Genomic DNA, 41,048 nt, shown 5'->3' on the forward strand with positions numbered 1-41,048 from the left:
TGGGCCACCGCGATGCGCAAGAAGGGCTGGGAAATCCCGGCCGAACTGGCACACATCGAAAGCTCCGGCAGCACCCGGCAGGAAGCCAGCTCACTGCTCGCGGCCACGGCCTGACTTCGCCGACCCGCCCGCCCTGATGTTCAGAGAGGACCAATGATGTTCCCCGTCAGAATTGAAATCATCCCTTCGGAGGGAATCGTTGAGCGGGTCAAGGCCCTGGTGCCCTTGACCACGACGCTCACCGTGACGTGCCTGCCCCATCACGGCATTGAGCGGACCATGCGCGCCGCGGTGGAGCTGAGCCTGCTCGGATACCGGGTGCTCCCGCATCTCGCCGCGCGGAGCCTGCACAGCCGTGCCGACCTCACCGGATTCCTCCGCGACTGCAACGCTGCCGGCATCGGCGACGTGTTCGTGATCGGCGGAGACCGGAAGAACCCGGCCGGCCCGTACGCATCCGCACTCCCGGTGCTGGAGGACATCGAGCAGTACTCCGGCGGGATGATCCGGGCAGGCATCGCCGGCTACCCAGAGGGCCACCCCTCCGTCGGACCTGTGGACATGCTGGACGCCCTGCTTGCAAAGCAGCACCTGGCTTCGCACGTCGTCACACAAATGTGCTTCTCCGCGCCAAAAATCCTTGATTACGCGGCGCTCCTGCGCCGCGAAGGCGTGCAGTTGCCCGTCTGGGCCGGCGTGGCGGGGTCCGTTCCGCGGACCAAGCTGATCTCCCTGGCGACGCAGATCGGCGTCGGAAGTTCCCTGAAGTTCCTCAGCCGCAAGAGCCCGCTGGCCCGCAAACTCCTGAGCGGGGACCGCTACTCGCCGGACGGCCTGATTGCCGGCCTCGCAAGCCAGCCCGGCGACATTGCGGGCATTCATCTTTACAGCTTCAACAGCCTTGAATCCGTGCCCGCCGGGCCGGACCAGGCCACCACTTCAGCACTCCACACAGCATTGATTCGAGGAGCAGCACGTGACAACTGAAACCGTAACTTCCCAGCAAACGCCGCATCTTGAGCGGCAGCTCAGCAACCGGCACATCCAGCTGATCGCCATTGGCGGCGCAATCGGCACCGGCCTCTTCATGGGCTCCGGCAAAACCATCTCGGCCGCGGGGCCCTCCGTCATCTTCGTCTACATGATCATCGGCTTCATGCTGTTCTTCGTCATGCGGGCCATGGGCGAGCTGCTGCTGAGCAACCTGAACTACAAATCCTTCAGCGATTTCGCGGCCGATCTTCTCGGTCCGTGGGCTGGCTTCTTCACCGGCTGGACCTACTGGTTCTGCTGGGTCATCACCGGAATAGCAGACGTTATCGCCATTGCGGGCTACTCCAAGGAACTCTGGCCGGGGCTGCCGCTGTGGATCCCGGGCCTGGCCACCGTGGCCATCCTTCTGCTCCTGAACCTCACCACGGTGAAGGCGTTCGGCGAGACGGAGTTCTGGTTTGCGCTGATCAAGATCATCGCCATCGCGGCCCTGATCGTGGTGGGCCTGTTCATGATCTTCAGCGGATTCCAGTCCGACGCCGGCCCTGCCACCTTCACGAATCTGTGGAGCCACGGCGGCTTCTTCCCGAACGAGTTCATGGGATTCGTGGCCGGGTTCCAGATCGCCGTCTTCGCCTTCGTGGGCATTGAACTGGTGGGCACCACGGCCGCAGAAGCCAAGGACCCGGAGAAGAACCTGCCCAAGGCCATCAACTCCATCCCCATCCGTGTGCTCCTCTTCTACGTCGGCGCCCTCATCATCCTGATGTCCGTCACCCCCTGGACCCAGTTCCAGGCAGGCCACAGCCCGTTCATTGCCATGTTCTCCCTGGCTGGCCTGGGCGCCGCCGCCACCGTGGTGAACCTGGTGGTGCTCAGCTCGGCCATGTCCTCGGCCAACTCCGGCATCTACTCCACCTCGCGCATGGTGTACGGGCTGGCACAGGAGGGTGACGCCCCGTCCGTCTTCAGCGCCCTGTCGCGCCGCAAGGTCCCGCAGAATGCCCTGTTCCTGTCCTGCGTGCTCCTGCTCTCCGGTGTGGTGCTGATGTACGCGGGCCAGGACATCGGCAAGGCCTTCGACATGGTGACCACCGTTTCGGCTGTCTGCTTCGTCTTCGTCTGGTCCATCATCCTGGCCAGCTACATTGCCTTCCGCAGGCGCCGCCCGCACCTGCACGACGCGTCCAAGTACCGCATGCCCGGCGGCATCCCCATGGTCTGGGTGGTCTTCGCGTTCTTCGCCTTTGTCCTGTGGGCACTGACCACGCAGCCGGACACCCTGATGGCTCTCCTGGTCACGCCGGTCTGGTTCATCCTGCTCGGCGCCGCCTGGCTCGTGCTCCGCCGACGCCCCACGCACCTGGCCCGTTATGCGACGTTCCAGGCCGAACTTACGCAGGACCTGGCGCAGGAGTCATCCCCGGAGCGGGAATTGGGAGAAGTGACGAAATGACCGCCGCGCAGACGCTAGACAGTCCCGTCCGAAATCCGAAGGAACCGGCAGCCTGGGAGCATATCCTGACGGTCGACTGTGCCGAGTCTCCGGGCATCGTCCATGCGGTTTCGGGATTCCTGCTCAGCCACGGCTGCGACATCATCGACATCAAACAGTACGGCGACAAGGCCCAAGGGCACTTCTTCATGCGGGTACATTTCTCCTCGACCCAGGAGAATGCAGCGCAGGAGACTGCGGCGCAGGAGTCCGTCAGCACGGAGGGGCTGCGCCGGGACTTCACGCCGGTGGCGGAGAAGTGGCGGATGAACTGGCAGCTGGAGCCGCACGGCCGGAAACGCCGTGTCCTGGTGATGGTGTCCAAAATGGGCCACTGCCTCAATGACCTGCTCTTCAGGGCACGCACGGGCGACATTCCCGTGGAGATTGTGGCGGTGGTGTCCAACCACCGCGACCAGGAGGGCCTGGTGGAATGGCATGGCATCCCGTTCTTCCACCTGCCGGTCACGAAGGCCACAAAGCCCGACGCCGAAGCCCGGCTTCTGGAGCTCGTCGACGCATTCGACGTGGAACTGGTGGTGCTGGCCCGCTATATGCAGGTCCTCAGCGACGAACTTTCGGCCAAACTGGCGGGGCGGACCATCAACATCCACCACTCGTTCCTGCCCAGCTTCAAGGGTGCTAAGCCCTACCACCAGGCCTACGACCGCGGCGTCAAAACCGTGGGCGCCACGGCGCATTACGTCAACGCCGAACTCGATGAGGGCCCGATCATTTCGCAGCAGGTGATCGACGTGGACCACACGTACACCGCCGATGACCTGGTGGCAGTGGGCCGGGACGCCGAGTGCGCGGCCCTCCGTAACGCCGTCCGCTGGCATTGCGAGGGCAGGATCCTGCTCCTCGGCAACCGCACCGTCATCTTGAGGTAGTGCGGTTACAAGCGAATCAGTACAGCGCTTCGATTGGTGCAACCGCGACCAGGCCCTTGGCCGCCTCGGCGAGCCGCACGTCCAGGGTAATTAGGGCGTCGGCCTGCAGCTGGGTCAGCGCGATGTATTCGGCGTCGAGGGTGTCCGGCCAGCCCAGCTGGTCGGCCACCTTCCAGGCGACGTTCTGAAGGACCCGGTCTCCGAGCAGCCTGATGCGAAGCGCCCGCACGTAGTCGAGCTGCCGCGCCGCATCCGCATGGGACACCTCGCCGCGCCGAACGGCCTGGTAGAGAAGCGACAGGACCTGCGAGCGAAGAAGGGTCGGGGCCACCAGCTGGCACCCGTCGCCGGTGACGGTTTGGTCCTGGGCCAGCCGTAGGGCCGTGTCCGGGGTGATCACATACCGAGTCATGGACCCCATTTTCGCTCACGTCGCATTCCCTCGGAACCGCGCCAGGGGTCCGGCGTACGCCCGTCCCCCCCGACGCACGCGAACGACGGCGGGAGGTCCCGCCGTCGTCCGCTTTCCGTGACGGCCCTTCCGCCTGACTACGGCAGCCGCGACGGCCGCAGCAGGGTGGGATCGCCGGCGCGCTCGGGGTCGAGGGGTACCGGGCTGATCAGCACGGCAGGTCCGCGGTGCAGCACGCCGTCGGAGAGCGGCTGGCAGCGAACACCGCCCCGCCCGCGCATGGCCTTGTGTGCGCCCGGGGCGAGCATTTGGTCCATCCAGGCGCAGGGGTGGGCGGGCCGCCCGGCCTTTAGCCGCACCAGGTCCCCGCGCGATTCCAGCACGAAGTCGTTCCCGATCAGCGGAGCCAGGTGGGCTCCTCTGAGGACCACATTGCGCCGCGTCAGCAGCGGGTCCAGGGGTGCCGTGCCCAGCTCCGCGGCCATGGCCTCGAGCGCCTCGATCGCGAAGACGGTGACAGCGGCGTCCATATGCGCGGCCTTGCCGAAGAACCGGTCGCCGACGATGCCCTTGCCAGCCACCACGTCAACACGGTCGGCGTCGGTGGTGGGGACGTCCGCCGCACCCTCGCGGGCGCGGCCGAAGTAGGCGTGCGCCGGCGACACCAGAAGGTGCAGCACCTCGACGTCGTACCTGTAGCTAGCCGTCATGCTCCCAAACTATCCTTCCCGCAGGGGCGGCACACCATGGCCTGCCGGCCGGGAATCCTACTGCGGGCGTTCACGTCAGCGCGAGGCCGTGTTCCTCCAGCGCGTCCTCGATGATGCGGATCGCCTTCGGGCCGACGCCGTGCAGCCTGGACAGCTCCGCACGGGAGACACTTGCCAGCCCTCGGAGCGATGTATAGCCCGCCTCAGTCAGGGCGCGCGTTGCCGGGGCCCCGATCTTGGGGAGGGCATCGAGTGATGTTGTCATTCATCGACCTTAGGAGTCGTGAGTGCCAGCCGCAGGAGGACTGGTCTCGTGTGGGCGGCCATGGGCCGGACTGACAACAGGCAGGAACCGCTTTGCCGACCCTGCAAACGTCAGCTGCCCGGTCGCAGCCGGCTCAGGCTTTTTTGGGCGGCAGCGCCAGCCTGCAGACCTTGGCCCAGGTGGAGCCGACCTGCTTCCAGATGGGGCCGGTGGTGTAGATCAGCCCGTAGCGCTGGCAAATTTCGCGGACCTTAGGCGCGATTTCCGCGTAGCGGTTGGACGGGAGGTCCGGGAAGAGGTGGTGTTCGATCTGGTGTGACAGGTTGCCGGTCATCAGGTGCATGAACTTGGAGCCTGAGATGTTGGCGGAGCCGATCATCTGGCGGACGTACCAGTCCCCGCGGGTTTCGCCGTCCACCATTTCCTCGGTGAAGGTGTCCGTGCCCTCGGGGAAGTGGCCGCAGAAGATGACCGCGTGTGCCCAGAGGTTGCGGACGGCGTTGGCGGTCAGCGTTCCGTAGAGGGCCTGCTTGCCGGAACCGGTGAGCATGGCCACGGCGGGGGTTGCGGCGTAGTCCTTGGTGAACTGTGTGGCAACCTTCCGGCCCAGCGCCTTGAGGTCCTTGACGAGGGCTTCCTTGGACTTCCTGCCTTCCTTGTACTCGGTCAGCTCGAGGTCGTAGATCGCGATGCCCCACTCGAAGACCGGGGCCAGAAGTGCGTTGTAGAGCGGGTTGCCCAGGTTGAAGGGCGTCCATTCCTGCTCCGGGTCCATCCGCAGCAGGTTGAATCCGACGTCGTTGTCCTTGCCCACCACGTTGGTCCAACGGTGGTGTGAGTCATTATGGGTGTTCTGCCAGGCACGTGACGGGGTGACGAAGTCCCACTCCCAGGTGGTGGAGTGGATATCGGGGTCCCGCATCCAGTCCCACTGACCGTGCAGAATGTTGTGCCCGAGCTCCATGTTTTCTAGGATCTTGGCGAGGCTCAACAGCGCGGTGCCGGTAACCCAGGCTGCCTTGTTCTTGCTGACCAACAATGCAGCGCGGCCGGAAATCTCCAGCCCGCGCTGAATCTTGATCATGCGCCGGATATAGGCGGCATCCGTAGCCCCGCGCTTGGCCAGGATGTCGTCGCGGATAGCGTCCAGTTCCCGGCCGAGCTCGGCGACCTGCTCGTCGGAGAGGTGCGCCGCGGACGGCGGCCTCAGCGTCGGGCCGCCGGACTCGGCGAGAGCGCCGGGACGGATCTTCGCCGCACCCGGTGCCTTCTTCGTGGGGGCATCGTCTGGCACGGCGTCCCCGGAAACGTCAGGCTTGTTGGTCCTAATCGTCATGCAGTCATACTCCTCAGAGGTAGAGGTTCACGGGTCCGGCCAGCTGCCAAAACGCGCGTCTGGTTAGTTGGCCCGGCCCGTTGTGGGGCCGAGCCCTGGTTAGCGGTCGCCACGGTTTAACCCGGGGACAGCTCCGTCTGGGGGTTACTGCCGTCCGCGATGAAGAGCCACGGCGGCATGAAGCTGATGAGTTCGCGTGCCAGGTCGTGGGCGGTATGAGGCTGGCCTGTCCTGAAGGCGTGCATCACTCCACTCACGATCAGCCCGGCGAACGAGTTCGCCATGAGGTCGATTCGCGTGTCCGGCCATTGGGGCCTGGCGATCGCCATGATCGGGCGGCAGCCCCGGGCGAACCCTTGGATGGCTCTCGCCACTGTGCCGCCGGCGCGCTCGGAGAGCAGCAGGTGCTCGTAGAGCTCCCGGTGCTCGAAGACCGTCTGGAGGATGAGCTCGAGAGCGAACTCAGAGACGGCTTGCCCGTCGGCGCCGTGCACGGTCCGGGCCTCAATATCGAGGGCAGCAATCTCGGTGACCAGGTCATCGAGGATGAATAACGCGAGCTCCTCGACGCTGGCGAACTGCTCATAGAACCCGCTCCGGCTGAGCCCCGCCTCGAGCGCAATGCGGGTCACGGACGCGGCACCGAGGCCTTCCGCCTTAACGACCTTCGTCAGCGCCTCCACCAGAAGACGTTGTGACGCCTTCGCCCGAGGATCGGTCGATCCTCTCCGCGTAACGCGGGCCCGACTACGTCCTTGCTGTGCCATAAACCCATTCTAGAGGTAGTTACAGCACACGTGTGCAGTAGCGGAAAAGAGACGGCTTACCAATACATGTGCCCTTCGACGGGACGCTGTCAGGCGCGCACGAGCACAGGACTTGCCGGCACTTAGTCAGAGTCCGCCGGCTATGCGGATGGTTGTGCCGGTGGCGTAGCTTGCGTCGTCGGGGAGAAGCCAGGCAATGGCTCCCGCGATCTCGTCGGGCTTCCCGGCACGGCCCATCGGGATCACTGCTGCGATCTTCGCCGGACGGTCGGGGTCCTGGTGGAAGTCGGTCCACACCGTCCCGGGAGAGACAGCGTTCACCCGGATCTTCTTGCCGGCGAGTTCCTTGGAAAGTCCGACCGTGAGCGCTTCGACTGCGGCTTTCGCCGCAGCATAGTGGGCGTAGGTGCCGGCGCCGCCGAGCGTCGCGGCGGCGGACGAGATGTTGACGATGGAGCCGCCGCCGGCCTGGCTGATCGGGCCGATGGCGTACTTCAAACACTTCGACTCTCTACCGACGAAGTCCCTGAGCCTGAGTACTAGGTGAGGCGTTGTCGAGAGATCTGACTCTGGCGCGGCGGAGCGGACAGGGCTAGCATTCCCCGTTGTTACGCCATCTCGAGAGAAGGAGATTTCGCGATGTCCGTAGAGTCAATAAAGAACGGTAATACTGGAAAAGGTCTTGAGCCGGCGTGGCCCAGCAAAAACTGACGTGCCTGGCGGCACTGTCTTACCTACGATCTGTCCGCCGGCTCAAGGTCCGTCAAAGGGTGTCGAGCCAGGCGGACATGACTTCATAGGAGCCTGATTCGACCAGTCCCATTATCGGGTTGTCTGCCCACCTGGCCCGCGCCCGTTCCATCAGCCATTGATCTCGACTGAGGGGCAACTTCCATCTTGGCAAGCGAAACAACGAATGTCATCGCGGGTATCGACACCCATTCGGACACACACCATGTGGCCGTCATCAACGAATACGGCAAGCCCCTCGCGGACAAGGAGTTCCTGGCCTTCGGATCCGGATACTGGAAGATCGTAGACTTCATCACCAGTTATGGCACGGTTACCGCCGTGGGTGTCGAAGGAACGGGCTCCTACGGGGCCGAGCTCGCCAGGACCCTGCGTGGCGAAGGATTGACCGTGTTGGAGGTGAACCGCCCCAACCGTGCGGCACGCCGGCTGAAGGGAAAGTCCGATCCGTTGGACGCCTACCAGGCCGCCCAATCGGTACTCGACGGCCGGAGCACGTCGATCCCGAAAGCCAAGGACGGTCCTGTTGAATGCCTGCGAATACTGCGTGCCGGGCGGACATCGGCCGTGAAGGCCCGCACCGCGGCCATCAATCAGATCTAGGGCCTTCTTGTTTCAGCCCCGGACAAACTCCGGGCGAAATACCGGGCTCTAGGAACCTCAGCGATGATTGCCGCCCTACAGCGCACCAGACCAGCCGGTCATATGGCCGACCCCGAGTAGATATGCCTCATGACGTTGAAAGCCTTGGCTACCCGATGCCACTCCCTCGCGGCAGAAATCGCCACCGCTGACGCAGCGCTCCAGGAAATCCTCGATACCTACGCCCCGATGCTCTGCGACCTGCCGGGTGTGGGAACGGAAGTAGCCAGCCAGCTCCTAGGCACCGTCGGAGAAGGTTGTCCTGGTCCGCATGGCGTCGTGCCAACGAACCAAGGACTACGTGGCCAAACGCACCGCGGAGGGCAAGAGCAAACGGGAGATAATGATCGCCAATGGCTGACCGAGCAACATTGGGTCGCCTAGTGCATCACCTGTCGGGAGCGTACTTGGGTTTTCTACCGGGTGCTGCGGCCTTGTGCGGCGGAGGTGATGAGGTCGTTCTTGGTCAGCGGCTCGCCCGTACGCAGTGCTGCGGTCCAGGTCTCGGTGTCGATGACGGCGGCCCAGTTCGAGTGCAGCAGCGCCATGAGGGTCTCATGGACCTGGCGTGCTGGCGCGGTGCCAGCGTCGTTGAAGAGGTCGATTGCTCCGGTCGCGTCTGAGAGGACTTCGACGGCGAAGCCGAGGGGCTCGGCGGCCGCGGCGGAGGCGATCACGCAGTTGTTTGTCATGTACCCAACGAGAGTGATCGTGTCTATGCCTTGTTCACGCAACCAGGCTTCGAGGTCGGTATCTGCGAAGATGCTGGAGAACTGCTTGCTGATGCGCTTGGCTGCGGCGTTCTCGTGGGCGGCTACTTCGGGGTGGTTCTGCCAGGTCGCCGATCCGGATGCGAACACCGGGGCTTCTGCCGGGAGTTCGTGCTGGACGAGCACCACCAGCGTTCCGGTTTGCTGGGCGGTGTTGATCGCGGTCTGGATGCTGGCGATGGAGTCATCGCGGGCCGGGTATTGAATCGGGAGCAGTCCGTCGAAGTATTCCTGTTGGGCGTCGATGACGATCAGGGCTCGGTGCGGTGCGGTCATGGGGTTCTCCTTAAATGGGGTGGTTGTGAACGGGTGGAATCTTGGTGTGGGTGCTACTGCGCGGCGGCCGAAAGCGGTGCCTCTAGGTGGGGCAGTGCGTAGTGATCGGCGATCAGGGTGATCCCGCGCTGGTCGAGGGTTGTCGAGTGGCCGCCGACGACGAGCATCACCTCATCGACACCGGTGCGCTCGTGCAGGGCATTGAGACGGTCGGCGACAGTAGCGGCGGTGCCATGGAAACTGCGGTTGGTGTAAGCGTCGAGGATCTGCCGCTCCTGAATTGTGAATTGGTGGGCCTCGACCTCGTCCGGGGGCAGGAGCAAGTACCCCTCGCTTTTGAACATGCGCAGCATCGCCATCGCCGACGTTGCCGCCTGCCGTTTCGCCTCAGCCGGGTCGTCGCTGATCGCCACGGGGACGCTGACGAGGGTATGGGGCTCGGCGAGCACGTCGGAGGGTTGGAAGCTCTCACGGTAGAGACGTATGGCCGCGTCGATGTCAGCGTCGCCGAACTGCAATGCGAACGCATACGGTCGACCGAGCTGCCCGGCCAGTTGTGCTGAGTACGGAGAGGAGCCTAGGACCCACACCTCCGGGGCGGTCGAAGGCGCAGACACCCGGTTTTCCATTGCCTGCCAGGGGCCTGGCACTGCGTGGACGTGCCGGTATGGGTGTCCAGGAGGGAACTCGTCACCCAGGAACCCGAGCAACTCGAGCACCTGCTGTGGGAATCCGTCGTTGGCATCCGCGCCCCGACGCAGAGCCGCAGCAGTCGCCCCATCAGTGCCGGGGGCGCGTCCTAGCCCAAGATCGATCCGGCCCGGGGCGAGAGCCTCCAGCATTCCGAATTGCTCGGCGATCAGCAACGGTGCGTGGTTGGGTAGCATTACCCCTCCGGCGCCAAGGCGGATGCGCGTCGTCTCAGCGATGAGGCGGGCGACCATCAGCGGAGGTGAAGACACCGAGGTCGCTCCCATCGCATGATGCTCAGACATCCAGAACCGGTGATAACCGCGCTGGTCAGCCGTCCGCGCCAGCGAGATCGTGCCCGCGAGCCCCTCCTCAGCGGTCATCCCCACTCCGGTGCCGCCCGCGGAAAGCACGGACAGTGTGAACGGGGCCGTGCCGGCTGGTCGACCGAACTTCATAAGAACTCCTCATGGAAAAATGTGTTTTTTGGCGTGATTGGAGCCTAGCAGTTGCCTCACGCTTAAATGAAACTGATACCATGAGAAGCATGTCGGAGACACTGCTAGCAGCCGTACCAGGTGCCGAGGAGCATCCCTGCCTCGCGCTGGTCAACAGCGCAAGTGAACTGCCCGGAGGCAAACGCTACGACGAATTGGGCAGCCCTGAGGCTGCGGTGGCTTGGCTGATGGCACGCGATCTCATCGCGTCGGAGTCTGTGCTGCACGAGCACTGCCGGGGCAGACTCGCAGCGCTGCGCGCAGATTTGCGCGATCTCTTTACTGCGCACACCACTGGAGACGTCCCCACGACAGCGGCCGTGCATGCTGTTAATCGTGCGCTGACCTGCGCCCCCGGCGCGCTGCTGTTACGGTTCGACCCGGCGGCAGGGTTCACCCGTTGCGCCGACCATCCCGTGACACAGGTCGTCGAGCACGTCATGGCCGTCATCGCCGATGATGCTGCCTCGCTGCTAAGCGGCGACCAAGCATCGCTGCTCGCGTCCTGTGAAGCGGACTCGTGCGAACGATTCTTCCTCCGCACCCACGCACGACGGCAATGGTGTTCAACCCGTTGCGGCGATCGAGTCCGCGCCGCACGCGCCTACTCACGCAAACGCGCGGTAAACAGCGCATGAATCATGTGCCGCCGAAGCCAACAGAGGGCTAAACGTCAAGATCGTCCAGAACCCAACCGTGTCCATGTCGAGGACAAGGTGTTGGTTGGGGGCGGACCGCAGGGGTTCTGCTACTTCGACCATCAGCGTTCGCGGGAAGGAATGGAGGACCAGGACCGGTCAAAAATCCTGCACAACTACGGGGCCCAGTTGCGCGCCATGGTGGACGGCGACACCGAAGTGCTCAGTGAGTTGCTCACGGAGAACTTCACGCTGACGCACATGACGGGCTACCTCCAGTCCAAGCAGGAGTGGCTGTCCCAGATGCGGGCCGGGCATTTTGTCTACCATGACGCCCAGGAGAAGGACGTGACCCTTGAGGTGGGCGGAGACACCGCCCGGCTCGTCGGGAGGATCGTCACCGACGCTACGGTCTACGGGTCCCGGGCCAACTGGCCGCTGCAGCTCACCATGAATTTCATCCGCACGGGCGGGCGATGGCTTGCCGCGCGCTCGGAGGCCACTACGTGGTGAACCGGCAACCTCAAACTCCAGCGGACGACGGCGGGAGGTCCCGCCGTCGTCCGTTCTTACCTGCAGTTTTTACCTGACCTGCGGGTGCCAGCAGACCCTGCATCACCGCAGGACGTGCCTGGCCACCTACGCGACGGCTTGGGCTACCGTGGATTGTGCGTCACCGCCGGTTCGGCTGCGCCATGCCGTTCCGCGGTGATGCAGGAAAAACACATTGCCACTCGTGGCGGGGGAACGGGGTACCGATGCGCAGCTTCACGTCCGTAGAGCACAGAATCGACGAGCGGGCGCACCGGCTGCTCGACAACGCTCCGGCCAGCGGCATCCGTTCAAGGCTCGTGGAGTTTGCCGTCTTCGGCCTAAAGCAGGCCTGGGCCTGCATCTTCGGCGCAGCGCTCCTCGCCGTGATCCTGGCGGCGCGCCTCTGGTATCCGGATGACGCCGCATTGGCCAGGAACGATTTCCTGACCCTTGCCGCCGTCGTGATCCAGATCCTGATGGTTGCCACGCGGCTGGAAACCGTGCGGGAGCTGAGGGTGATTGTCCTCTTCCACCTGGTGGGGACGGTGATGGAGCTGTTCAAGACGGACGTGGGGTCGTGGACATATGAGGCGGAAGGGTTCCTGCGGATCGGGGCCGTGCCCCTCTTCAGCGGCTTCATGTATGCGGCGGTGGGCTCCTACATGGTGCGCGTCTACCGGCTTTTCGACCTGCGCTTCGCGGCGTATCCGCGGCGGTGGATCACGGCGATCGTGGCCGCCGGCATCTACCTGAACTTCTTCACCCACCACTACCTCGCCGACGCCCGCTGGGTCCTGCTGGCCGCCGTCGCGGTCATCTTCGGGCGGTGCGTGATGCACTTCCGGGTGTTCCGCCGGCAGTTCCGGATGCCGCTGGTCCTGGCGTTCCTGCTGGTGGCGCTGTTCATCTGGATTGCCGAGAACATCGCCACGTGGTCCGGGGCGTGGCTCTATCCAAGCCAGCTGAACGGCTGGCACATGGTTTCGCTCGACAAGCTGGTCTCGTGGTTCCTGCTGATGATCATCTCGGTGGTGCTGGTGGCATGGGTCTACAGGCCGGAGCCGCCCGAAGCCCCTGAGGGGACAATCGGCCCTGAGGGCACGGCTGGCGAGGCGCCGGCGGTCCCGGCGGGCAGCGCGGAAGGATAGCGGACGACGGCGGGACCTCCCGCCGTCGACCGTTCCGTTTTATGCGGCCCTGTTAGCGGGCCAGCAGCCAGGCCGACGCCGCATTGCGGTAGCGGCTGATGCCTTTGTACTCGGCCATGTCCTCAGGGAGTTCGGCGAGCACATGGCCCAGCCTCTCCCGCCAGGCGGGCACCCGGGCAATGTCCGAAAGTGGCAGGAGGTGGGTCCGGACCAAAAACAGCACGGCCCCGGGGCGGGGGAGACGAATGAGATGCTGAACCTCCACTCGCAGGTGGAGCCTGTCCGGCAGGGCCGGGTCTTCGGCGACTGTTGCGCGGTCCCGGGCCCATTCGGGGTAGGTTTCGGTGGACGTGTCCAGGCGGCGGTCGACTGTCATGGTCCAGTTGGTTCTGCGGTATTTTTCGCCTGGCTGCAGACGCATGAGGAATTGCTGGGCCCGGGCGATGATCTGTTCTTCGTGCACCCGCGGAACGGGGCCGTGGACTTCGAGGAACTTCATGCCGACGTCGAAGCCGAAGGACCAGTCGGCAGCGAACGTGACGAGTCCGGCATCGAGCCAGAGCGCATCCTCGTGCTGGTCCAGGACTGCTATGTCGTCCTGGATTTGGCTGCCCAGGAACCGCAGGGGACCCATGGGCAAGGAACCGTCGTCGCCGAAGGTGAAATCCAAGTCGAGGCCCTGCAGGGTGTTCTGCCAGCGGCAGGCGTTTCCTTCCCGGTGGAAGAACATGGTGCCCGGGTGTTTCGGACCCGTTAACTCCCGGTTCCAATCCCGGGTCGGCCGCGTCATCCAGATTTAACGCCGGGAGCAGGTGGGGCGCCGGCTGGTGTGGCTGGTTGGGATGTGCTCGGCGCACTCTGCAGTCTTGGACGAATGCCGCTGGGCGAGCACCACAATCACGACGTCGCAGTAAAAATCGCACTCCGAAACATCTTGCATTATGAGCTGAGTCCCATAATATGGGATCAGCGATGTGGCCTTCCTCACGGTGCACATCTGTTCCCAAGCCTTCAACGTGGAAGGCCCAACGATCGGATTCCCCTCATGTCAGACATAGCTGTACTGATCAATACGGCAGTGGCGGTTCTGGCCGCCGTCGTGCTTATCGTCCGTTTCAGAGTCAATCCCGTCATCGCCCTGATCATCGGTTCGGTGTACCTGGGCCTCGCGGCCGGGTTCGGCGTCGAGAAAACAGTCAAGACCATCACGTCCGGTTTCGGTGAAATCATGGTGGACGTGGGCCTGCTCATCGCCTTCGGCGTGCTGATGGGCTCCATCCTCAACCAGAGCGGTGCCATCAGGCGGCTCGTGGAGCACCTGCTGAGCACCTTCGGTCCCAAGCGCCTGCCCTACACCATGGGCCTGGCCATCGGAACGGTCCTGCAGTCCATCTTCCTGGATGTGCTGCTGGTCATCTCCGCTCCGTTGGCGCGCAAACTGGCACCGAAAATCGGCAAACTCGGCACCGCCCGCATGGCAACCGCCATGGCAATCGCCCTCGAATGCGGCATCGTCTTCACCGTTCCCGGCGTCGCCTCCCTCGCCCTGGCCGGCCTCCTGAACGTTCCCCTGGGCAAAATGCTGCTGTTCGGGCTCCTCCTGGTCATCCCCACCATCATCATCTCCATTGCCATCATGACGTTCCTCTTCCGCCGCGGCTTCTGGAACGAGGCGAAGGACGAGGACCACACCTTCGTCGAGGAGGAAGACCGCGAGGGCGAAGAGGAAGGGTACGACGGCGGAACGCCGGCTTCCGCTTCGACGGCACCTGGCGGGCACAACCCCGGCGCCGCTCCATCTGACACTCAGCCGGGCCGCGGCGCCGTTGCCGTGGCCGAACGCGAGCGGAAGCAGGCTCCGCTGATCCTGCTCTTCGCCCCGCTCCTGACCTCCTTGCTCCTCATCGGGGCCGGCGCCATCCTGCAGATCCTGAAGATCGACCTGCCCTGGCTGCAGCTCCTGGGTGAGCCCGTCATTGCCCTGCTGATCGGCCTGATCGGCACCTGCCTCGTGACCCGGTCGGCCATCGGCCAGAAGCGCGTCGAAGACGCCATCACCGTGGGCTTCAAGGAAAGCGGCCAGATTCTGATCCTCACGGGCGTCGGCGGATCCCTCGCAGCAACCGTCGCCGCGGCAGGCCTCGGGGACATCCTCGGCGGATTCTTCTCCGCCAGCACCGTGGCCCCGCTCCTGGTGGTCTGGGTCATCGCGGCAGTCCTGCATATCGCCGTCGGCTCCGTCACCCTGTCCGCCATCACCGCGGCCGGACTGCTGGCTCCGATTGCTCCGGCCATCGGGCTGGACCCCGTGCTCCTGGCCCTGGCAGCCGGCGCCGGATCCCTGTTCATGGTCCACGTCACCAGCAACACCTTCTGGCTCCTGCAGTCACTGCTGGGGCAGAGCGTGAGAGGCGCGTTGAAATCGGTCACCGTCGGGGTCTCGGTGGCCTCGGTCGTCGCGATCCTGCTGATCCTGCCCATGAGCCTGCTGTTCTGACCGCAACGCGAGCACCCGATACTTAGACGAACGCCACGAAAGAAGAAACGAAATGACACAGACACGCATCGCGCCCCTGGAGGGAGTTCGCGTCCTGGAGCTCGGCAACTACATCGCCGCGCCCACTGCGGGCAGGCTGCTTGCCGATTTCGGCGCCGAAGTGATCAAGGTCGAGCGCCCCGCAACCGGCGACGAACTGCGCAACTGGCGCCTGCAGAGGGGTGACACCTCCATGCTGTACCGCACCATCAACCGCAACAAAAAGTCCGTCGTCCTGGACCTCCGGACCGAAGCGGGCAAGCAGGCCGTGCTCGCTCTTGTCGCCAAGTCGGACATCCTGCTGGAGAACTTCCGGCCAGGCACCCTGGAAAAGTGGGGCCTCGGCCCCGAGGTCCTCAACGAAGCCAACCCGGACCTCATCATCACGCGCATCTCCGCCTTCGGACAGACGGGCCCTCTGTCCGCGCGTCCCGGGTTTGCCGCCGTCGCCGAAGCGTACGGAGGGTTCCGCAACCTCGTAGGCGACCCCGACCGCGCACCGGTCCGGGTAGGCGTCTCCATCGGCGACTCGATCGCCGGACTCTACGCCGCCTTCGGCTCCATGATGAGCCTCTACCAGAGGGAAGCACGACGCCGGGACGCGGCCGGCACTGTGCCGCTCACCGAGCGCGTCATCGACGTCGCGCTCCACGAGGCGATGTTCTCCATGATGGAATCGCTCATTCCGGACTACCAGGCCTACGGCGTGGACAGGCAGCGCGTGGGCGGCCGGATGGAGGGGATAGCCCCGTCCAACGCCTACCTCTGCAGGGACGGCGCCAGCATCGTCGTGGCGGGCAACGGAGACTCGATCTACCAGCGGTACATGGACACCATCGGACGTCCCGATCTCGCCGCGGAACCGTCGCTGCAGTCCAACGCCGGCCGCTGGGCGCGGCGCGAGGAACTGGACCAGGCCATCGGGATGTGGGCAGCGGAGCGGGACGCTGCCGACGCGCTCGCGGCACTGGATGCCGCCGGCGTACCCGCCGGCCCCATCTACACGGCGGCCGACATCAGCACCGACAGCCAGTACGCAGCCCGCAACATGATCCAGAAATTCGACGTTTCCACAGGGGAGGAAGTCCTGCCCGGCGTGGGCTTCCCCGGCATTGTCCCCGTCATCGGAGACCAATCCCTTCCCATCCGGAACCTCGGCCCTGACCTGGGCGAAAACACCGAAGAAATCCTCAGCGGGCTCCTCAAGATGGACGCCGCAGAGATCAGTGCGGCCTCCGGCCGCGAGGAGGCCCTGCAGCCATGAACCACCACCACGACAGCCTCGACTCAACATTGAGCAGCACGATCCTGAGGGACGTGACCCTGCGGGACGGGCTCCAGCTCACCGGGAAACTTCTTCCCACCGAACGGAAGGTTGAAACGGTCCGGGAGCTGCTGCGCCTGGGGGTGCCCGCCATCGAACTGGGGTCCATGGCACGTGCAGACCTCGTCCCCACCATGGCCAACACCCTGGAAGTCGTTCAGGCCCTCACACCCGAGGAACTGGAAAAGTGCTGGATCTGGGTAGCCACCCCCGGCCATGTGGCCAAGGCCGCGGCCGCCGGAGCGCGGAACTTCCAGTACTGCCTCTCGGCTTCGGATTCACACAATAAGGCAAACATTGGCCGCACCACCGAGGAAAGCCTCGCTGCCCTGCCCGAAGCGATCGGGTACGCCCAGTCCGTCAGCGGGCAGATCCAGCTCTGCATCGCGACGTCGTTCACCTGCCCCTTCGAAGGAATGGTGCCGGAGGAGCGTGTCCTGGCCATCGCCAACGACCCCCGCGCCGAGGGCACCACGGACATCGTCATCTGCGACACCCTGGGGCAGGCTATCCCGGCCCAGGTCTCAGGGCTGATTGCCAGGGTTCGGGAAGAATCCCCGCTCCGCAGGATCGTCTACCACGGCCACGACACCTGGGGACTGGGGGTGGCCAACACCCTCGCCGCCATCCAGGCCGGCGCGGCCATGGTGGACGGCGCCCTCGGCGGCCTGGGAGGCTGCCCCTTTGCCCCGGGCGCCAGCGGCAACACCGCCAGCGAAGACATCCTTTTCGCCACGCGTCCGGAGTGGCTCACGACGGCAACCTTCGCGGAGCTGGTGATCCTTTCCGAGAAACTGCTTGCGGAACTGGGCGAACCCAACCGCTCCAGGGCTGCCCAAGGCGCCCGGTCTAACGCCGCAGCCTTCGACTGGGTCCTCCCGTCAGACAGCACTGCCCCTGCACCCTGCACCACAGGAGGCAAATAAGCATGGCCAACAGTTTCCTGGTCACCACCGCCATTCCGGAACCGGGGCTGCAACTGCTGTCCGACGCCGGCCGGGTCACCGTGCTGCCCGAACCGCCCGGTTACGATGCCCTGGCGGCGCTGTGCGCCTCCGGTGATTACGACGTCGTCCTCACCCAGTTGCGCGACGTCATCGATGCCCCGCTCCTGGCCGCCGCCCGCCTGAAGGGCGTGTCCAACTTCGCCGTCGGATATAACAACATCGATGTCGGAGCGGCCACCCGGCGTGGCATCCTGGTGGGCAACACCCCCGGCGTCCTGACCGACGCGACGGCGGACATCGCCATGCTGCTCATCCTCGGCACCGCCCGCCGCGTGGTCGAGGCCGACCGGCTGGTCCGGGACGGCAAATTTCTGGGTTGGGAACCGGAGCTCCTGCTCGGCCGGGACGTCTCCGGCGCCGTGCTGGGCCTGGCCGGGTTTGGCAGGATCGCCCGCGCCACCGCCCGGCGCGCGCTCGGCTTCGGCATGGAGGTGCTCTTCGCGCCCCGACCTCCGGGCGACCGCCCCGTCAGCGAGGCGGAACTCGGCGAGTTCGCGGGCAAGGTCCGGCAGGTGCCCTGGGACGAGCTCGTGGCGCGCAGCGACTTCCTCTCCCTGCACGTCCCGCTCAACTACCAGACCCGGCACCTGGTGGACGCCGCCGTGCTGGCGCGCATGAAACCCGACGCCATCCTGATCAACACCGCCCGCGGGCCCATCGTCCACGAGGACGCCCTCGTGGACGCCCTCCGCAACGGGACCATCGCCGGGGCCGGACTGGACGTCTTCGAGGATGAACCGAAACTGGCGCCCGGCCTGGCGGAGCTGCCCAATACCGTGCTCCTCCCGCACGTCGGCAGCGCCACCGTGCCCGTCCGCAGCGAAATGGCCCGGCTCAGCGCAGTGAACGCCGTCGCCATTGCCGAAGGCCGCACCCCGCCCCACCCCGTCAACCACCTCGCCAAAGCATGACCATTGTGGTTGCCCCGGACAGCTTCAAAGGGACGTACTCGGGGGCGGAGGTGGCCGCGGCGATCGGCGCCGGGATCAAGGACGGTGGCGGCCAGGTCATCCAACTTCCCGTTGCCGACGGCGGCGAGGGAACCTTCGACGTGCTTTGCCGCAGCCTTCAGGCGTCGGCAGTAACCGTTGAAACGCTGAATTCCTGGGGCGAGCCGCAAACCGCGATCGTCGGACTGGCCGCGGACGGGACCGCCGTCGTCGAGGTTGCCCAGGCCAGCGGCCTCACGGCAGCGCGGAACAGCCCTCAAGACGCGCTATCCGCCAGCACCTACGGAACCGGGATACTGATCGCGGCCGCGGTGAATAAGGGTGCGACGCACATCATGGTGGCCGCCGGCGGCTCGGCCACCACCGACGGGGGAGCAGGTGCGGTCAGCGCAATTAACGACAGGGGCGGACTCCGCGGCGCCCGGATCACTGTCCTGTCCGATGTGACCACGACGTTCCTTGAGGCTCCGCGCGTTTTTGGGCCGCAGAAAGGGGCGGATGCCGCCACTCTCAGGCTGCTGGAAGAACGCCTGAACCTCCTTGCCCGGTCGTACCCCCGAGACCCGGCCGGGGTGCCGCGCACGGGCGCGGCCGGTGGCCTCTCGGGAGGGTTGTGGGCGCACTTCGGGGCGGAGCTGGTGTCCGGGGCGGACGCTGTTCTTGACGCGGCAAGGTTCGACGAGCACCTAAAGTCCGCCGACGCCGTCGTGGTCGGTGAGGGGCGCCTTGATTCGCAGACCGGGGAGGGCAAGATCATCTCGGCAATCCTGGCAAGGGTGCAGAAATCGGGCAGGCGCATCCCCGTCGTGGCTGTTGTGGGATCCGTTGCCGAGGACCTCGGCAGCTATGCCCGGCATTTCAGCGAGATCCTGATAGCCACCGATGCGGCAGAGATGCAGGCGGCCGGAAAGTCGGTTGCCAGCTACTTCAGGTCCGGTCGGGGCTAGCGCCGAATCCCGCGCAGGCGTGACTCTGTCCGGTTCCCTGGCGGGCGTTAAGACTCGCCAGGAAACCTGCCTCCGATGAGCCGGGTCATATGTTCAGCCGTGGTAAGCAGGGGCTCCACCCAGGCTTCACAGATCTCCAACGGCATCCGCAGGGTGGGTCCGCTGATGGTTACCGCGCCCACCAGGCCGGCTGCCGAATCGAACACCGGAGCCGAAAGACCCGACGCTCCGTCTTCGCGTTCACCCACAGTTATAGCAAACCCGTCCACCCGGGTCTTCTTGACCGCGGCCTCCAAATCCTCGGAGCTGGTGATGGTGGATTCCGTGATGGGCACCAAAGGATCCTGCAGGACCGCGTCCATCAGGTCCGGATCCCAAGCCAAAAGCACCCGCCCGGCTGAGCCTGCGTGGAGCGGGAGAACCTTGCCAAGATGCATCTCGCGGCGGAGCGCGTGGCGCGTGTCCGCCATGGCCACGCAGACACGGTAATGCTGCTCTGCCTTGAAGAAACACGCAGTCTCACCTGTGGTGTCACGCAGCGTCTTGAGGAGCGGGCTGAGGATGTCTATGACTTCCATTCCGCGGGTTGCCGGAGCTGCCCAGTACGCCATCCGCATGCCGATGCGGTAAGCATCCTCCTCCCGGTCAAGGAAGCCCTGGGAGGTCAGATTCGTGACGAGCCGCTGGACCGTGGAGGTCGGCATTCCCGTGTACTCGCGGATGTCGCTCAGCGACAACACCGGTTTGGACAGCGAGAAGGCATCCAGGATGGAGGTTATTTTTCCGAGAACAAGCAATGGGTTGCTGCTGGACTTCGCTAGAGCATCGGACGCCGACATAGAACTCACGCTAGACGCTGGCAGCACCCGAATCCACTCGCCTCCCCGCAGGGACTGCTCCTTGACGCGGAGCCCAAGACGGTCCTGTGCATGGTGTTGGCAAGCGGCGCATGGTGTTGGCATGCGGCGCAGTTGTGGATGGGCCGCGATCGAGCTAACTTTGGGCATGCCCAACTCGCCCGAGCACGAGCTCCTGATTGAGCTCCAAGACCTGATTATCGGCACGGAAACGGTGGCCGATTTCCTCGGTGGCCTTTCGACCGTTGCCGCAGGCACCATCGGCCGGAGCGCCGGGACACCTGTGGAGTGCGGTGTCACGCTCAAGCGTGAACGATCGACGAGAACGGTCGGAGGCAGCAGCCCCCGAGCGATCAAGCTGGATAAGATCGAGCAGAGCGTCGGCCAGGGGCCCTGCATCGAGGCGCTCCGGATCAAATCTCCTGTCCTCCTTGATGATGTCCGCACTGATCCGCGGTGGCCGGTCTATCAGGAGCAGCTGGCCGCGGAAGGCTGCCTGAGCACCCTTGGTGTTCCGTTGGAGCTGAACGAGGATTCTGCCGCGGCGCTGAACTTCTTTGCGAACTCGCCGGGCGCCTTCTCCGAAGCGACCGTCCGGGAAGCTGCCGGGTTTGCTGCGATCGCCGGCGGAGCCGTACGGCTCGCCGTGAAAGTCGGAACGGTGCAGGATGCCGCGCAGGACCTGCAGGCCGCGATGCGGAGCCGCACCGCGATCGACCTCGCCTGCGGCATCATCATGGCTCAAAACGGCTGCACGCAGTCCGAGGCCATGGACATCCTGGTCAAGGTCTCCAGCCACCGGAACCAGAAACTCCGCGACGTCACCGAAGAGATGATCGTCAAGATATCCGGCGTTAAGCCCGTCACCCACTTCGACGGACGGCAGGAGCGGCCCTAGCTTAGGCGCACGCCGCGGGTGCTGGGTGTCCTGGCTGGGGTCTGTGGCGAAGTCGTCGGAGTAAGGTGCGCGCGAACGGGGCGCATCATCGATGAGTTCGTTGGCGGCCATCGCCAGCCGGCGTGTCGTTGCCGGCGTCGCGCTATTTGGCCGGTTTCCGGACGATGGACCCCGGCGGTTTGGGGAAGGCCTTAGCCGGGTACATTTTGGCTACTTTGAGCATGTAGTTGGCCCACTGGGGGCCAGCAATCATGTAGCCGTCGATTCGGCTGTAGAACTTGCCGTTGACGGTGATGTTCTGGCCCGGCCGTTTCTGGCCCGCCAGGGCGTCCCCGAAGAAGGAGGCTGTGGCCAGGCCCGTCGTGTACCCCAGCACCCACGTGGCGCTGTTGGTGTTGTTGGTGCCGGTCTTGGCCGCCGCCGGGACGCGGCTGTGGACCTTGGGCTTGATGTGCACCCCTGAGCCCTTGGTGAGCATGTCCTGCAGCGCCTTATTCACGCCGCGGGCCACGTTCGGATCCACGGCGTCGCGGCAGTCGGGGTCCTGGTGTGGCAGCGCCCGTCCGGAGAAGTCGGCCACCCGCAGGACGGCAAATGGCGCGCAGTAACGGCCGTCGGCGGCAAAGGTGGCGAAGGCGGCAGCCAGGCCCATCGGCGCCACTTCAGTGCCGCCCAGCAGGTTCCCGAGCTGGTGCATGTTGATGGGAGCGCCGTCGAGTCCGCTGCGCAGACCCACGCTGTTGACCATGTTCTGGATCCCGCAGATATCCAGCTGCGCAGCTTCGGCGAACGTGGCGGTGTTGATGGAGTTGTAGAGCCCGTAGTCGGCCGGCATCTTCCGGTAGTAGCCGGCGGAGGCGTTCTGCAGGTCATCGGCAGCTTCCAGGCCTGCCCTGCGCTGCTTGGTGCTGTACCCGCCGATCACCTTCCCGCAGGAGGACCGCCATTTGAATCCCAGCGGATACTCGCGCCGTGAAGCGTCTACGACTTCGGTCATGGTCCGTCCCTGGTGCAGCCATTCGGCGAACGTGAACGGTTTCACCGTGGAGCCCGGCTGGAATCCTCCGGCGCCGTTGAGGTCGTTGCCGTTGGGGTCCTTGGCATCCACGTTGAAGTTCAGCTGGGTGTCGAACTTTCCGCGTTGCGGCAGGAAGACCGTATTCTGCGCCATGGCGAGGATTTTGCCCGTGCCCGGCTGGACCGTGACCAGCGCGGCGCCCCACTTGGCCGGGTTCGCCCCGGCCGTGGCGTTCACCTGCGCCTGGGCCGCTGCCTGCAGCCTGCTGTCCAAGGTGGTGGTGATGGTCAGCCCGCCGCGGCGTAGCTTCTGTTCCCGTGCCTCCGTGTCTGCGCCGTACGCGGGGTTGTTGAGGATCAGATGGGAAACGTAGTCGCAGAAGTACGGTGCCATGGCCGCAGCGGCACAGCCCTGCTTCGAAGGCCTGATTTTCAGCCCGACGCCCGTGGCGACGGCGCCGTCATGCTGTTGCTGGCTGATTTTGCGCTGTTCCAGCATTGCGGCCAGGACCTGGTTGCGGCGTTGGACGGCGTTCTCCGGGTTGGCTACGGGGTCATAGAAGCTCGGGCTGTTCACCAGTCCTGCGAGCAGAGCCGCCTGGGGCAGGGTTAGCTTGCTCGCCGGAACGCTGTAGAAGTACTGGGCGGCGGCCTCGATGCCGTAGGCAGTGCGGCTGAAGAAGACGATGTTGAGGTAGCCCTCAAGGATCTGGTCCTTGCTGAATTTCTTCTCCAGCGCCATCGCCAGCCGCATCTCACGCAGCTTGTCGCCGATGTTCTTCTGCCCGCTGAGGATCACCTGATCTTCGCGGCCTGAGGAGATCCTGGCTTCGTTAGCCACGTTGGTGACGTACTGCTGGGTCAGGGTGGAGGCGCCCTGCCTCTCTCCCTGGGTCAGGTTGCTGGACAGTGCCCGGAGGATGCCCTGGGGGTCCACGCCGCTGTGCTCGTAGAAGCGGCTGTCCTCGATCGCGATGACCGCATCCTTGATGAAAGGAGACATGTTCTTGAGCGGGATCCGCACCCGGTTTTCCTCATAGAACGTTGCGATGACTTTTCCGTCCGCCGTCAGCATCTTGGTGGTCTGCGCCGGTGGCTGCACCGCAAGCTCAGTGGGGAGGCCGTTGAAAAAGTTGATCGACCCGCTCACCGCGGTGCCGGCCGCGGCGATCTGCGGAACCAGGAAGGCTGCCACCAGTACGCCGCACACGCTACTGAGGAGCACGAATCCGAGCATCTTTGCCAGAAACGTACGAAACCGGGAAAGCAGGCTTTTCCGTGCCATGACTCCAGTTCACACCCCGTCTGATGTGCCATCAGAATACGCCCCATGAAGCGCGCGATCCAGACACAGATTTCGTCCCGCGCCTATGCTTATGAAATGGAAAGTGTTGGCGCGGACGACGGGCCGGTGAAGTCTGTGGACCACCGGGCCCTGGCCGTCTCCGTCATCGACATTTCCTCCGACATCCGGCGCAAGTCGCACAACGACACCGGCGTCCGGCCCCTGTCGAACGGGGTGCTGGAAATCCTCCGGGTTATCGAAAGCCACCCGGGAATCACCGTTGCGGAAGTCGCCTCCCGTCTAGGCCGGCAGTTCAGCAATGTCAGCGTCCAGTTGCGTGAACTGGTCGCCGCCGGCCTGGTTACCCGCGCCCGCGACGCCGCCGATAAGCGCTACGTCGCCCTTCATCCCACGGCCGAGTCCCAGCGGATCAAGGCGCTCCTCGAAGGGGCCTGGGCCGACGCCTTGGCCTCCGCAAGCTCCCGCCTGCGGCCTGAAGAACGCGAGCACATAGCCGCCGCTCTTCCCTCCCTGCAGCGCCTCGCCGCACTCCTCGGCGAGCCCGAGTAACCCAATTCACCCCGCCAGTGTCCGTGAGCAGACGGATCAAGTAGTTATGCTTTTATAAGTATTACTACTTTGGAGGGAACAGCATGACGACACAGCTGACAGATGCAGCGACGCGGCAGGGGAGCGGGCTGAACGGTGGCTGGCGGGCACTGCCGTTCCTGGCTCTCGCACAGTTCATGGTGGTCCTGGACGGCACCATCGTGAACCTGGCACTGCCGCGTCTCCAGATCGAGATGGGCATCAGCGACTCCACGCGTTCCTGGGTGGTCACGGCATACGCGCTCGCGTTCGGCGCCTTCCTGCTGCTCGGCGGGCGGATTGCGGACTTCTGGGGACGCAAGCGGACCTTCATCGCGGCCACTGCCGGCTTCGCGGTGGCATCCCTGATCGGCGGCCTCGCGCAACAGCCTTGGGAACTGATCTCTGCACGGGCCCTGCAGGGCCTGTTCGCGGCGCTGCTGGCTCCTGCGGCCCTGGCGCTCCTGACCGTCGCTTTCCCGGGAGGCCGGGAACGCGGCACCGCCTTCGCGATCTTCGGCTCCATCAGCGGCTTGGGCGCCGCCCTTGGGGTCCTGCTCGGCGGCTTCCTCACTGAGCACGTGACGTGGCGCTGGTGCTTCTTCGTCAACGTGCCGATCGCCGTCCTTGCCCTTGCCGGTGTCTGGTTCCTTGTCGGCGAGAGCAAGGCCGAGGGGTCAACCAGGTACGACTGGCCCGGCGTCGTCCTGGCAGCCCTGGGACTGGGTTCCCTCGTCTACGGATTCACGAACGCCGAGCATGGCTGGGGCGCCCCCGAGGCCTGGGGATTCATCGCTGCCGGCGTCGTCATGCTGGTGCTGTTCGTCGTCGTCGAACGGAACACCGCACATCCGCTCCTGCCGCTGCGCGTGGCCACCGAACGCAACCGCGCGGCAGCTTTCCTGGCATCGTTCCTCTCCGGAGCAGTCCTCATCGGCGGCATCCTGTTCATCAACTTCTACATCCAAATCGTGCTGGGCTTCGCGCCGTTCCTCGCCGGGATTGCGTCCCTGCCCATGACGGTGGTGCTGATTATCACCGCCGGCCTGGTCGCCAAGAACCTGCCGCGGCTTGGGGCAAAAATCCCGACGGCGGCAGGTCCGGTCTTCATGGCGGCTGCCATGCTGTGGCTCACCCGCGTGAGCGCGGACGGCAGCTACCTCGGCGACATGCTGCCCGCGCTGCTTCTCATGGGGGCGGGGCTGGGCATGGTCTTCGTGCCGATGCAGAACCTCGCCCTGTTCGGAGTGGACAAAGATGACTCCGGAGTGGCCGGCGCACTGGTCAACGCCTCGCAGCAGATCGGGGGTTCCCTGGGCATCGCACTCTTTAGCACCCTTGCGGCCGCGGCCTCGGGCGGCGGCGTATCGCTGGCTGCGCTCAGTGCGGGCTATTCGGTTGTCTTCCTCTGGGCCGCCGGCGTTGCCGTACTGATCGTCCCGGTTGCCCTGCTGCTCATCAACATCGACCGCAAGACGTTCAGCGGGACCGGCGACGCCCCGCACATCCACATGGGCTGAGCCCGCTGTGTGCACGGAGGCCCTCCCGCCACTATTGTGACGGCTCTTCATTCGACGTTTTGGAGCTGAAAGTTAGGTTAGCCTAAACTACTCGTGGCCTTCATCGGCCATGACACTCTCGTCTGCCACGTCTGCAGGCAATGAATCAAGGTGGTTTCGTGCGCTTTTCCCTTCCGTCATCTCTGTCCCTTGGGCTCGTGGCGCTTCTGTCGCTGACGGGCTGCGGCTTCAGCGGCTCCTCAGCAGGAAGCAAGCAAGCGGCGGACACTGACCAGCGAATCGTCGTGGATAATTTCCGGGCTCCGGTAGCGAACTGGGCGCTGGAGAGCGACGCCGCCTACATTCTGTCCCTTTCCGGATGCCTCGAGACCTTGACCCGCTACGACGAGTCGCAGGGAAAGATCGTGCCGTCGTTGGCAACGGAGTGGAAGCAGGCCTCTCCTCTTGAGTGGGACTTCACCATCCGCGAAGGGGTCAAGTTCCAGGACGGCAGTGCGCTGACCGCCGGCGCTGTGGCCGGTTCCCTGCAGCACGTCCTCGGGGCGGCAGTCCCCGCCCGGGCGTTCAACCCCAAGGTGGTCAGCGGCGTCAAGGCCATCGATGACCGCACCGTGCGCGTCACCACCCCGACGGAGAGCCCGCTGGTTCCCTACCGCCTCGCGAGCGTCAACACCGGTGTTCTGGCCCCGGCGGCGTTCAAGGGCGAGACGGTGGACCCGTTCGGCCACTGCACCGGACCTTTCGAAGCGGTGTCAGAAAAGCCCAAGCAATCCCTCACCCTGGACCGCAACGAGGAGTACTGGGGCGGAGAGGTGCAGCTGGCCGGCGCCGAAATCCGGTTCATCACGGACGGGGCGGCCCGTGCCGCGCAGGTCCAGACGGGCGAAGCGGACGTTTCCCTGTCCATCCCCGTCTCCGGCCTCGCCGCACTGGAGGCGGACTCCAACGTCAAGGTCCTCAAAGCCGATTCGCCGAGGACAGCCACGCTGTACATGAACAACGGAAAGGCACCGTTCGACGACGTCGACTTCCGCAAGGCGGTCCGCTCGGCACTCGACCTGGATGCCCTTGCCTCGAGCGTCTATGAAGGCGCGGCCGTCGCGGCCAGCGGGCCCTTCGCCCCTTCCGAGCCCTGGGCCATTGAAGGGGCCGAGGCGCCGAAGAAGGACGTCGAAGCCGCCAAGAAGCTGCTCGCCTCCGCCGGCTACACCGCAGACCGGCCGCTGGAGATCGTTGCGATCGTCGAACGCGCGGAATTCGCGGACGTGGCCACCGTCATCCAGGACAACCTGAAGGCCGTGGGTGTTCCCGTGAAGATCCAGACCAAGGAATACGCCGCGGTGGAACCGGACCTGCTGGCCGGCAACTACGACATGGTGCTGAGCCAGCGCAACCGGCTGATCGACATCGCCGATCCCATCGGATTCCTGACGGCGGACTACACCTGCGACGGCAGCTACAACCTCAGCCACTTCTGCAACGAGGACTACGACGCGACGATCGCCAAGGCGGCCAAAACCGCGGACGCGGACGAGCGCTACCGCCTGTACGCAGAGGCAGGCCAGATCCTCCAGGACCAGGCCGTGAACGTGTGGCTCGTCAACGAGCAGGCAATTGACGCCGTCCGCGCCGACCTTCAGTCCCACGTCCAGGACCCCCTGTCCCGCTATGTGGTCAGGGCGGAAACGGCCAAGTCCGGATCCTGACCGTGACCGTCCCCGCTAATAGTCGAGAAGAACGGGCCCGGGAATGATGCCGTTCCTCGCCCGGAGAGCGGCGGCCCTGGTGGCCGCCGTTCTTCTGGCGTCCTTCACCGTCTTCCTCATCCCGTACGTGACTCCGGGGGACCCCGTCCGGAAGATCATCCGGTCCCGCGTGGCCGGAGACGTGATTGACGACTCCGCGGTGGACGCCTTGAGTCTCCAGCTGGGCCTCAACGACCCCCTGTGGACGCAGTACCTCCGCTGGCTGGGGCGGCTCAGCAGCGGCGACATGGGTTTGTCCTACACCAGCCGCACTCCGGTGGCCGAGCAGGTGCTGCCCGCACTCTGGATCACGCTCAGCCTGGTGGTGCTGGCCCTGGGCGCGGCGGCCGCCATCTCCGTGATCCTCGGTGTCACGGCCGCCCTACAGGAGGGACGCCCCGCCGACAAGGCCATCACCGCGGTCACCCAAGCGTTCATCGCGCTTCCCGAGTACTGGCTGGCACCGCTGTTTGTGCTGGTCTTCGCGCTGCAACTTTCCCTGCTGCCCTCGGCGGGATGGGAAGGACCGCACTCCGCAGTCCTGCCCGTGGCCGTGCTCGCCCTGCGGCCCACCAGCTACTTCACCTCGGCGGTGCGCGAGGGAGTGCTGGAGGCGCTGAGCGCGGAGCACGTTGCGGCCGCGCGAAGCCGGGGACTCTCCCACCTCCAAACCGTATGGAAGCATGTGATCCCCAACGGCCTGCTGCCGCTCACCACGCTGGTGGCGGTGTGGTTCGCGGGGCTGCTGGGCGGGTCCGTCATCGTCGAGGTCATCTTCGCGATTCCGGGCATGGGACGCTTGCTGTTCGACGGCGTCCTGAACAGCGACATTCCCCTGGCGCAGGGAGCGGTGGTGGTCGTCGTCGGGCTGGCCGTCCTGCTGACCACGGCCGCGGACCTCGTCCATGGCCTCCTTAACCCCCAGATCAGGATGAGCCATGCGTAAACTGCCCGTCCACGTCCGGGCCGCCGGGGCGGTTCTGCTTCTCATCGTGCTGTCCGTAGCCCTGGCCGCATGGATCGCGCCCTACCCGCCGGCGGAACAAAACCTTGCCGCCAGGCTGGCCGCGCCGGACGCCGCACACTTGCTCGGCACGGACCATCTGGGCCGGGACACGCTGAGCCGGTTGCTCGACGGCGGTCAGTTCTCGTTGACCATCGCCGCCCTGGCCACGGTGCTGACGGCCGTCACCGGCACTGCGGTGGGCGTGCTCAGTGCCCGCCGGCGGGGCTGGCTGGATGAGTTTTTCACCCGCACCAACGATGTCCTGCTGGCGATGCCGGAGATGGTTGTGGCACTGTTCCTGGTGGCCGCGCTTGGCACCGGCTACCCCTCCCTGCTGCTGGCCCTCACCGTGACAGGCTGGACGCCCTTCGCCCGGCTCGCCCGCGCACTCGCCTACGACGTGTCGGCCCGCGGGTTCATCGAGGCGGCCAAGGTGGTGGGCTGCCCGCCCTCATTCATCGTCCTCAGGCACATCCTGCCCCACCTCGCCGGGCCGCTGCTCGGACAGGCCACGCTCCGGTTCGGGCAGTTCCTGATCAACGTTGGCGCGCTCTCCTATCTGGGGCTCGGAGTGCAGCCGCCGCAGTCGGACTGGGGATCGATGCTCGCCGCAGCCCAGCCGTACGCGGTGCGGGCACCGTTGACCATCCTCGTCCCCGGCCTGGTGATCTTCGCCGTCGCTCTCTGCGTCACCCTCATCGGGCAGCATGTGTCCCGCGTGACTGGCAGCCGCCTGTTGCTGTCAACCGTTCCTTCACGGGCGGTGGCGCATGCCTGAGGGCCTGATCATCGAAAAACTGCGCGTCGGCCACCGGGCAGACTCCCGGCAGGGCTCTCCGACGCCGATCCTGTCCGAGATGGACCTCTCCGTGGCGCCCGGAGAGTTTGTGGCCCTGGTGGGAACCTCGGGAAGCGGCAAGACGATGACCGCCCTCTCTGTCCTGGGCCTGCTGCCGCCCCAGATCCATGTGGAGTCCGGATCGATCCGGTTGGGCGGAACGGATCTGAGGGCGGCGGGCGAGGCGGAGCTGAACCGGGTGCGCGGCGGCCGGATCGGCATGCTGTTCCAGCAGCCCAAGCGGATGTTCAACCCCCGGAGGACCATCGGCAACCATCTGGCCGAGCCGCTGCAGCTTCATCGCAGGCTGCGGGGACGCAGCGCCAGGATGCAGGCGCTGGATCTGCTGGCGGAAGCAGGATTCGAGGATCCGGCGTGGTGTGCCCGCGCCTATCCGCACCAGCTGTCCGGAGGCATGGCCCAGCGCGCCATGCTCGCCGTCGCCATGGCCGGGCGGCCCGAACTGTTGCTTGCGGATGAGCCGACCTCCGCCCTCGACAAAGTGCTCGAGCTGCAGATCCTGGAGCTGATCGGCCGGCAAAGGCACAGCCACGGGCTGGGCGTCCTATACATCACCCACGACCTCGCGACTGTATCCGCCTTCGCCGACCGCGTGGTGGTGATGGAAGCCGGCAGCGTTCAGGAGTCAGGCCCCGTCAGAACGGTCCTGGACTCACCCCGGACCACATGCACCAAAGACCTGTTGCGGGCCTCGGCTCTCCCCGCGGCTCCGGCACCCTCGGATATCCCGTCGCGCACGATCCTGGACCTGCAGGGTGTCACCAAGCGGTTCCGGTCAACGCGTCGCGGCGCCCGGCCGGCTCTGGAGGGTGTCTCGCTCGACTTCCGGGAAGGCGAGATCCTCGGAATCCTGGGGCAATCCGGATCCGGCAAAAGCACCCTGGCGCGGCTGATCCTCGGGCTTGAAACGCCCGAAAGCGGAAGCATCACCCGGTTCCCCGGCACGAAGCACAACCGGGCCGGGATAACCGGCACGGAAGTTCAGCTCGTCTTCCAGGAGCCGCACGACGTTTTCGACCCGCGCATGAAGCTCCGCACCAGCCTGGAAGCTCCGCTGCTGCAGCGCCCGGACTGCACGGCCGAGGACCGCACTGCGCGCATCGTTGAGGTTGTTCGGGAGGTTGAACTCGACCCTGCGCTGCTGGACAGGTACCCCAGCCAATGCTCGGGAGGCCAGCTCCAGCGGCTCACGATCGCCAGGGCGCTTCTGCTGGAACCAGCGGTCTTGATCTGCGACGAAGCCACGTCGGCCCTGGACGCGGTGACGCAACGCAAGGTCCTTGACCTGCTGCTGCGCCTGCACCGCGACCGCCAGCTCTCCCTGATCATGATCTCCCACGACATGAATGTCATCCGATACATGAGCCACAGGGTGGCCGTACTCTTTCAAGGCGCCTTGGTCGAGGTGGCACCCACAGCAGAGTTTTTCGCCCGTCCCCGGCACGGGCACAGCAAAGAGCTCGTCGCGGCGGCTCTCCCCGTCCCGCAGGCGGCCAGGGCATGCCAGCACGTTGCAAGCACCATCCGGGTTCCTGGCGTCCGCGACCTGGTCGGCAGCCCGGATGCAAGGTGAAAGTGCCACTGATCCATGCCATTTAGTTCGACGCCCTTGAGCCGCTACCGGGCTGAAACGCGGACCCTGCTGGGCGCCCAGCTCGTTTTCAACCTCGGCTTCTACGCAGTCATTCCCTTTCTTGCCGGCGCCATGGGCGACGAGTACGGCTTGGACGCCGCCGCCGTCGGGCTTGTCCTTGGCGCCCGCACTTTCAGCCAGCAGGGGATGTTCCTGGTGGGCGGCCTGCTGGCCGACCGGTGGGGCGCCCGCCGGGCGATCCTGATCGGATGCCTCGTCCGCATCGCCGGCTACGCCGCCCTGGCGGCAGCCTCCAATTTCAGTTTGTTCCTCCTCGGCGCAGTGCTCACCGGAGCCGGCGGAGCCCTGTTCTCCCCGGCCCTGGAGTCCCAGCTGTCCCGGGCAGACCGCGTGACCGAACACTCCGTGGCCGAAGGCTCAAAGCCCGAAGGCTCCAAACCCGAAGGCTCCAAACCGGCCGGGAAGAAGGGCCGGTGGTCGGTTTTCGTCTGGCTGGCGATCACCGGCGAGATCGGTGCGCTGGCCGGCCCGCTGCTGGGCGCCTTCCTGCTGGGCTGGGGATTCGATGCCGCGCTGACCCTCGGCATAGGGATCTTCAGCGCCGTGACGGTGCTGCTGTGGTTCCGCCTCCCCGCCAATACGCCGCGCAAGCCCCACAAAAAGCGTGCACCGGGGCCGGACGCCCCACACGGGGCACTCGGTTGCCTGCGGAACAGGCGCTTCGTCCTGTTCTGCCTGCTGGCCAGCACCAACATGCTCGCCTACAACCAGCTTTACTTCGCCGTTCCCCTCGAGCTGGGCCGTCGCGGTCTGGATGGGTCGTGGCTGGCCATGCTCTTCCTGCTGGCATCCGTCCTGACGCTGGTCCTGCAACTGCCGGTCTCGGCGACCGGCCAACGGCTGGGGCCGGGCCGCGCGTTGTCGGTTGGGTTCGTGCTGCTGGGCGGGGCATTTGTCGCGGCCGCGCTGACGGCAGAGCCCGCCGGATCCTCCAGCAACTCGATAGCCCCGCTGGCGGGCACCATCACGCTCCTGATCCTGGGCCACATGCTGATCACTCCGACCATCCTGTCCCTGATCCCGAAGTTCGTCCCGGCAGACCTCGCGGGGCAAGGGCCCGCGTCCGGGCGGGGCGCCTACTACGGGTTGGCGGCGACCTGCGGCGGTGTCTCCGTGCTGGCGGGCAACGCCGTGATGGGGCAGCTGCTGGACCTGACCGATCGGCTCGGCTGGTGGCCGGGCACCCCGTGGGCGCCGCCCGTCCTGCTCGCACTCCTGGCCGCGATGGCACTCCCTCGGGTCCTGCGAACGGACTCACGGCCTGCCCCGGCCCCTTACCTGTCGTCGGTTATGTCCGGCCAGCAGAATGGCCGCCGCGTTGGTGGCGACGATCAGGACGATACCTAGCCATTCATGCATGGCCAGGATCTGGCCCAGCACCACCATCCCCGAGAGGGCTGCGAGGAGGGGGTTGATGCTCATATACACGCCGAAGAATGCCGGCCGAACGTGACGGAGTGCAACGAGGTCCGCGGCATAGGGGATGACAGAGCAGAGCACTCCGGCAATGACCGAAAACAACAGTGCCGGACCGGCCAATGACCCCTCCGAGAGGAGATACCCGGCCACCGGCAGGTAGAACACCATGGAGACCAGGGTCGCAACTGCCGGACCCTGGAGACCGGGCAGACGCTGGCCGACCACCCTGTTGAGCAGGATGTAGGCACCCCAGCAGGCGGCCCCCACTGCCGCGATTCCAATGCCAAGGTAGTCGCTGGAAGGTCCGGGCAGCACAAGGACGTAAACCCCGACGCCGGCACTCACCGCGCACAGCACGTCGAGTTTGGATCTGGATCGCATGAGGGCGATGGCCAGGGGGCCAAGAAATTCCAAGGTGACGGCCAGGCCCAGCCCGATGCGCTGTATGGCGACGTAGAGGCATATGTTCATGACCGCGATCGTTCCGCCCAGCAGGAGCGCAGGCCACCACTGTTTCCATGTGAGGCGATGCAGGGGAGGCCGGGCCGCCGGCAGGAGCACGGCCGCGGCGACGAGTTGCCGCACGGCAACCACGCCCGCCGGTCCAAGCGTCGGAAATGCGTGGGCTCCGATGCCCGCGCCGATCTGGCTGCTGACACCGCTGCCCGTCATGGTCAGCAGGCCGCCGAGAATTCGGGATTTGGGTTGTGTTGTTTGACGGTCGTCCCGGCCGAAGCCGTGCTCTGCGTATGCCTCCATAACCCCAAAGTGTGGAGGCAATTCTTGAAACCAATAAATGCCTCCGCTGCTTGTTCTATACGATGACCGTATGAATCTTGAGTTGCGCCATCTTCGGTCGCTCGTAGCCGTTGACGACGCCCGGACGTTCACCGACGCAGCCATCGGTTTGGGAACTACGCAGGCAAGCATCTCCCGATCTGTCGCGGCGCTGGAACGTACCCTGGGAGTGCGAGTTTTCCAGAGAACCACGCGCAGCGTGACCCCGACGGCGGCCGGGAAACGGATCATTGAACACGCGCGGCGGGTCCTGGACGAAGCGAAGTTACTGGAAGAGGCTGCGAGGGATCATGCCGGCGAGCTCAGGGTCGGCTACGCCTGGTCGGCGCTGGGCAGCAGGACCATCGCCCTGCAGCGCCGCTGGGAGGAGGCGAACCCCGGGGTTCAACTGATCTGGGTCCAGTCGAGTTCGCCGGCGGCCGGCCTGGCGGGTGGATCCGTCGATCTCGCCGTGGTCCGGCGAGAGCTCAATGACCCGCGCTTCACTGAAACCCTGGTGGGCACGGAACGCCGTTATGCCGCCGTGGCCGCCACGGATCCTCTGGCCCGCAGGCGGTTCCTGCGCATGGCGGACTTCACGGGGCGGACGATCGCCGTCGACAGCCGCACCGGCACCACGGCCGAAGATCTTTGGGGCCCGGAGGCCAGGCCTTCCTCCGTCCGCCCCGTCCAGGGCGTCGACGATTGGCTCACGCTGATCGCGACAGGCAAGGCCATCGGCATGTCCTCCGAGGCGACGGCCTCCCAGTACCCACGGCCCGGGGTGGTCTACAAAACAGTCCGCGACGCGCCACCGATATGCGTGTTCCTTGCAGCCTGGAAGGACGACCCGTCAATCCTTATTGCCGAGTTCGCGCGACTGGCCCGGCAAGCTTTTGCCGAAGCTCCACTACCCTAAACTTCCGTGGGGGCTTCGCCTGCGGCGGCCACCCGATGCGTCCCGCCTGATGACGGGGCAGTCCGGATGCGTGGGTCGCGAAGATGGTCCAGCAGCGCCTTCTCCGGGTTCCCGGGATTTTCCGCCAGGTGCTTCAGGAGTCCGTCGCGAACTTCCGGACGCACCGGTGCAGATTCTGAGAGAACGTCGAGGATGATGTCGATGATCTGGTCGCGAAGGGCCGTGCCGCCGGCAGCGTCGGGCGCAACCGGGCCGGACTCGGGGAGATCCTGTGCACTGCCGCCGGCAGCTTCCTGCATGGCGTGAAACTTTGTGGGCATACCGGCTCCTTCCTAAGCCTTACACGCTGGTCCTGCCAACTGCTTCCATGATGAACGCCCAGTCTGAGTCGAGGGTGAGACTTGTCTGAGAGTCTTCTCATCGTCGGCCACAAAGGGGCGATGGCCAACACCACACCGTGCCGGTCCACCGCGAGCAGGCGCATCCGTGTCAGGATCGGTTATGCCCCGCCTGATGCTCCTCGACACTGCCTCGCTGTACTTTCGCGCCTTCTACGGCCTGCCCGACACGATCCGCCGCGCCGACGGCACCCCGGTGAACGCCGTGCGCGGGCTGCTGGACATGATCGCGCGGCTCACCACCGACTACGGAGCGACGCATCTGGTGGCGTGCTGGGACGACAATTGGCGGCCGCAGTGGCGGGTCGACCTCATTCCGACCTACAAGTCGCACCGGGTGGCGGAAGTGGTGGCCGGTGCCCCCGATGTGGAGGTCGTGCCGGACGCGCTCGAGGCGCAGCTACCGATGATCCGCCGGGTGCTCGACCTCGCCGGCATCGCCGTCGTCGGGGCTGCTGAACACGAAGCCGACGACGTCGTCGGCACCTATGCCAGCCATGCCGAGTATCAGGTCGACGTGGTGACGGGCGACCGCGACCTGTTCCAGATCATCGACGACGACCGGCAGGTGCGGGTGATATACACCGCGCGCGGCATGAGGAACCTGGAGGTCATTACGGACGCGGCCGTCGTCGGCAAGTACCGAGTGCTGCCCGCACAGTATGCCGACTACGCGACCCTCCGTGGCGATGCCTCCGACGGGCTGCCGGGCGTCGCAGGGATCGGCGAGAAGACCGCCGCATCGCTGCTCGGCCAGTACGGCACCCTCGACGCGCTGCTCGAGGCGGCGGCTGATCCGGGCAGCGGGCTGTCCGCCTCCGTGCGGTCAAAGCTGGCCGCGGCCGCCGACTATCTCACCGTCGCGCCAACCGTCGTGAAGATCGTCCGTGATCTCGAGCTGCCCACGCTTGAGGAGGCGGGCGCGGAGCTGCACCCCGTCGCCGGCGACTCGCGCGCCGAACTCGAGCGCCTCGCCACCGAGTGGAACCTCGGCGGTTCGGTCAAACGCCTCCTCGACGCACTCGACCTGCGTCGCTGAGGGCGGGAAGCCCGCCCTGCCCCGGGGCATTCCCTCCTGCCGCGGCCCGGTGTACTCTTGCCTGCGTCCGAACCGGATTCTGTGGCGGAAGCAGGGTGCAACCATGGCGCAGTCGGAAATAGCCCAGGCGATCAGTAGGTCCCGGCAGTACCTGATGGAGAGTCCGGAGAAGGCGCGCTCCCGCGACTCGAAGGCCACTGCAGTGCTGGATGACGGACTCCGCGTGCGCGTTGACGGCCCGCGCGGCTGGTCCTTGGTGACGGATATGGCGCCAGGCGTCGGCGGACAGGGTTCCGCGCCTCCGCCTGGATGGATGCTGCGCGCTGCCAGTGCCGCTTGCCTCGCCTCACTCATCGCCATGCGTGCTGCAGAGACGGGGGTGACGCTAACCCTCCTGGAAGTCGAGGTGGACAGCGAATCAGATAACCGCGGGCTGCTGGGACTCGACGACGGCATTCCGGCGGGGCCGCTGGGTCTGCGCACAGTAGTGCGGGTTGCAGCCGAGAACGCCGCCGAGGCCAGCCTCCACGCCATGGTTCGCTGGGCAGATGAGCACTCTCCCGTCGACGACGCCGTCCGCCGCGCGGTCCCGGTGGACCTGGCTATTGTGGTTGGCTGAACAATCACCTAGACAACTGAGACAGACCGGTCTGTCTCGGCTCGTTCGACTTAGCAATTTCCTCTAGTCGGCACGCGTGCACGTGGGTAGACTCCGCAGTGTCGCTCCCCGGATCGGCGGCGCCGGGATCCGACGGCCCGATCAACGAGCGGTCTGCGCAGCGGAGGCATTTCCGAAAAACGGCTGGACCGCGGAAGCCAGGAGCAAGTCATGAACAGGGTTGAAAAAGGCGTGGTTAATGCAGCTCTGGTCGCAGGCCTCGTGGGCGGTGGCATCTACCTCGCCATGGGCGGACCCGTCAGTGCGTCGTCGTCGAATCAAACGGACAGCCGGTCGGCAGCTCAAGGAGGTCACCAGGCCAACGGGATCACAGAGCAGCTGCTGACAGGGACCGTAGCCGCCAAGGTTAAGGCGGCTGCCATTGCGGCAAATCCCGGGGCAACGGTGCAGCGCGTCGAGACCGACGCCGAGGGCGCCGCCTACGAGGCGCACATCATCAAGGCCGACGGCTCGCGGGCAACCGTGAAGCTTAACGCTGCATTCGCCGTCACCGCCACCGAGTCGGGACGCGGACACTAGAAGAGACGACGACGGCGGCCGGACGACGGCGGGAGGTCCCGCCGTCGTCCGGCCTACTTTGGTGCAGTGCCCCGAGCAGTGCCCTGTTCACCGATGTGCTCGCCGAGCGCGTCAAGGATCGGCAACTGCCCCTTCACCAACTTGATGCGGGCTTCGGATTCCGGAAACCACCTCGCGGCATCGATTTCGGGGTAGTCCTGCACCACGCCCGATCCCTTCGGCCATTCCAGCGAAAACGTGTTGCTCACAATTTGCTCGGGCTGGAAGTCCGCCTCAGCCGCGAAGGCCGTGATGAGCTTGCCTGAGGGCTGTCGGAATGTCCCGAGCTGCAGGTAGTCCGCGGGCGGTGCGGGCGTGCCCATTTCCTCGGCGAATTCACGCAGCGCGGCAACCAGCGGATCCTCGGCTTCGAGGTACTCGCCCTTGGGAATGGACCAGGCGTGGGTGTCCTTGCGGGCCCAGAACGGCCCGCCCATGTGCGCAATCCAGACCTCCAGCTGTAATTCCGGGGTCCGCCGGTACAGCAGGATGCCTGCGCTTCTAACAGTCATTTGCCCTCCACGTCCCAAGGTTATCGGCAACCATTGTGCCCCGGGGTATTCGGCTCTATGGTGAGGGCGTTCTCATCCAAGACCAGGAGGGGCGATGTCCGGCGAGCCAGTGTTTTTTGAAATCGGCGTGGACGATCCGCAGCGGGGCAAGGCGTTCTACGGGGAGCTCTTCGGCTGGGACTTAACCCCGGGACCCTCCGGCGGGGGAGGATTCATGATCGGCACGCCGGGGATCCCCGGCGGCATGCACGGCGGGGACGCCGGCGCGGTGCCCTACGTCTTCTTCCGGGTGGACGACATGGACACTGCCCTGGACCGGGTGCGGGAGCTCGGCGGCTCGGTGGATGATCCCGAACTCCGGGATGACACGAGTGCCGGGGAGTACGGAAGGTTCAAGCTCTGCAAGGACGACCAGGGCTCGGCCTTTGGACTCCACGAACCGCCAAAGCCCTCAGCCTAGGCCCCCGCCGCGGACGAATCGTTGTTGGTTAGCTTGACTGGCTCCCGCAGGATTTGGCTGGCCGCCGCTGCTTTGCTCTTGTGCGGGTGCGGCATTGGCAACCCCTCCGGCGAGGTCTCCGGCAAGGTCCTGTCCGGACCGTCCTGCCCCGTTGAGCGCGTCGGTGAGGAGTGTCCGCCCCGCGCCGTGTCAGGCGCCGAGGTGGTCGCACTCGACGGAGAAGCAGTCCGGGGCTCAACGCTCACGGACGCTTCGGGGGCTTTCCATCTCACTTTGCCTGAGGGCCGGTACGTCATCAGAGCCACCAACGTAGGCGGCTATGCTTCGACGGCCAGCGAGCAGGTAGTGATTTCGGATGCCCCGGTGAGCGTCACACTGATTGTTGACAGCGGGATCCGCTAACGCCAGCGGACGACGGCGGGGACCCCCGCCGTCGTCCGCTCGCGTTTACTGGCGCGAAGCGGCCTAGCGGTTCAGGCTGACCGTAAAGGTGTTCGGCCCGCTGCAGGTGACCGCGATGCTGTGCTTGGGGGCGTTGGCCCGGGTGGAAAGGTCATGCACGGCTGCCTCCAGTGTGTGGTCAATAGCAGACCGGTCCCAGATTTTCAGCGTTACGGAGTCAGTGGTTTCGAACGTCATTATTCGGTGCCTCATTCATAAATTCGGTCATGGGTGTTCGCGTCAGTGCGAAAGCCCGGAACAGTTCAATCCGTGAACGGTCGGAGACCTTGTGCAGCTCGGTTGAGCTCACTGGTTTGGCCTCGTTGCGTCCACCAGGTTGGGTTTAACTTTGCTTCTCAGCCGCTGAGTCTTCTGTGCGCAAGAGTGAACGTCAGGGCCGTGCCGGCCGGGAAATCGTGTTCTCGACCGTCCATTCCATGATGCCCGGCGGGGCGATTGCGTCTCAAGCGGATTTCCGATCATTGCAGGTGAGACTCATCACAACGTGCTGGAGGGCTCCGATGGGAGCCACCTTTTCGCGGGTCCGCCGCGGCGCCGGTCGGTCAGTAGGCTTTGACGCGTTGTTCGACGATGAGGTGGATCAGGGCAAACACCCCGCTCCGATCGATGGCCTCGAACGCGGCGTCGAGGGCCGCTGGTACGTCCTTGTCCTGGGTGACCGTGACGCCGAAACCGCCGAAGGCCCGGGCCATAAGGCCGAAGTCGGGGTTCTTGAGCTGCGTACCGGAGACGCGGGACGGGTAGTGGCGTTCCTGGTGGGTGCGGATGGTGCCGTACTCCTGGTTGTCCATCACGATGATCAGCGGCGTGGCGCCGTACTGGGCCGCGGTGGCTAACTCCTGGCCGTTCATGAGGAATTCCCCGTCGCCGGCAATGGTGACCACCCGGCGCCGCGGGCTGGCCAGCGACGCTGCGATGGCCGAGGGCACGGAGTAGCCCATGGAGCCGTTTCTGGCGCTGATCATCGAGGCGTAGCGCCGGGTGGGGAAGTACCGGTGCGCCCAGTTGGTGTGCTCGCCAGCGCCGAACGTCACCATTGCGTCCTCGGGCAGCCGCGGGACCAGGTTGGCCATGAGCGTGTCCATCCTTGCCGGTCCCTCGCCGGGCGTGGCTGACGGCAGGCCGGCGAAAGACGCCTGCTCGGCGCGCATCCTGCCCGTCCACGCCTTCCACTCCTCCTTCACAGGCAGGTCGATGCCAGCGAGATCCCGGACGAAGGCGTCAGGCTTCGCCACTATCTGCCGCGAGACCGGACCGGAGCGGCCGCGCAGCGAGGGATCTATGGTCACCAGGAAGTTCTTCTTGTTCCAGTCCTGCCGGCAGACAAATCCGTCCGTGATCACGTCCCCCGGGACCGTGCCGACGAAAACGAGCAGGTCAGTTTCCTCCAGCAGGTCGTAGGTGGGGCGGGGGCGGCCGTAGCCGATCGGACCGACGTAGGACGGCGAATCGCAGGAGACGGTTCCCTGCGTGCGCCATTCCGCGGCGGCCGGGATGTGGTGCTTTTCGAGCCAGCCCGTGAGCTGGTGGGCTGCTTCCTGGGTCCAGTCGTTGCCGCCGGTGACAAACAGCGGCTTCGAGGAGTTGGCCAGTGCTGCGGCGAGTGCCTTGGCATCCGTGGTGCTCATTCCGCCCGCGGCCACCGGGATGGCGGGGTGCAGGGCCGGATCCACGTGCTGCCGGATGATGTCTTCCGGCAGGCCCACCACAACGGGACCCGGCCGTCCGTTCATGGCCGCGAACATCGCTTCCGCCACGATCTCGGACGCCCGCTCGGCATGGTCAAGGACCATGACGCGTTTGGCACCCGTGTCGAACCAGGCCTTGATATCGAATTCCTGGAACGCTTCGCGGTCACGGTGGGCAAAGGGGATCAGCCCGACGAAGAGCAACATTGGGGTGGAGTCCTGCCAGGCGGTGTGCAGCCCGACATGGGCGTTGGCCGCGCCAGGCCCCCGGGTGACCATGGCTACGCCGGGACGCTGGTTCATCTTGCCGTCAGCCTCGGCCATGTAGGCGGCGCCGCCTTCATGTCGGCAGACCACTGTGTCGATGTCAGAGCCGTGCAGCCCGTCCAGCACATCCAGGAAGCTCTCGCCGGGAACAATGTAGGTGCGTTCGACGCCGTGGGCCACGAGGGAATCAACAATCACGTGCCCGGCGGATTTCAGGGCGCTGCTGCCTTTCAGGTTCGCCGCGATAGTCGATGGGATGGGCTGTACGGGGTCGTGCTTGATGATGCCGCCTTCGAAAGGCTGCGTGTGGGTTACGGTCATGGCTGATGCGGACTCCGTTGTCATCACTACTTGTCTTCTTCGGTTGGGTGTTGGTTTACGGGCGTTGGGTGCAGGCGCCGGTGGCGCCTAGTCGGTTTCCGGCCCGGTGCAGAAGAAGCAGCCGTCCTCGCAGCTGTCGTTCGTCTGGCTGTCCGTGGTCGGCCGGTGGTGCTGAAGGCTCAGCAGGTTTCGTCGGTTCATGGCGGGCTTTCGGTCGGTTGTTAGGGCGGTCTAGGGGTGTGGAAACCGGGACGGCCGCGGGACTTGCTACCGGATTGGAGTCCGGTTTGCGACCACGGGGGACATCCCCGTGAAGCCCTCGCGGGTTTCGGCGATTTCGTGGATCCGCTTCCGGCAGGCGTACCAGCCGGCGACCATGAGGGCGCAGGCCGCCAGGGTCACCAGTAGCGTGAGCGGGGAGTCGATGAACACCATGACCAGCACGCCCACCAGGAACAGCAGGGAGAGGTAGCCGGTGTAGGGGGCGCCGAACATCCGGAAGGACGGGCGCTTCAGCCAGCCCTTGTCCGCCCAGCGCTG

The 41,048-nt window shown here is 65.6% G+C and carries 42 protein-coding genes and 2 pseudogenes; 27 read left to right on the forward strand and 17 right to left on the reverse strand.

Annotated features, from left to right (window positions below; genetic code table 11):
• From CXQ90_RS23090 to purU, 4 genes and pseudogenes are all read left to right on the forward strand, one after another.
• Positions 1-114 (forward strand): annotated as a pseudogene (locus CXQ90_RS23090) (lipoyl synthase); the annotation flags it as partial.
• Positions 115-153: 39 nt separating this feature from the next.
• On the forward strand, positions 154-987 hold the full coding sequence (locus CXQ90_RS20240) for a methylenetetrahydrofolate reductase (protein ID WP_104141145.1): 834 nt from the start codon (positions 154-156) through the stop codon (positions 985-987).
• Positions 977-2,449, forward strand: coding sequence for a D-serine/D-alanine/glycine transporter (cycA, locus tag CXQ90_RS20245; protein ID WP_104141146.1), 1,473 nt, complete (start codon positions 977-979; stop codon positions 2,447-2,449). Before CXQ90_RS20240 ends, cycA begins: the two co-directional genes overlap by 11 nt.
• On the forward strand, positions 2,446-3,381 hold the full coding sequence (purU, locus tag CXQ90_RS20250; RefSeq protein ID WP_104141147.1) for a formyltetrahydrofolate deformylase: 936 nt from the start codon (positions 2,446-2,448) through the stop codon (positions 3,379-3,381). Before cycA ends, purU begins: the two co-directional genes overlap by 4 nt.
• Before the next feature lie 16 nt (positions 3,382-3,397).
• Here the strand turns inward: purU and CXQ90_RS20255 are convergent, their stop codons facing one another.
• The 6 genes from CXQ90_RS20255 to CXQ90_RS20280 form a co-directional block, all read right to left on the reverse strand.
• Positions 3,398-3,793: a type II toxin-antitoxin system VapC family toxin gene (locus CXQ90_RS20255; protein WP_104141148.1), complete on the reverse strand. Its 396-nt coding sequence runs from the start codon at positions 3,791-3,793 to the stop codon at positions 3,398-3,400.
• A 137-nt stretch (positions 3,794-3,930) separates the two neighbouring features.
• Positions 3,931-4,503 carry an MOSC domain-containing protein gene (locus tag CXQ90_RS20260; protein WP_104141149.1) on the reverse strand — a complete coding sequence of 191 codons (573 nt, stop codon included), beginning with the start codon at positions 4,501-4,503 and terminating at the stop codon, positions 3,931-3,933.
• A gap of 70 nt (positions 4,504-4,573) precedes the next feature.
• On the reverse strand, positions 4,574-4,768 hold the full coding sequence (locus CXQ90_RS20265) for a helix-hairpin-helix domain-containing protein (protein WP_104141150.1): 195 nt from the start codon (positions 4,766-4,768) through the stop codon (positions 4,574-4,576).
• A gap of 133 nt (positions 4,769-4,901) precedes the next feature.
• A complete protein-coding gene (locus tag CXQ90_RS20270; protein WP_104141151.1) occupies positions 4,902-6,104 on the reverse strand; it encodes an acyl-CoA desaturase in 1,203 nt (400 codons plus the stop codon).
• A gap of 116 nt (positions 6,105-6,220) precedes the next feature.
• A complete protein-coding gene (locus CXQ90_RS20275) occupies positions 6,221-6,787 on the reverse strand; it encodes a TetR/AcrR family transcriptional regulator (protein ID WP_181038647.1) in 567 nt (188 codons plus the stop codon).
• Positions 6,788-6,997: 210 nt separating this feature from the next.
• A complete protein-coding gene (locus CXQ90_RS20280; protein ID WP_258064647.1) occupies positions 6,998-7,369 on the reverse strand; it encodes an SDR family oxidoreductase in 372 nt (123 codons plus the stop codon).
• Positions 7,370-7,768: 399 nt separating this feature from the next.
• Here CXQ90_RS20280 and CXQ90_RS20285 point away from each other — a divergent pair, with 399 nt between their 5' ends.
• Complete coding sequence (locus CXQ90_RS20285; protein WP_181038648.1) at positions 7,769-8,224, forward strand: transposase; 456 nt, start codon at positions 7,769-7,771, stop codon at positions 8,222-8,224.
• A gap of 455 nt (positions 8,225-8,679) precedes the next feature.
• On the opposite strand, the gene CXQ90_RS20290 is transcribed toward CXQ90_RS20285, so the two are convergent.
• Positions 8,680-9,309, reverse strand: coding sequence for a cysteine hydrolase family protein (locus CXQ90_RS20290; protein ID WP_104141155.1), 630 nt, complete (start codon positions 9,307-9,309; stop codon positions 8,680-8,682).
• 53 nt (positions 9,310-9,362) lie between these two features.
• On the reverse strand, positions 9,363-10,457 hold the full coding sequence (locus CXQ90_RS20295; protein ID WP_104141156.1) for an LLM class flavin-dependent oxidoreductase: 1,095 nt from the start codon (positions 10,455-10,457) through the stop codon (positions 9,363-9,365).
• A gap of 89 nt (positions 10,458-10,546) precedes the next feature.
• On the opposite strand from CXQ90_RS20295, the gene CXQ90_RS20300 reads away from it, so the two are divergent.
• The 3 genes from CXQ90_RS20300 (at position 10,547) to CXQ90_RS20310 (ending at position 12,816) form a co-directional block, all read left to right on the forward strand.
• On the forward strand, positions 10,547-11,134 hold the full coding sequence (locus CXQ90_RS20300; protein ID WP_258064649.1) for a CGNR zinc finger domain-containing protein: 588 nt from the start codon (positions 10,547-10,549) through the stop codon (positions 11,132-11,134).
• A gap of 141 nt (positions 11,135-11,275) precedes the next feature.
• Positions 11,276-11,647, forward strand: a complete 372-nt coding sequence (locus CXQ90_RS20305) for a nuclear transport factor 2 family protein (protein ID WP_219816723.1) — start codon at positions 11,276-11,278, stop codon at positions 11,645-11,647.
• A gap of 245 nt (positions 11,648-11,892) precedes the next feature.
• On the forward strand, positions 11,893-12,816 hold the full coding sequence (locus tag CXQ90_RS20310; protein ID WP_104141159.1) for a DUF817 domain-containing protein: 924 nt from the start codon (positions 11,893-11,895) through the stop codon (positions 12,814-12,816).
• A gap of 52 nt (positions 12,817-12,868) precedes the next feature.
• Here CXQ90_RS20310 and CXQ90_RS20315 read toward each other — a convergent pair whose 3' ends face one another.
• Positions 12,869-13,546, reverse strand: coding sequence for a DUF3445 domain-containing protein (locus CXQ90_RS20315; RefSeq protein WP_258064650.1), 678 nt, complete (start codon positions 13,544-13,546; stop codon positions 12,869-12,871).
• Between the two features lie 315 nt (positions 13,547-13,861).
• Here CXQ90_RS20315 and CXQ90_RS20320 point away from each other — a divergent pair, with 315 nt between their 5' ends.
• From CXQ90_RS20320 to CXQ90_RS20340, 5 genes are read left to right on the forward strand one after another with little or no spacing between them, the layout of a single operon-like run.
• Positions 13,862-15,313 carry a GntP family permease gene (locus tag CXQ90_RS20320; RefSeq protein WP_104141160.1) on the forward strand — a complete coding sequence of 484 codons (1,452 nt, stop codon included), beginning with the start codon at positions 13,862-13,864 and terminating at the stop codon, positions 15,311-15,313.
• Between the two features lie 52 nt (positions 15,314-15,365).
• Positions 15,366-16,616 (forward strand): CaiB/BaiF CoA-transferase family protein, encoded by a 1,251-nt coding sequence (locus tag CXQ90_RS20325; RefSeq protein ID WP_104141161.1) that lies wholly within the window; start codon positions 15,366-15,368, stop codon positions 16,614-16,616.
• The gene (locus tag CXQ90_RS20330) at positions 16,613-17,602 is read left to right on the forward strand and encodes a hydroxymethylglutaryl-CoA lyase (RefSeq protein ID WP_104141162.1); all 990 of its coding nucleotides are present in this window, start codon (positions 16,613-16,615) and stop codon (positions 17,600-17,602) included. Before CXQ90_RS20325 ends, CXQ90_RS20330 begins: the two co-directional genes overlap by 4 nt.
• 2 nt (positions 17,603-17,604) lie before the next feature.
• Positions 17,605-18,594: a D-glycerate dehydrogenase gene (locus tag CXQ90_RS20335; RefSeq protein WP_104141163.1), complete on the forward strand. Its 990-nt coding sequence runs from the start codon at positions 17,605-17,607 to the stop codon at positions 18,592-18,594.
• Entirely contained in the window at positions 18,591-19,580 is a 990-nt protein-coding gene (locus CXQ90_RS20340) for a glycerate kinase (protein ID WP_104141164.1), read from the forward strand. Before CXQ90_RS20335 ends, CXQ90_RS20340 begins: the two co-directional genes overlap by 4 nt.
• 47 nt (positions 19,581-19,627) lie before the next feature.
• Here the strand turns inward: CXQ90_RS20340 and CXQ90_RS20345 are convergent, their stop codons facing one another.
• Positions 19,628-20,419, reverse strand: a complete 792-nt coding sequence (locus CXQ90_RS20345) for an IclR family transcriptional regulator (protein ID WP_104141165.1) — start codon at positions 20,417-20,419, stop codon at positions 19,628-19,630.
• Between the two features lie 166 nt (positions 20,420-20,585).
• On the opposite strand from CXQ90_RS20345, the gene CXQ90_RS20350 reads away from it, so the two are divergent.
• On the forward strand, positions 20,586-21,335 hold the full coding sequence (locus CXQ90_RS20350) for a GAF and ANTAR domain-containing protein (RefSeq protein WP_104141166.1): 750 nt from the start codon (positions 20,586-20,588) through the stop codon (positions 21,333-21,335).
• Positions 21,336-21,477: 142 nt separating this feature from the next.
• On the opposite strand, the gene CXQ90_RS20355 is transcribed toward CXQ90_RS20350, so the two are convergent.
• Positions 21,478-23,637, reverse strand: coding sequence for a transglycosylase domain-containing protein (locus CXQ90_RS20355; RefSeq protein WP_104141167.1), 2,160 nt, complete (start codon positions 23,635-23,637; stop codon positions 21,478-21,480).
• Positions 23,638-23,733: 96 nt separating this feature from the next.
• Here CXQ90_RS20355 and CXQ90_RS20360 point away from each other — a divergent pair, with 96 nt between their 5' ends.
• From CXQ90_RS20360 to CXQ90_RS20390, 7 genes are all read left to right on the forward strand, one after another.
• Positions 23,734-24,207, forward strand: a complete 474-nt coding sequence (locus tag CXQ90_RS20360; RefSeq protein ID WP_104141184.1) for a MarR family winged helix-turn-helix transcriptional regulator — start codon at positions 23,734-23,736, stop codon at positions 24,205-24,207.
• An 83-nt stretch (positions 24,208-24,290) separates the two neighbouring features.
• Entirely contained in the window at positions 24,291-25,745 is a 1,455-nt protein-coding gene (locus CXQ90_RS20365; protein ID WP_104141168.1) for an MFS transporter, read from the forward strand.
• Positions 25,746-25,885: 140 nt separating this feature from the next.
• A complete protein-coding gene (locus tag CXQ90_RS20370; protein ID WP_104141169.1) occupies positions 25,886-27,451 on the forward strand; it encodes an ABC transporter substrate-binding protein in 1,566 nt (521 codons plus the stop codon).
• 43 nt (positions 27,452-27,494) lie between these two features.
• Positions 27,495-28,436, forward strand: a complete 942-nt coding sequence (locus CXQ90_RS20375) for an ABC transporter permease (RefSeq protein ID WP_104141170.1) — start codon at positions 27,495-27,497, stop codon at positions 28,434-28,436.
• The gene (locus CXQ90_RS20380) at positions 28,429-29,274 is read left to right on the forward strand and encodes an ABC transporter permease (RefSeq protein ID WP_104141171.1); all 846 of its coding nucleotides are present in this window, start codon (positions 28,429-28,431) and stop codon (positions 29,272-29,274) included. The genes CXQ90_RS20375 and CXQ90_RS20380 overlap by 8 nt, the downstream gene beginning before the upstream one ends.
• Entirely contained in the window at positions 29,267-30,928 is a 1,662-nt protein-coding gene (locus tag CXQ90_RS20385; protein WP_104141172.1) for an ABC transporter ATP-binding protein, read from the forward strand. Before CXQ90_RS20380 ends, CXQ90_RS20385 begins: the two co-directional genes overlap by 8 nt.
• Before the next feature lie 15 nt (positions 30,929-30,943).
• Positions 30,944-32,356 (forward strand): MFS transporter, encoded by a 1,413-nt coding sequence (locus CXQ90_RS20390; RefSeq protein WP_104141173.1) that lies wholly within the window; start codon positions 30,944-30,946, stop codon positions 32,354-32,356.
• On the opposite strand, the gene CXQ90_RS20395 is transcribed toward CXQ90_RS20390, so the two are convergent.
• Positions 32,264-33,187, reverse strand: a complete 924-nt coding sequence (locus CXQ90_RS20395) for a DMT family transporter (protein ID WP_104141174.1) — start codon at positions 33,185-33,187, stop codon at positions 32,264-32,266. The genes CXQ90_RS20390 and CXQ90_RS20395 overlap by 93 nt on opposite strands.
• A gap of 70 nt (positions 33,188-33,257) precedes the next feature.
• Here CXQ90_RS20395 and CXQ90_RS20400 point away from each other — a divergent pair, with 70 nt between their 5' ends.
• Complete coding sequence (locus tag CXQ90_RS20400) at positions 33,258-34,124, forward strand: LysR family transcriptional regulator (RefSeq protein ID WP_104141175.1); 867 nt, start codon at positions 33,258-33,260, stop codon at positions 34,122-34,124.
• Here the strand turns inward: CXQ90_RS20400 and CXQ90_RS20405 are convergent.
• Entirely contained in the window at positions 34,121-34,444 is a 324-nt protein-coding gene (locus CXQ90_RS20405; RefSeq protein ID WP_104141176.1) for a hypothetical protein, read from the reverse strand. The genes CXQ90_RS20400 and CXQ90_RS20405 overlap by 4 nt on opposite strands.
• 181 nt (positions 34,445-34,625) lie before the next feature.
• On the opposite strand from CXQ90_RS20405, the gene CXQ90_RS20410 reads away from it, so the two are divergent.
• The 3 genes from CXQ90_RS20410 to CXQ90_RS20420 all read left to right on the forward strand — a co-directional run bounded on the left by CXQ90_RS20410 (position 34,626) and on the right by CXQ90_RS20420 (position 36,759).
• The gene (locus CXQ90_RS20410) at positions 34,626-35,561 is read left to right on the forward strand and encodes a 5'-3' exonuclease (protein ID WP_258064652.1); all 936 of its coding nucleotides are present in this window, start codon (positions 34,626-34,628) and stop codon (positions 35,559-35,561) included.
• Between the two features lie 103 nt (positions 35,562-35,664).
• A complete protein-coding gene (locus CXQ90_RS20415; protein WP_104141178.1) occupies positions 35,665-36,180 on the forward strand; it encodes an OsmC family protein in 516 nt (171 codons plus the stop codon).
• A gap of 210 nt (positions 36,181-36,390) precedes the next feature.
• A complete protein-coding gene (locus CXQ90_RS20420) occupies positions 36,391-36,759 on the forward strand; it encodes a hypothetical protein (RefSeq protein ID WP_104141179.1) in 369 nt (122 codons plus the stop codon).
• A gap of 53 nt (positions 36,760-36,812) precedes the next feature.
• Here the strand turns inward: CXQ90_RS20420 and CXQ90_RS20425 are convergent, their stop codons facing one another.
• Positions 36,813-37,310, reverse strand: a complete 498-nt coding sequence (locus CXQ90_RS20425; protein WP_104141180.1) for an NUDIX domain-containing protein — start codon at positions 37,308-37,310, stop codon at positions 36,813-36,815.
• Positions 37,311-37,404: 94 nt separating this feature from the next.
• Here CXQ90_RS20425 and CXQ90_RS20430 point away from each other — a divergent pair, with 94 nt between their 5' ends.
• Both CXQ90_RS20430 and CXQ90_RS20435 read left to right on the forward strand, forming a co-directional pair.
• On the forward strand, positions 37,405-37,770 hold the full coding sequence (locus CXQ90_RS20430; protein WP_104141181.1) for a VOC family protein: 366 nt from the start codon (positions 37,405-37,407) through the stop codon (positions 37,768-37,770).
• A 24-nt stretch (positions 37,771-37,794) separates the two neighbouring features.
• Entirely contained in the window at positions 37,795-38,172 is a 378-nt protein-coding gene (locus tag CXQ90_RS20435) for a carboxypeptidase-like regulatory domain-containing protein (RefSeq protein ID WP_219816725.1), read from the forward strand.
• A gap of 63 nt (positions 38,173-38,235) precedes the next feature.
• Here CXQ90_RS20435 and CXQ90_RS22525 read toward each other — a convergent pair whose 3' ends face one another.
• The 3 genes and pseudogenes from CXQ90_RS22525 to CXQ90_RS20445 all read right to left on the reverse strand — a co-directional run.
• Positions 38,236-38,409 (reverse strand): hypothetical protein, encoded by a 174-nt coding sequence (locus CXQ90_RS22525; RefSeq protein ID WP_181038652.1) that lies wholly within the window; start codon positions 38,407-38,409, stop codon positions 38,236-38,238.
• 365 nt (positions 38,410-38,774) lie between these two features.
• Entirely contained in the window at positions 38,775-40,532 is a 1,758-nt protein-coding gene (locus tag CXQ90_RS20440; protein WP_104141183.1) for a thiamine pyrophosphate-dependent enzyme, read from the reverse strand.
• Positions 40,533-40,775: 243 nt separating this feature from the next.
• Positions 40,776-41,048 (reverse strand): annotated as a pseudogene (locus CXQ90_RS20445) (L-asparagine permease); the annotation flags it as partial.

Source organism: Arthrobacter sp. ZGTC131 (assembly GCF_002929275.1).
In the GTDB taxonomy this organism is placed as follows: domain Bacteria; phylum Actinomycetota; class Actinomycetes; order Actinomycetales; family Micrococcaceae; genus Arthrobacter.

Coding starts and splice junctions, on each gene's coding strand:
- CXQ90_RS20240 (WP_104141145.1), top strand. CDS start 154: ATGATGTTCCCCGTCAGAATTGAAATCATCCCTTCGGAGGGAATCGTT.
- purU (WP_104141147.1), top strand. CDS start 2,446: ATGACCGCCGCGCAGACGCTAGACAGTCCCGTCCGAAATCCGAAGGAA.
- CXQ90_RS20255 (WP_104141148.1), bottom strand. CDS start 3,793: ATGACTCGGTATGTGATCACCCCGGACACGGCCCTACGGCTGGCCCAG.
- CXQ90_RS20260 (WP_104141149.1), bottom strand. CDS start 4,503: ATGACGGCTAGCTACAGGTACGACGTCGAGGTGCTGCACCTTCTGGTG.
- CXQ90_RS20265 (WP_104141150.1), bottom strand. CDS start 4,768: ATGACAACATCACTCGATGCCCTCCCCAAGATCGGGGCCCCGGCAACG.
- CXQ90_RS20270 (WP_104141151.1), bottom strand. CDS start 6,104: ATGACGATTAGGACCAACAAGCCTGACGTTTCCGGGGACGCCGTGCCA.
- CXQ90_RS20290 (WP_104141155.1), bottom strand. CDS start 9,309: ATGACCGCACCGCACCGAGCCCTGATCGTCATCGACGCCCAACAGGAA.
- CXQ90_RS20295 (WP_104141156.1), bottom strand. CDS start 10,457: ATGAAGTTCGGTCGACCAGCCGGCACGGCCCCGTTCACACTGTCCGTG.
- CXQ90_RS20300 (WP_258064649.1), top strand. CDS start 10,547: ATGTCGGAGACACTGCTAGCAGCCGTACCAGGTGCCGAGGAGCATCCC.
- CXQ90_RS20305 (WP_219816723.1), top strand. CDS start 11,276: ATGGAGGACCAGGACCGGTCAAAAATCCTGCACAACTACGGGGCCCAG.
- CXQ90_RS20310 (WP_104141159.1), top strand. CDS start 11,893: ATGCGCAGCTTCACGTCCGTAGAGCACAGAATCGACGAGCGGGCGCAC.
- CXQ90_RS20315 (WP_258064650.1), bottom strand. CDS start 13,546: ATGTTCTTCCACCGGGAAGGAAACGCCTGCCGCTGGCAGAACACCCTG.
- CXQ90_RS20320 (WP_104141160.1), top strand. CDS start 13,862: ATGTCAGACATAGCTGTACTGATCAATACGGCAGTGGCGGTTCTGGCC.
- CXQ90_RS20325 (WP_104141161.1), top strand. CDS start 15,366: ATGACACAGACACGCATCGCGCCCCTGGAGGGAGTTCGCGTCCTGGAG.
- CXQ90_RS20330 (WP_104141162.1), top strand. CDS start 16,613: ATGAACCACCACCACGACAGCCTCGACTCAACATTGAGCAGCACGATC.
- CXQ90_RS20335 (WP_104141163.1), top strand. CDS start 17,605: ATGGCCAACAGTTTCCTGGTCACCACCGCCATTCCGGAACCGGGGCTG.
- CXQ90_RS20340 (WP_104141164.1), top strand. CDS start 18,591: ATGACCATTGTGGTTGCCCCGGACAGCTTCAAAGGGACGTACTCGGGG.
- CXQ90_RS20345 (WP_104141165.1), bottom strand. CDS start 20,419: ATGTCGGCGTCCGATGCTCTAGCGAAGTCCAGCAGCAACCCATTGCTT.
- CXQ90_RS20350 (WP_104141166.1), top strand. CDS start 20,586: ATGCCCAACTCGCCCGAGCACGAGCTCCTGATTGAGCTCCAAGACCTG.
- CXQ90_RS20355 (WP_104141167.1), bottom strand. CDS start 23,637: ATGGCACGGAAAAGCCTGCTTTCCCGGTTTCGTACGTTTCTGGCAAAG.
- CXQ90_RS20360 (WP_104141184.1), top strand. CDS start 23,734: ATGGAAAGTGTTGGCGCGGACGACGGGCCGGTGAAGTCTGTGGACCAC.
- CXQ90_RS20365 (WP_104141168.1), top strand. CDS start 24,291: ATGACGACACAGCTGACAGATGCAGCGACGCGGCAGGGGAGCGGGCTG.
- CXQ90_RS20370 (WP_104141169.1), top strand. CDS start 25,886: ATGAATCAAGGTGGTTTCGTGCGCTTTTCCCTTCCGTCATCTCTGTCC.
- CXQ90_RS20375 (WP_104141170.1), top strand. CDS start 27,495: ATGATGCCGTTCCTCGCCCGGAGAGCGGCGGCCCTGGTGGCCGCCGTT.
- CXQ90_RS20380 (WP_104141171.1), top strand. CDS start 28,429: ATGCGTAAACTGCCCGTCCACGTCCGGGCCGCCGGGGCGGTTCTGCTT.
- CXQ90_RS20385 (WP_104141172.1), top strand. CDS start 29,267: ATGCCTGAGGGCCTGATCATCGAAAAACTGCGCGTCGGCCACCGGGCA.
- CXQ90_RS20390 (WP_104141173.1), top strand. CDS start 30,944: ATGCCATTTAGTTCGACGCCCTTGAGCCGCTACCGGGCTGAAACGCGG.
- CXQ90_RS20395 (WP_104141174.1), bottom strand. CDS start 33,187: ATGGAGGCATACGCAGAGCACGGCTTCGGCCGGGACGACCGTCAAACA.
- CXQ90_RS20400 (WP_104141175.1), top strand. CDS start 33,258: ATGAATCTTGAGTTGCGCCATCTTCGGTCGCTCGTAGCCGTTGACGAC.
- CXQ90_RS20405 (WP_104141176.1), bottom strand. CDS start 34,444: ATGCCCACAAAGTTTCACGCCATGCAGGAAGCTGCCGGCGGCAGTGCA.
- CXQ90_RS20410 (WP_258064652.1), top strand. CDS start 34,626: ATGCCCCGCCTGATGCTCCTCGACACTGCCTCGCTGTACTTTCGCGCC.
- CXQ90_RS20415 (WP_104141178.1), top strand. CDS start 35,665: ATGGCGCAGTCGGAAATAGCCCAGGCGATCAGTAGGTCCCGGCAGTAC.
- CXQ90_RS20420 (WP_104141179.1), top strand. CDS start 36,391: ATGAACAGGGTTGAAAAAGGCGTGGTTAATGCAGCTCTGGTCGCAGGC.
- CXQ90_RS20425 (WP_104141180.1), bottom strand. CDS start 37,310: ATGACTGTTAGAAGCGCAGGCATCCTGCTGTACCGGCGGACCCCGGAA.
- CXQ90_RS20430 (WP_104141181.1), top strand. CDS start 37,405: ATGTCCGGCGAGCCAGTGTTTTTTGAAATCGGCGTGGACGATCCGCAG.
- CXQ90_RS22525 (WP_181038652.1), bottom strand. CDS start 38,409: ATGACGTTCGAAACCACTGACTCCGTAACGCTGAAAATCTGGGACCGG.
- CXQ90_RS20440 (WP_104141183.1), bottom strand. CDS start 40,532: ATGACAACGGAGTCCGCATCAGCCATGACCGTAACCCACACGCAGCCT.